This window comes from Stenotrophomonas sp. TWI377, assembly GCF_039674525.1.
In the GTDB taxonomy this organism is placed as follows: domain Bacteria; phylum Pseudomonadota; class Gammaproteobacteria; order Xanthomonadales; family Xanthomonadaceae; genus Stenotrophomonas.
On sequence record NZ_JBDJNT010000017.1, the window covers coordinates 57,672 to 103,404 of the forward strand.

Sequence of the window (45,733 nt, forward strand, 5' to 3'; positions counted from 1 at the left end):
TTCGCCATTGACCAGGGCGCGCTGCTTGCCCTTCTGGCGCAGCTGCGCACGCACCGGGCCATCGACCTGCGCACGCACCATCGGCACCGGCTGCACCCAGCTGCCGTCGACGCCGCCGGGCTGCAGGCCGTACGTCTTGAACTCTTCGATCAGGTACTGGACGGTGCGCTCTTCACCCGGCGTGGCCGGCGCGCGGCCTTCGAACGCGTCCGAGGCCAGGATGCGGACATGCCGCGACAGGGCCTGGGGATCGATGCCGCCACCGGGCAGGTCATTGGCGGCGTGGGCCAGGCCGCCCACGAACAGGCAGGACGACAGCAGCAGCATGCGCATCGGATTCACGGCAGACACCAGGACGGAAAACAGGACACCGGAGTGTAACGTGACACCTCCGTGACCGTGCACTAGCGCCGATCGCGATCCAGCCAGCAGGCCAGGCCCTGGGCGTTGAGTTCGATGTCCATCGCCAGCACCCGGGTCACCGCCTCATCATCGAGCGGGCAGCCATGCGCCTGCGCGCGTTCCAGGTACAGCGCGGTCAGCGCCGCGACCAGGCAGCGATGCCGATCCGGCCGACCATCGCATTGGCGACCGATCTCGACCATCGCATCGATCTGCTCGACAAGATCCGCCGCCAGTTTCCGCGGCGGTGCCACGCGCCCGTAGTGGGTCAGGTACATGGCCTGTGGATCGTAGGCCAGCATCTTCGCGATCGACTGCTTCAGCGGCTCGGGATCGAACTGCACCGGCGATGAGGTCGGCACGATGAAGGCCCCCTGCGCGCTGTCCAGCTCGCGGTAGGACAGCCCGAAGGTATCGCCGGTGAACCAGCTGCGGCTGCGTGCATCCCACACGCACAGATGATGACGCGCGTGCCCGGGCGTATCCACGCACAGCAGCGGGCGGCCGGCCAGATCCACGGTGTGGCCCTCCTCGGCAATCACCACCCGGTCGGCAGGGACCGCCAGGATCGGCCCATAACTGCGCGCGATCTCCGCTTCGCCATAGACCTCGGTGGCACCGGCGATCAGCCGGGCCGGATCGATCATGTGCGGCGCGCCGCGCGGATGCACCACCAGCGTGGCGTTGGGCAGCTGCTGCATCAGCAGGCCGGCACCCCCGGCATGGTCCAGATGCACGTGGGTGAGGATCAGCCAGTCGACCTGCTCGGGTGTGCAGCCGGCGCGCGCCAACGCGGCGAGCATCGCCGGCACGGCCAAGCCGGTACCGCAATCGATGAAGGCCGCCCGGCCGTTCTCGACAATCAGGTAGGCGGCATCGAAATCATCGCGCTGGAACGCGGTGTCAATCGTATGAATGCTGGGCTCGGAGTGCATCAACACATCCCTGGCACGAAACGCCTCCATCTTACGTCGATCAGTGCAGCGGCTTCGATGCGGCTTTGGTCGCAGTCGCGCTCAGCAGTGGCCCACGCAGCAGCACCGCGGCCACCATCACCGCCAGGAATGCACCGTAGGCATAGAGCACCGCCAGCACCTGTCGCCAGATCGGTCCGGCATCGTTCTGGACCACGCCGATGTGGTGGCCCCACAGCATCGCCAGGATGCTCAGCACGAAGGCCAGCACCAGCGCAGCACCATCGAACACGCGGCGCGCGGTGCCACGCGGCTGGCGCGGAAACAGCCAGTACAGCGTGCCCAGCAGCACGAACCAGGGCAGGAACAACAACAACGACAACCAGGCCATCGCAGTCTCCCGTGCAGGAACACGCCCCTGCGGCGTGCAGGGGCATCATGCCATAGCGGTTGCATCGACCCACGGTCGATGCCTGCGTGATGGGGCGTTCGCCTGGTTGCCGGCCAGCGGCCGGCACTACGTGATGCTGCGGTTACCTGGTCGCCGGACAGCCGCCGGCATTACCCGCGCAGCGCCTGGAGTGCGGCCAGCACCACGTCCACCTCGGCCTCGAGCTTGAACAGCTCACTCTGCAGGCCGTCGCCATGTTCGGTCTGCTTGAGCACGCCGATCAGCTGGCCGGCGTCACGCGGCGAATCAAAGCCTTCGCTCTGGATCAGCAGCGTGCCGTCACTTGCCTGCAGCTTGAAGTAGAAGCGGCCATCCTGTTCGCGGTACTGCTTGAACAGCGGCGGTGCAGCGCGTGCGGCCCCGCTTTCCTCGCTGGGCACGTCACCGGCGGTGGAGAGATCACGCAGGCCGACCGCATGACGCAGCTCCTTGAGCAACGGCACCGCGAACTGCTCGCGCAGCTGCTGGCCACGACGACGCAGCAGCGCCTCGATCTTTTCCGGCTCGGCCATCAGCGCGTCATAGCGCTCGCGCAGCGGGGTGATCTCGCTGTCGATGCGCTCGAACAGCTGCTGCTTGGCATCGCCCCAGCTGATGCCCTCGGCGAAGGCCTGCGCGAACGCCGCGGTCTGCTCCGGGGTGGCGAACGCCTGGTACATCTGGAACAGCGCCGAGCCTTCGGTGCTCTTGGGCTCGCCGGGTGCGCGCGAATCGGTCAGGATCGAGAACACCAGCTTCTTCAGCTCCGCGCGCGGGGCGAACAGCGGAATGGTGTTGTGGTAGCTCTTGCTCATCTTGCGGCCGTCCAGGCCCGCCAGCGTGGCGACCTGCTCATCGATCACGACCTCCGGCAGCGGGAAGAACGCCTGGCCGTAGACATGGTTGAAGCGCTGCGCGAAATCGCGCGCCATCTCGATGTGCTGGATCTGGTCGCGGCCGACCGGCACGCGGTTGGCCTTGAAGATCAGGATGTCGGCGGCCATCAGCACCGGGTACATGAACAACCCCGCGCTGACCCCGGCGTCGTCATCCAGCTGCTCCTCGCGGTTCTTGTCCACGGCCGCCTTGTAGGCGTGCGCGCGGTTGAGGATGCCCTTGCTGGCGATCACGGTCAGGAACCACATCAGCTCGGTGGTTTCCGGGATGTCGCTCTGCCGGTAGAACCACACCTTGTCCGGATCCAGCCCGCACGCCAGCCAGCTTGCCGCGATCTCCAGCGTGGAGCGCTGGGTGCGCTCGGGCTCCTGCGCCTTGATCAGGCTGTGCAGGTCGGCCAGGAAGAAGAAGCTCTCGATCTCCGAGGCCTGGCTGGCGGTGATCGCCGGACGGATGGCGCCGACGTAGTTGCCCAGGTGGGGCGTGCCGGAGGGGGTGATGCCGGTAAGAACGCGGGTAGTCATGGGGAATCGATGCGGACAGATGAACCGCCCCAGTTTACCTGCCCGCGCTCGACCCCGTTGGCCGGGGCCGTGCGTTTGATCCTGCACCTGCCCTGCGGAGCCTTCCCATGAAACACCTGATCCTGCCCCTGCTTGCCGTGCTGGCCCTGTGCGGCTTCAAACCGGCGGTCCCGCTGCGTCACGACACCGGTCCGGTCCACCTGACGGTGATCGACCGCGACAGCGGCCAGGCCCTGACCCAGTACCGCCAGGACGGCCAGCGCTGGATCGCGGGGCAGCAGGGCCACCGTTACAGCGTGCGCCTGCGCAACGGCAGCGCCGAGCGGGTGCTGGTGGTGCTCTCGGTGGATGGTCTGAATGCCATCAGCGGCGAGGTGGCCGCGCCCCACCAGACCGGCTACGTGCTCAACCCGTGGCAGACCACCGATATCCACGGCTGGCGCAAATCCGCCGAGGAAGTCGCGCAGTTCGTGTTCACCGATCCGGACCGCAGCTACGCCGGCCGCACCGGGCGCCCGGCCAACATCGGCGTGATCGGTGTGGCGGTCTTCCACGAAGCCGGGCGCGTGTCCTGGGACGCCGCGCCCGCCGTGGCCGGCGCGGCCGATGCCAAGGCGCGCCCCCAGGCACGGTCGTCTTCCATGGAGACCGCCCGCGTGACCGGTTCCACCACCGCGCCGGCACCGCAACTGGGCACCGGCCATGGCCAGCGCGAGCCGTCGCGGGTGCGCAACACCACATTCGAGCGCGATACCGCGTCTCCGGCGCAACAGGTGCAGGTGCGCTACGACAGCGAACGCAACCTGGTGGCACGCGGCATCATTGCGCGGGTGAACGGGCCCGTGCGTGGCGAGCCACAGGCCTTCCCCGGCCAGTACGTGCCCGATCCACCGCTGTATCGCCGCCGCTGATCGCCAAGGCACCCCAACAAAAACGGGCCGCTCTCGCGGCCCGTTCCGGTTTCAACCCCCGACGGCGGTGCCGTCGTCACGGATCACCCCTCAGTGGTAATCCGGATAATCCTTGCGCATGGCAGCTTCGAAGTCGCGGACTTCGGTTTCAGCACGGTCGCGTGCCCAGCCATAGCGCTCCTGCAGGCGGCCTGCGAGGTACTCGGCGTTGCCTTCGGCCACCTTGAAATCGTCGTCGGTCAGGTCGCCCCACTTGGCCTGCGCCTTGCCCTTGAGCTGCGTCCACTTGCCGGAAATGATGTCTTTGTTCATGGGTTCGCTTCCTCGATTGCAACGGCCATCTCGCCGTGGGATCAGAATGCACCCGCCCGCGTTGGCACGCGGTCAAGCGACGATGAAGCGCACACTCACGAGCTTGAATGGATTCACCACCACACACGTTGCGCGGTCATTTTTCTGGACATGAAAAAGGCCGGGAATCCCCGGCCTTTTCCTTTGACGCCTGATCCGTGGATCAGTTGCCCTTGGCAGCGCCTTCGACCGTTTCACCGGCCTTCTGCACGTCCTTGCCAGCACCAGCAACGGTGTTGCAGCCGGACAGCATGGCGACCGAGAACATCGACAACAGCATCAGTGCGATAACACGCTTCATAGGGTTCTCCTGGTTGATCAAATTCAATACCGGAATCCGGTCCCGCCTGTCAGATGAGCACGCCAGCGCAACTCCTCTTCCTGACCTGCAGCGCTGTGGGTCGAAACACACGGCGCCGCGTGACGTGCAATCTGGCGGGAGAGGCGTGCAGCGGATGTGAATGCAGGAAAACGCTGTTCAGCCAGACGTCCTCAATCACGCATCAGCGTCGACTTGCCGAACAGGCTTTCGACCAGATCCACCGCCAGCTCCGCGGTGGCGTTGCGGTTGTCCAGCAGCGGATTCAGCTCCACGATGTCCAGCGATCCCATGCGCCCGGTGTCGGCGATCATCTCCATCACCAGCTGTGCTTCGCGGTAGTTCACCCCGCCCGGCACCGTGGTGCCGACGCCGGGTGCAATGCTGGGATCCAGGAAATCCACGTCGAAGCTGACGTGCAGGTGCGTGTTGGCATCGATGCCGGCCAGCGCTGCCTCCATCGTGCGCTTCATGCCGGCTTCGTCGATGTAGCGCATGTCATAGACATCCACCTGGTGCTGCTTGATCAGGCGCTTCTCTTCCTGGTCCACCGAGCGGATGCCGATCTGGTGCACCTGCTGCGGGCGGATCGCCGGCGCATCGCCACCCAGCCGGGTCAACGCGTCCGGGCCGAGCCCGCACAGGCAGGCCACCGGCATGCCGTGCACGTTGCCTGACGGGGTGACCTCGCTGGTGTTGAAATCCGAATGCGCATCCAGCCACAGCACGCGCAGGTCCTTGCCCTGCTCGCGGCACCAGCGCGCGACCGCGGTGATCGAGCCGATGCCCAGGCAGTGGTCGCCGCCGAGCATGATCGGCATGCGCCCGGCCTGTAGTTCGCCGTAGGTGGCGTCCATCAGCGCGCGGTTCCAGGCCACCACTTCGTCAAGATGGCGGTAGCCGTGCACCGGTGCCGTCCACGGGTTGCGCGGACCGGCCAGGTTGCCAAGGTCGCGCACCTCCACGCCGCGCGCGGCCAGTGCATCCCCCAGCCCGGCAATGCGCAGGGCGTCCGGTCCCAGACCCGCGCCACGGTGGCCCGCACCGATATCGGTGGGCACGCCAATCAGGGAAACCGGGGAATACATCGCCATCGCTGTTGCCTCCGTTGCAAAGAGGCCCAGCATAGCCAGCGCGGCGTGATACGACTCGCGGCGCTGCAGCAGTCGTCATCGACCGTGCATCAATGGTGCCGGCACCCGGATTCGAACTGGGGACCTACCGCTTACAAGGCGGTTGCTCTACCAACTGAGCTATGCCGGCATCGGCATCGCGGCGGGACGACCCGTCGCGGAGCCGGGATTCTAGCGCAAGCGCGCGCATTCCAGCGAGCGCTGCTGGGCCGCGCCGCTGCGCTGGCGGGCCACGGCGGTGCCGGTACCGTCGGCCAGGGTCGCATCCAGCCACCACTGCGCGCTGCCATCGCCTCCGCTGGCGACCATGGTTGCCTTGAAACCGGCCGCGCTCAGGGCGGCCAGGCGGCGATCGGCGCCTTCGCGATTGCGGTACTGGCCCAGGGCGATGGCGTTGGTGTCCTCGCCCTGGGCAATGATGTAGTAGTCGCTCACGCCCGCTGCCACGATCCGCTTGACCGTGGCCTGCGCCGCCTCCCGGCTGGCGGCGGGCGGCAGCAGCACGCGGTAACGGGTGGCGCCGGCGTCGGCCACCTCCCGCAGCTTGGCCCCACGCAGGACAGCCCCGGCGCGCGACTGGGCGGCCTGGGCGGCAGCGCGGTCAGCGAACGGCCCCAGGCTCACGCACTGTGCGGGTGCGGGCGTTGCGGTGACGGGTGCGGGTACGGCGGGCGCTGCGGGTGCGGCGGCCACCGGAGCGGGCGCAGGCAGGCTGGCGGCGGGCCTGGGCGCAGAGGTGTCAGCCACGGCGGTCGCCGGCGCGGAGACCGGCCCCGGCGGTTGGGCCACCGGCGCGGAGGCGGGCGTCACGTCCTGCAGGGCTGGCGTGGCATCCGGGGAAGCCACCATGGTCGTCGGCGCCTGGGTGGCCGGCAACACCTCCAGCTGCGCCACACCGGCCGGCGAGGCCGGCGGTTCGCTGGCCGGTTCGCCACGCAACAGCCACCACAGCGCGACACCGAGGTTGAGAATGACCAGGACGACGATCAGGGCACGGGTAAGCATCGGCTGATCCTAGCCTGCCGATGGCGGTTGATGCACGGCCCAGCGGGCCAGCCCATCAAGCACCAGCGAGGGCTGGAATTCGGCATCGCCGAGCAGCGGCAGCAACGCTGGCGCACCGCCGCCGTGCACCAGCAGATGCGGCAACGCACCGAGCCGTTCGCCGCCCTGCACGCGGCTGCGTTCGATCAGCGCCACCGCAGCCCCATCGCAGCCGGAGGCCAGCGCATCGGCGGTGTCGTTGGCGAACTCGCTGTAGTCACCGCCCGCGGCCGGCAGCTGCACGGCACGCGCGTGCAACGCTTCGCGCATGGTGGTCGGCGAGGCCGAGATGCGCCCGCCGTGGTGCTGGCCCTCGGCGTCGAGCAGATCGATGGTGAGCGCGGTGCCGACGCCGGCGATCAGCACCGCCTGGCCACGTGCAGCCACCGCCAACAGCGCCAGATAACGGTCCACGCCGAAGCGGGCGGGGTCGGCATAGGCGATCCGCACACCGGCGTACTCGGCTTCGGTACGTGCCACGCGGACCTGGCGGAAGCGCGCCTGCAATACGTCCAGCATGGCCGCGGTCAACGAAGGTGCGGCGACACTGGCAACGTAGGCGGTGTCGCCTGACGGCAGCGCATCCAGTGCCGCGGCCGGCATCGCTTCAGCGCCATGCGGCCACGCCTGCACGTCGCCCGCGCGCACGCCCTGCAGCGGCGCGAACTTGAAGCGCGAATTGCCCAGATCAAACAACCAGTCGCTCATTGCGCCCTCACGCTGACTTCGCCCGCATGGAAAACCCGTTCGTTGCCGTCGATGCGCACGCGCAGCGCCCCGTCGTCGGCCAGACCCAACGCCGTGCCGGCAAACAGCACGCCGCCTTCTTCCACCTGCACCTCGCGCCCGGCCAGGCTGTCCAGCGCGGCATAGCGCGCGAGGAACGGTGCCAGGCCGTCCTGCTCGAACGCATCCAGCGCCGGCAGCAGGCCGGCCAGGATGCGCGCGACCACCACGTTGCGCGACGTCTGTGCGCCGGACAACGTGTCCAGATCGGTCCAGGGCTGGGTGATCTCCGCGGCGAACGCAGCGGGCATGCGCACGTTGACGCCCAGGCCGATCACCGCACGTGCGGGGCCGGCGAACTCACCGCCGCCCTCGATCAACAGGCCGCCGAGCTTATGCCCGTCGACGACAAGGTCATTGGGCCACTTCAGGGCGACGTCCGGATAGCCGGCCTCGCGCAGTGCCTCGGCCACCGCGACCCCGGCGACCAGGCTCAGCCCGCCCAGCCGCGACAGGCCACCGGCAAACCCCCGCAGCACCGAGAGATAGACATGCGCCGCCAGCGGTGAGGCCCATGCCCGCCCACGGCGGCCACGGCCGCGGGTCTGGCGCTCGGCCAGCAGGACGATCGCGCCGCGCTCCGGCGCGCTGCAGCGCAGCAATTCACTGTTCGTTGACGCGACCGACCAGGCCGTCTGCAGGGAGCTCAGCTGGTCGCCGACGGCGGCCGGCAACGCCGCCTGGATGGCCTCGGCGTCCAGCAGATCCAGCGGCTGCTGCAACTGGTAGCCGTCACCGGCGCGGCCGTCGATATCGACGCCAGCCGCCCTAAGTCCTTGAATCCGCTTCCAAATCGCGGCGCGGGTCTGGCCCAGTTCGCGCGCCAGCGCGTCGCCGGACAGGCGCCCGGCGCCCAGTTTGGCCAGCAGTTGGCGGTCGTCCACGGCAGCTTCCATCGGGTAAACGGGAAAAGTATGCGGGAAAGCCGCCGCCAGCGCCCGCCCGGAGGCCTTCCAATCCTCCGGCCGAATCGGGCTAGAATCGAGAACTTGACCCGCCGCTGGATGTTGACGATGCGCCCGTTCGCCCATTGCCTGCTCCTCCTGATGGCCCCGCTGGCCGCGCACGCTTCCGATGCGCTCACCACTGCGGGTCGCGGTGCGTGTGTCTATTCGGCAGGCGAGAACGAGCGCAGTGCACCGGCCTCGGCCTCGGCCGCCGCCGCACCGGCCACGGTCAAACCCAGCGCCAGCAGCGGAACCAGCACCGGCGGTGGTGGCGATGACGACGTGCTGCCGCGCCTGCGCGCACCCAAGTGGCACAGCTTCCTGCCGGGTATGTTCCGCTGATCGAACGACTGTTGGGCTGGCTGCGCCGTACGCCACGCGAGATCGACCCTACCCTCTGGGACACCACCTGCCGCCGCGCCGCCTGGCTGCAGCACTTGGACGCTGCCCGCCGCGAACGCCTGCGTGCCCTCGCCGCCCGCTTCCTGCACGAGAAGACCATCAGCCCGGCCGCCGAACTGCAGCTGGAGGACACCGACGGCGTGTTGCTGGCCGCGCTCTGCTGCCTGCCGCTGCTGGAACTGGGCGAGATCGGCCTGCGTGGCTGGTCGCAGCTGATCGTCTATCCCAACGCATTCCGCGTGCACCGCAGCCAGGTGGATGCGGCCGGCGTGCTGCACGAATGGGACGATGCGTTGATCGGCGAATCGTGGGACAGCGGTCCGCTGATTCTGTCGTGGGCCGACATCCAGGCCGACATCGCCGATCCGGAGGCCGGGTTCTGCGTGGCGGTGCATGAGATGGCGCACAAGATCGATGCGCTGGACGGGGCGATCGACGGCACGCCGCCGTTGCCGCGCGCGTGGCAGAAACAATGGGCGGCGGATTTCCAGCAGGCCTATGACGCGTTCTGCGCCGAGGTGGACCAGGGCCGCGAGACGCTGATCGATCCGTATGCGTCCGAGGCGCCGGAAGAATTCTTCGCGGTGGTGAGCGAGTACCACTTCTCCGCACCGGCTCTGCTCGCGCGCGAGATGCCGGCGGTCGCCGGGCATCTGCAGCGGTTCTATGGTCCGTCACCGCTGATGCGGTGACGCGCGCCACGACCAACGGTCGTGGGCTACCTGTCCCGTGGGAATGCCGGGGTACGGGCCATCGGCAGGTACCGACCGTTGGTCGGTACGGCGCTTACGGCCCGGGCGGCAGCTTCACTTCGAAGCGTGCACCACCCAGTTCCGGAGAACGCTTCACCTGCAGTTCGCCGCGGTAATCCTTGATCAGGTCCTGCACGATCGACAGGCCGATGCCGTGACCCTGCACCCGCTCATCGCCGCGCACGCCACGCTGCAGCACCTTGGCAATGTCTTCCGGTGCGATACCCGGGCCATCGTCATCCACCGACAGCACCAGGCCGGCGCGACGCGCACCGGGTGCCGGCAACGGATGCGCGGTCAGCAACACGCGACGCTTGGCCCACTTGAAGGCGTTCTCCAGCAGGTTGCCGAGCAGTTCCTGCAGATCGCCGGGCTCGCCGTGGAAACGCGCGGCCGGGTCGATATCGAATTCGCACAGCACGCCCTTGGACGCGTACACCTTCTCCAGACCCCGCACGATTTCTTCGGCGTTGGATTCAATCGGCAGCGGGGCGGAGAACAGCTTGTGACCGGAGGATGCCGCGCGCGCCAACTGGTAGGACACCAGGTTGTTCATGCGCCGCAGCTGCACGTCGAATTCCTCGCGCAGATCCTCATCGCGTGCGCCGCTGTCGAGCTGCGTACGCAATACCGCAAGCGGCGTCTTCAGGCTGTGCGCGAGATCGGCCAAGGTGTTGCGCTGGCGTTCGAGGTTCTCGCGCTCGCTCTCGATGAAGGCATTGATGCTGTCGGTCAGCGGTTCCAGCTCGCGCGGATGGCGTTCGCTCATGCGCTCGGTTTCACCGCGCTGGACCTTGGTCAGTTCATTGATCACGCGCCGCATCGGACGCAGGCTCCACTGCAAAATCACCGTCTGCAGCAGCAGCAGGATCAGGCCGATGCCGCCGAGGTAGAACCACACGCGCCCGCGGAACACGCGCAGCTGAGCACCCAGCGCGCGCGAGTCTTCGAGCACGTAGATCGTGTACGGGAATTCGGTGGCCGGGTCGGCGTCGGCATCCCAGACCAGGCCCATGCCATAGCGGTAGGCCGAGCCCTCGCTGCCATCGATCTGGATCATCGGCAACGGGCCTTCGAAGACCTCCTGGCGCGGGGCCAGCATGCCGCCGCCTACCGTGGGCAGCATCGGGCCCTCGGCGGACATGGAGTTGCCCTTTCCGTCCGGCATCACGACCTGCAGATAGAGGCCACTGCCCGGGACGTCAAAGCGCGGATCCGGTGGCTGCTCGCGGATGTACAGCGAGCGGTCACGGGTGAAGTCGATGCCGGCCGCATACGCGGTGGCGTAGTTCTTCAGCCGCTCGCGCAGGTTGGCCTTCGCGGTATCGGCGAAGGCGGCGTCCAGCGCGTAGCCGGCCAGGGCCAGGAAGGCCACCAGGCCCACCGAGGCGGCCAACAGCTGGCGCGCCTGCAGTGAGCGCGGCCGCCAGCGTTTAAAGAACCACAGACGGCCGGACATCATCTATCGCCAGCCGCAGCTCAGCCTTCGTTGCGCGGAATGGCGAAGCGGTAACCGCGGCCACGCACGGTTTCGATCGGCTTGAGTTCGCCGTCGGCATCGAGCTTCTTGCGCAGGCGACCGATGAAGACCTCCAGCACGTTGGAGTCGCGGTCGAAGTCCTGCTGATAGATGTGCTCGGTGAGGTCGGCCTTGGAGACCAGTTCACCGGCATGCATCATCAGGTACTCCAGCACCTTGTACTCGTAGCTGGTGAGATCCACGTTGCTGCCGTTGACGCTGACCGTCTGTGCAGCAAGATCCAGCGCGACCGGGCCGCACTCCAGCGTCGGCTTGCTCCAGCCGGCGGCACGGCGCAGCAGCGCATTGACGCGGGCCAGCAGCTCTTCGACGTGGAACGGCTTGACGAGGTAATCGTCGGCGCCCTGCTTGAGGCCCTCGACCTTGTCCTGCCAGCTCGAACGCGCGGTCAGGATCAGCACCGGGAATTTCTTGCCCTCGTCGCGCAGGGCCTTGATCAGCTCCATGCCCGACATCTTGGGCAGGCCAAGATCGATGATGCCGACGTCGAACGGAACTTCGCGGCCCATGTACAGACCTTCCTCACCGTCCTGCGCAGCATCGACGGCAAAGCCTTCGCGCTTGAGCCGGGCTGCCAGTGTTTCCCGCAGCGGGGCTTCGTCTTCGACCAGAAGGATACGCATGAACTCTCCCTAGTGTCCTGGGTATGGCCCCATGGGGCCAGTGGGTAATGCAGATGACTGCGGACAACTATCCCTGTTCAGGGGTTATCGCCGCGTAGTGATGACATATCCGAGCGCGGCGTGCGGGGCTGTGAACGCGATGTCGCCGGATCGTCCATATAGCGGACGCGACCGCGGTCATCCATATACTTCACCCGGTTGATATCGCGCCCATCGAAGGGCACGCGCTCGGCGCCAAGGATGTGTCCACCGGTAGTACGTTGAACCCGACGCACGGCATCGGACAGCGAGCGCTCCTGCGGACCGCCGCGTTCGGCCGTACGCATCATCTCGGCACGGGCCGCTTCCGGCGGCGGCATCTGCGCCCACGCACTGGTGGAGGCAGCTGCGCCCGTCGCCAGAAGGGCGAAGGCGGCAATGCGGCGGTGGCGGGTCACGGAGAACATCGGTCTGATCCTAGCGGAGCGCGGCTAAACGTTCAAAAGTTGTGAATCGGCAACCGCCAGCCTGGGCCGGCGCTTTACGAATCTTTAGCGAATTCTTGGTTTTAGCCAGTGAATCCGGTCTGAACTTTTCCGCCTGCCTCCCCGCTTTGTTCATCTAAGTGAACATTGGCGGCTAAACCGGGGTCCTTGTCAAGCTGACAAGGTGACGCGGCTCACGCCGCGACGCGCTCGGCTTGGGCACGGGTCACCGCCAGCGCCTGCTCGATCAGGCTCCAGTCGGCCCCGACGCGGTGCGAGCCTTCGCTCAGGATCTGGCGGAAGGCGCGCCCGCCCGGCTGGCCGTGGAACAGGCCCAGCAGGTGGCGGGTGATGTGCTTGAGCGCCAGCCCACGGGCCAGCTGGGCCTCGATGTAGGGCTGCATGGCGCGCAGCAGCGCCTCGCGTGACTGCAGCGGGGCACCGGTCTGGGCGGACTCCAGCTGATGCAGCACGTAGGGGTCGTGGTAGGCCGCACGGCCCAGCATCACCCCATCCAGCGCCGGCAACTGGGCCTGCGCGGCCTCGACCGTAGCCAGGCCGCCGTTGAGGACGATCTGCAACTGAGGGCGGTCGGCCTTGAGCCGGTGCGCCCAGTCGTAGCGCAGCGGCGGCACTTCGCGGTTTTCCTTCGGCGAAAGGCCCTTCAGCCACGCATTGCGGGCATGCACCACGAACATCGCGCTGCCGGCGTTGGCCGATTGATCGACGAAGTTCAGGAAGGTTTCGTAGTCGTTGTCGTCATCCACGCCCAAGCGGCACTTGACCGTGACGGGGATGTCCACCGCGGCGACCATCGCGCCCACGCACTCGGCCACCAAGGCCGGCTCGCGCATCAGGCAGGCACCGAAGCGCCCGGCCTGGACCCGATCGGAGGGGCAGCCGCAGTTGAGGTTGACCTCGTCGTAGCCCCACTCCTGCGCGATGCGCGCGGCTTGGGCCAGCAGGGCCGGATCGCTGCCACCGAGCTGCAGCGCGAGCGGATGCTCGCTGCCGTCGAAGCCCAGCAGACGCTCACGGTCGCCGTGGATCACCGCGTTGGCGTGCACCATCTCGGTGTACAGCCGTGCGCCCGGTGCCAGCAACCGGTGGAAGTACCGGCAATGGCGGTCCGTCCAGTCCATCATGGGGGCGACGCAGAGCCGAATACCCTTGATTTCTTTAGTTTTCATTGACTTATCAAGCATATAGGCTTCTCACTATTTCCCGAATCTGCACCACTTTTCCGGCATTTTCCTAACTGGCTGTGCCATTGGCGTACCACGGAGGGCGTGGTACATCGGAGCTGGTACACCATGGCAACCCTGCAAAATCGAGACGGCCGCTGGCGCGCTATTGTGCGCCGCAAAGGCCACCCCACCCAAACCCGTACCTTCCCCACCAAGACGGCAGCGAAGGTTTGGGGGACCGCATGGACCGCGAGCTGGCCGATCAGGAGGCCCGAGGCGGTACACCCGGCGAAGAGATCACCATCGGCGAATTGATCGACTGGCGAATCAACGAGCTGGCCAGCATCAGGGCCATCTCCAAGACTCACTCCGGCAATATGACCAGAATCCACGAGGGTCTGGGAGACATCGTGGCCAGGAAGCTCACGGCCAACGATGTGATCGAGCACACCCGCCGGCGAATCCGCGGCGATCACATGATGGACAACGGCATGATTATCCCAGCCTCCGCGCCGGCAACCATGAACGTAGAGCTGGGGATCCTCTCGGAGCTGCTGAAGCTGGCCGGCCCGATGAAGGGCGTGAAGCTCGCCGGCGATCCCGTGGCCGAGGCGCGGCCGGTGCTTCGGCCGCTGCAGCAGGTCGGAAAGTCCCAGCGCCGTGACAGGCGGCCCACAGCCGACGAGCTGCACTGTCTGCGCGAGCACTTCAGGAGGGCGGCATGGCGGTCGACCATACCGATGGTGGACATCATCGACTTCGCCGTCCTGACAGCGAAGCGCGAGAGCGAGAGCACCCGGCTGCCGTCGTCCGATGTCCGCCAGACCAACCGCACCGCCCTGCTGCGCGACGCTAAGGACCCCCGCAAGAAGTTGGGCAATCACAAGCGCTTCCCGCTCCTGGGCCAACCGTGGGGACATCCCAAGGCGCCAGCCCAAGCCGCTTGCGGACAGCCCGATCTTTCCCTACAACTCCAATCCCGTGGGAACAGCGTTCACCCGCGCTTGCGCGAAGCTGGCGATCGAAGACCTGTGTTTTCACGACCTGCGGCATGAGGCCACCTCGCGGCTGTTCGTTCTAGGCTAGGACATCCCCGAAGTCGCGGCAGTGATACTCCGTGAGTCATGGAACGAGTTGAAACGGTGCACGCAGCTCAGACCCGAAACGCTCGAACTCCGCTGAAGCTCCGCCTGCTTCAGTGCGTACGCAGTCTGCTCCTCGTTGAAACACAACTGCTTCATAGCTGAATCCTCGTATGTCACGGGGCCCAATGCGATCGAAGTCTCTACTTTAGCCTGCATCAGTTTTTCAGGGGACGTCGGACCCGCTTGTGGTTGGCCTTCCAACCTTCCCGGCGCAACAGCACGAATATTCTCCAGAAACCATAGCGGACCCGCGTGGCAGCGATCTCTTCGATCCGCAGAAGGAGTGGCGCATCATCATTCTCACGGGGTTGGTAATACCACGCCGAACGGCCTTGCTTTACGACCTCGCAAGCCCGGCGAACCCCAACTCTATATCGGTCGACCAAGTGGCCCACGAGCGTCTTGCGCTGCGTGGGCCTCAGAGCTTTTTTGAGAGCACATCCTGCAGCATGACTTTGTCCAGACTCAAATCGGCGACCAATTGCTTGAGCTTGCGGTTCTCTTCCTCAAGCTGACGTAGCCGGCGTAGTTCGGGCACGCCTAACCCGCCGAACTTTTTTCGCCAATCATAGAACGTAGCTTGGCTGATACCCATTTTGCGGCAAATCTCTTCGACCGTCGTGCCGCTCTCGGCTTGTTTCAGGGCGAACGCGATCTGCTCTTCGGTGAACTTCGACTTCTTCATGGCGACGGGCCTCCTTGGGCCTGAGTGTCGCCGAATTTTCTAGTTCTGGCTGGTCTAAATTATTGGGAGGAGGTCACTCAAAATGTGCGGCCATCGTCTCTCTGATTGCCGGCCAGCGGCCGTCACTACCGGAGCACTTATTCAGAGCATTCCTAAGGACTTTCGACAGCAAAAATCAGAATTACCCTACAGCGCACACCATCCAGCCCGGCTAATCTAGATTCCTCGAACGAAAATAATATTGACAGCTCCCGCAATATTTCAACACTCCTGTATTTGGATTTAGATTCCACTATCAAAACCCGTGCTGATTCTGAGCTGACGCATTCTTAACTATCAAAGGCGACTAGCTTTGCCGGAGCCAAATCTATAAATCCGTCTCACAAGCATAACAGCCGGACTCACGACCCCTTGCGCATCTAACATTTGAACCTAATGAAAGCTTGGCTATCCGTATCACTCCTCGCTGCGTCACTCGCTGCGGTGGCCGCTACCTCTTGGATCATATTCAGGCCAGCCAGCAGTACCTTACACCCACCTGGCCCCTTAGAGACGACTGAGAATCCTTCCGACATCCCTCGACCAGTGTCCCAACACGTATCAGACCTGGTAGCCAGAAAGAAAATTGATCCCAAACTAGTCATTCCACTAGGAAAAAAAAGCTTCAGCATTGTGCGCACAGGGCCATTACGTCCTGACGGTGACGCATTGAGTTATGTACATTCGCTTATTCGAGCGTCTCAGGAAGGCGACGCAGTAGCAACCTTCCAGATATTCTTGGCGACACTCGACTGCAAAAGAACCTACGCCAATAGCTCAAACGCAATCAGTCAGGACGAAGATGATTACCGCCAGCTGTCAGAATGCGAAGGACTTCTTACTGACCCATCTATTGCGGATGCAGACTGGCTAACCAGTGCGGCGGATCAAGGCGGTGTAGAGGCAATGATATTGTACTCATTAAATCCATCCTACACCCTTCCTCAGGGTAAGCAGCAGTATCTTAGAGATCCAGAGTCTGTTCGAAGATGGCAAGAAAGATCGCGAAGCTATCTGGAACAAGCAGTCTCGCTTGGAAGTCAAGACGCCATGCTGAGCTTATCGATAGCATATTCCGCCGGCACTTTAGTTGACAAGAATCCGACAGCTGAGCTTGCGTATGCTCTCGCCGCGCAAAAGGCATCTCCAATTCCCGGTTTTCAAGAGGCCTATGAGCCACTGAAAAATTCCTTGAACCCAACGCAAAGGCAGCAGGCTGAGCAGTGGGCAAATGCGATCCATCAATAATGATGTGGGGAGTAGTACTTGAAATTCAGAACAAAACTTTCAATTGCACTATTAGCGCTTCTTGGAGCAGGTTCACTATGGAATTATGCCACCGCTACAGGGACAGATAGATTTGGCCCTGTTACATGTTCGTCTTGCCACTTGGGCCGACCGGACCCTGACGCAACGACCAAAGTCTTTTTAAAATCCTTTGAACAAGGTATCACTGGGAAAAACCCAATCACTAATGGCCCGCGCCTTATTGCTGGCGATGTGATTGTTGTTTGCAACGGGACTGGCTGCGTGGACTATCAAAAAACGGAGACGGATAATTACGAGGGTGTAAAGTACAGGCAACAGAATACTACCCCACCGGGAGGGGGTGCAGGCGGCGGCACCGGCGGCAGCGGGGGCGGCTCAGGGCCTATTAGTGGCGGATGCCACCTTAAGTGCAATGGCGAAGTTACGGTTGGCGCGTGACGATTCACAATTCATGTTGCTCGGCACCAGAAGCTTTGGCGTCGCGGCGAATTATAGTGCTTAGAGCATGAAGACACGCAAGAAAATCACCTAGCACAAGCGGCGTATTTCTTACATATTTTCTGGGATCGATGACATGAGGGTTTCGCGGACGTTGGGCTTCGGGAGATAGTCCTCCCAATCTACCAGGATCACTTGGATGGAAAAATCTCGAATGCTCAAGGGCGAGAGATAATTAGTCTCCGGCAAAGTACGTTTATCGGCCGCAAGGAGCTCGTCGTGACGACCGAACGTGGGTCAATGGTGGTCCCCGGAGCAGATTTTCAATTACCTAAATGTAGACTGCCGGAGGATCAATGCATACGGATTTCGCGCAATAAATCGACTAGGCCCTATGTATTCAGGGTCAAGGTGCACTCAAGCGGGAGTTCCTCAGCTATCAACGCATATGTAATGACCCTTTTCTACTCAGGTCATGCGATTAATGTAGCGGCAAAGGCCGCATCCGGGATCATCATCTTCAGTGCCTGGTCAGGTCGCTGTTAGTTGTAGAAGGCAATCCATTCAGCAATCACCAGCATGGCATGGATCCGGCTCTCGAAGACATGCCGACGCACGCACCGTCCCTTCAGCGTTCCGACCACCCGCTCCACCATACCGTTCTTCTGCGGGCAATCCGGTGTGATGAATACCTGCTTCAGGCCGTAGCTGCTCGCCAAGCGCGTGTAGTCGCGGCTGGCGAAGGCTGGGCCGTTATCGGAGCGCAGCAAGAATGGATCCGGCACGCCTCCCAGCGGGCCAAAACGGGTGATCAGCTCCTGCCCCAGAGCGGCTGATGCAGTGCTTCCTTCCGGCGCGAGATAGGTGCCAGCCGAGCAACTGGTGCGTGCTGCAGTCGATCACCAGCGCCAGGCTGAGCCAGGCATCCGCGCCGCCCCACACGCGTCACAGATCCGTGGCCCAGCGTTGGTCCGGACGCTCAGCACCATAGACCTACGCCTCGATCCGCAGTCGCTCGCCAAGTGCGCGCTTACGGACCTGCCAGCCCTTGAGCTGGAGTATCCGCTGTGCGGTGTTCTTATTCATGCCAAGAAGCGCTGCGACGGTGCGATGTCCAAACGATGGCTCCGCCTCGTTCATCTGCTTTCTCGGCTCGGGCAGCTCAGGTTTGACCTTCGCTGGCGACCCGGTCGGCTTGTAATACGTCGTGCGACACGCCACGCCGAACCAATGGCACAGCATGGTCATCGGCACCGAAACGCGTACGTCTTGCAGTCCCTGCTGGAGCGAGAGCATCAGCTCTAGTCCTTTCCCAACAGGGAGACTCGCCTTTTTTCAGGCGCGGATCTCCAGCATCGGCTCGCCGTTGGCTCCCTGCAGGTCTTTAAGCTGGCACTGGGACTGATCGCGCACGTCTTCGAGCTTGGTGCGCAGGGCATTCTCCACGCCGCGCTTGCCATCTCTACCCAACTCTCGATCTCGGCCCGGGTCAGGTCCAACCGACGACTGGCCCCGGATGATCTCAAGGACCAGGGCCGAGCTGCGGCGGGCCGTCCAACGCTTGATTTCTTCATCCATCACTTCGCTCATCATCGTCTGCTCGGTGAAAGTAACGCCTAAGTAGTAGATCACTGGGTCATTACAGAGATGTCAAACTAGCAAACCATGATTCGCACCGCATCTCGACAATTGTGGGAGGATGTTTACAACGACCATGGTGGTGAACGCTTCCTTTCTCCGAAGGCCAGGCTGGAATCCCAAGCTGCTTGGACGCACCTGGATATTGCGATGCTAATGTGGCACCCAGTAAATGCACCTCTGTCCCACCTCCATGCTCTCATGTAGCCGAACCAGACGCCTGCAACATCGTCAGTGGAAAATGCAGCTACGCACGTCCCTTCGAAGCATCCATGTCCGCACTCCGCCTGCCCAGTTTCGACCCCACCACCGAACAAGGCGTCCTGCGCCTGTCGATCGCCGCATCGCTGGCGATGGCCGCCGCAGCGGTGGCCTTTGGCCTGCTCGCCAACTCCTCGCTGATCATCTTCGACGGCATCTACGGCCTGATCGACGTGGTGATGACCTGGCTGTCGCTGCTGGTGGTGCGCCTGATCAGCCTGTCGACCCACGTGGATACCCTGCAGTCGCGCTTGAACCAGCGCTTCACCATGGGCTTCTGGCACCTGGAGCCGATCGTGCTCGGGGTCAGCGGCACGTTGATGATCGGTGCCGCCCTGTACGCAGCGGTCAATGCGGTGGACGCACTGATGTCCGGCGGACGCGAGATCGCGTTGGGGCCGGCGATCCTGTTCGCGGTGATCTCGATCGTGGCCGAAACCGGCCTGGCACTGTTCGTACGCCGCGCGAACCGGACGATCGGCTCGGACTTCATCGCGCTCGATGCGAAGAACTGGGTGGTCGCGGCGAGCATGTCGGCGGCGTATCTGGTCGCCTTCGTCGGCGGCTATGTGCTGGGTGGCACGCAGTGGGCGTGGCTGGTGCCGTACATCGATCCGGCGATCCTGCTGGTGGTCTGCCTGTTCGTGGTGGTGGCGCCGATGGGCACGGTGCGCCAGGCGTTGTCGGACATCCTGCTGATCACCCCGCTGGATCTGCAGACCCACGTGGACGAGGTGGCGCGCGATATCGTGGCCAGGCACGGTTTCCTGGAATACCGCAGCTACGTGGCCAAGGTCGGGCGCGGTGAGCAGATCGAGCTGTTCTTCGTGGTGCGCGCCGATGATCCACCGCGGGCGCTGATCGAATGGGATCGCCTGCGCGATGAGATCGGCGAAGCGCTGGGTGAGGAGTCGCCGGACCGCTGGCTGACGATCATGTTCACGACGGATCGGGAGTGGGCGATCTGAGCGACGTCGGCGTGCATCGCGTTATCGTTCGGTGGCCACACTGCCCTGTTTCCACTGCCGCGGCGACTGCCCTGTCTGCGCCTTGAACGCGCGCGACAACGCTGCTTCGCTGCCGTAGCCCACGTCGATGGCGATGCGCTTGAGCGGATGGCCGCGGCGCAGCGCCTGCTGCACCAGGCGGGTGCGCCAGCCCTGCAGGTAATGACCGGGCGTACTGCCGATGGTGTCGCGGAAGCTGTCGGCGAAGGCGCTGCGTGACATGCCGGCGCGCTGCGCAAGCGACTCCAGTGTCCACTCGTCGGCGGGCGCTTCATGCATCGCCACCAGCGCGTGACGCAGGCGCGGATGGGCCATGCCGGCGAGCAGGCCGACGCGGATCTGGCCACTCTCCATCAGCGCGCGCAGGATCTGGATCAGCACCACTTCAAACAGACGATCCAGCAGCGCCTGGCGGCCGCAGCGCTGCGCGAAGGCTTCTTCGAACAGCAGTGACAGCACCGGCTGGCCGCCGTACAAGCCCTCCAGCGGCAGGCACACGATCGGCGGCAGCGCAGCGGCGACCGGGTTGTTGGCGCCCCCTTCGAACTGCAGGTTGGCGCACGCGAAATCCGCGCCCCGCGTGGCATCGGTGACGAAGCGGTGCGCGAGCGGGCGCGGGTACAGCAGCACGCTGGGCGTGGTGATCTGCAGCGTGCTGCCATCCGGGTGCTCGACGCGTACATCGCCCTCGCGGATCAGGTGCAGTTGACCGCGCTCGCCGTCGGCTGGCAGATCGTTGATGCCGCACAGCGCGCCCGCGTGGAAGACCTCGGCAGACACCGCGAAACGGTCCAGCAGGGATTGCAGTCGGTCGACCATGGCGGACTCCAGATCAAGTTTTCTGGACGAAATGTTGCCACAAGTACGATGCGGGCGCGCACAGTACACCTGCCATCTGGCCCACCTTTTTCACTCCGCAGGAGATTCCCATGTCCATTGCCAACGTTCTGTATACCGCCCAGGCCACTGCCAACGGCGGCCGCGACGGCCGCGCCGTCTCTTCCGACAACGTGCTGGACATCCAGCTCTCCACCCCGCGCGAGCTGGGCGGTGCGGGCGGCCCGGGCACCAACCCGGAGCAGCTGTTCGCCGCGGGCTACTCGGCCTGCTTCCTGGGCGCGCTGAAGTACGTGGCCGGCCAGGCCAAGGTCGCTCTGCCGGCCGAGACTGCGATCACCGGCAAGGTCGGCATCGGCCAGATCCCGACCGGCTTCGGCATCGAAGTGGCGCTGGAAATCTCGGTTCCGGGCCTGCCGCGCGAGCAGGTCGAAGCGCTGGTGCAGAAGGCGCACATCGTGTGCCCGTATTCCAACGCGACCCGCGGCAACATCGACGTGACGCTGACGGTGGTCTGATCCCCCCGCATGACCTGCCGTGGCGACGGGCACACATCCCCGTCGCCACCGTAGACTGGCCAGACGATCCTCACTGGCAAACGGACATGCACAGGATTCTGGCCGCGCTGTTGCTCAGCGGTTTTCTGGGGGGCTGTGCTACCGCTCCCATCGCGCCACCCGAGGCGATCGCCTCGAACGGGATGAACGCGCTGTCTCTCTTCCGCGGCGCCGGGTTCGTGCACGTGGTGACCGATCTGTATCTGCCCGGCACGGCTGCACCCGGGCTGCCAGAGACCTACGCCTGCCCTGACGCGGCAACCCGCATCCGGATCGCGGCCTATCCGCCGGCGACCCTGCCGGCTACCGATGCCTGCGCCCTGATCGATGCCGCTGCACGCCACGCGCAGCAGTGGTATCCCGAGCGACGCGCGGCCTATACGGCACTGCTCGTGCCCCACGGAACGCGCCTGAACCTGCGCACCCGATCGCTGCGCTTCCGCGTGCCGCATCTGACCTTGGCCATGCGCGTGTACGAATCGCGCGCGCGGACCGAGGCCAACCTCGTGGACCTGGTCGCGCATGAAACCTTCCACGCCCTGGGCTTCGCCGCGGGTGATCGCGGTGCAGTTGACGAGCGCACGGCCTACTACGCCGGTCTGTGCACGCAGCTGGCGGTCCTGGGCAGGATCCCGGAGGCTGCGCTGCCGGGTGCCCCGCTCGCCAGCGACAATACAGACGTGGTCGAGTCAGCCGATGCGGCGTATCGCGTGCGGCGCGAAATCTACGGGTGGTTGCAGGACGGGGAGATCCGTGCCGGCACACCCGGTGGCGAGCATATGCAGGCACGCTGCCGGGACTTGCCGGGCGCGCCGGCGACGGCCGAGTGACCCGAAAAAAAAATGGGCGGCTGCCTGACGCAACCGTCTGGCAACCGCCCATCCCACCGCGGTGGATCCCGTGGGCGTACCCATGGGATGCATCTTGTTCCGTTGCAACGACCAACGGTCGTTGCCTACCGGTGAAGCCGGATGTCGTCGGTTTCGATAGTGAAGTTGCCGGCCAGCGGCCGGCACTACCCGTTACTTGTCGTGCGTGATCAGCTGCACCACGCTGGAGAAATCCAGCTTGCCGCGACCGGCCTGGTGATTCATCGAATACAGGTTGCGGGCCAGCTCGCCCAGCGGGATCGAGGCACCGACACTCATCGCTGCTTCCACCGCCAAGCCCATGTCCTTGAGCATCAAATCGCTGCCGAAACCGCCGCTGTAGCCGCGCGAGGCCGGGGCGTTTTCGAGCACGCCGGGCCACGGGTTGCACACTTCGGTGGCCCAGCTGCGGCCGGTGCTGACCGCCATCATCTGCGAGAGCACCTTCGGGTCCAGCCCGTGCGCGACGCCCAGCGCGATCGATTCACCGGTCACCGCCATGATCACGCCCAGCGCCATGTTGTTGCACAGCTTGGCCACCTGGCCGGCACCGCTGGCGCCGACATGGAAGATGTTCTTGCCCATCGCCTGCAGCAGCGGGCGCGCCCGCTCCAGTGCCTCGGCTTCGCCACCGACGATGAAGGTCAGCGTGCCGGCCTGGGCACCCGCGGTACCGCCGGACACCGGGGCATCCAGCATCTGCAGGCCACGCGCCGCGGCCGCTTCAGCGACCTTGCGGGCGGTAGCCGGGGCGATGGTGCTGCAATCGATGATCAGCGCGCCACCCGGGATATCACCCAGCAGGCCATCATCACCGAGGTAAACGCCTTCCACGTGGCGGCTGGCGGGCAGCATCGAGATGACGATCTCGGCGTCGGTCAGCGTATCCAGCGCGGAACTGGCGGCGGTGGCGCCGGCATCGACGGCGGCCTGCACGGCAGCCGGCACCAGATCGAACACGCGCACGGCGTGACCGGCTTTGGCCAGGTTGGCGGCCATCGGGCCACCCATGTTGCCCAACCCGATGAATGCAATACGGCTCATGCGTGGCTCCTTTCAGGGACGGTGGCACCGAGGTCGGCCAGCGGATGCGCGGCATCGGACCACGGCGAAACGAAGAAGGTGCGGGCCCACTCGGCCGTGGCGTCCGCCAGCGTGCGCGGCTGCCACTTCGGGGTGCGGTCCTTGTCGATCAGCAGCGCGCGGATGCCTTCGGCGAAATCGCCGTGGGCGGCCGCATGCAGTGCTGCGATGTACTCGATGCGGTAGACCTCGGCCAACGAGGCGCCCTCGGCCAGGCGCTGCAGCTCGAACGCGAGCCGCGCCGAGCCGGGCGCACCGGCGGCGAGCGTGGCCTGCGCGGTCTTCAACCAGGCGTCCTCGGTCTCCAGGGCAAGGATCGCCTCGACGATCGCGCCGACGTCGTCACCGGCGCACAGCGCATCCACGGTGGCGGCATTGCGCAGCAACGGGCCGGTGGCCGCATCGCTGGCGTGCTGCTGCAGCAGCGCAGTCAACTGTTCGTGGTTGCGCTTGGCCTCGCGGCTCCAGTGCACGTCCGCCAGCGCATTGGACACGGTCTCGCGCTGTGCCTCGGCGATGTGGATATCGGCCAGGCCGGCATAGATCGCATCGCCGGCGTTGAGCGGCGCACCGGTCAGGGCCAGGAACAGGCCGCCCTTGCCCGGTACGCGCGGCAGTAGCCAGCTGCCGCCCACGTCGGGGAACAGGCCCACGGTGATCTCCGGGAACGCCAGCTTGGAGCGCTCGCTGACCACGCGGTGGCTGGCCCCGGACATCAGGCCGATGCCGCCGCCCATGACGATGCCATGGCCCCAGCACAGGATCGGCTTGGGATAGGTGTGGATCGCATAGTCGACGCGGTACTCGACGTCGAAGAATTCGGCGGCGTAGGCGTTGTCGCGTATGTCGGTCTTCCCGCTCTCGCGGTAGTCGACCATGCTGCGGTACAGGCTGTGCAGGTCGCCGCCGGCGCAGAACGCTTTTTCGCCCGCGCCCTGCAGCACGACCAGCGCGATGCCATCATCGAGCGCCCAGGCCTCCAGCCGCTCGCGCAGCAGGTGCGCCATCGGCAGCGAGAACCCGTTGAGGGTGCGGGCGGCGTTGAGCGTGGCGATGCCGATGCGCGTTCCATTACCGGCGGTGCGCTCTTCGAACAGCACCGGTGCCTCGTCCTGGGCGACGGCGGTGCTCATGCGTTCTTCCATTGCGCAGCGCGCTTTTCCAGAAAGGCGTTCACGCCTTCGGCCTGGTCGGCGCTGTCGAACAGATCGACGAAGGCCTCGCGTTCGGCGACCAGCGCCGAGGCGTGGGTACCGGTGCGGGTGGCCTGCACCAGCGTCTTGCACGCGGCGATGCTGGTCGGGCTCTGCTTGCCGGCCTTGTGCGCCCATGCCAGCGCCAGTGCCTTGGCTTCGCCCTTGCCCACCTTTTCTTCGACCAGGCCGATACGCAGTGCGGTATCCGCATCGATGCGCTCGCCGAGCAGGATCATGCGCTTGGCCCAGCCTTCGCCAACCAGACGCGGCAGGTTCTGGGTGCCGCCGGCGCACGGCAGCAGGCCGACGGTGGCCTCCGGCAATGCCACCTGGGCGTGTTCTTCGATGATGCGCAGGTCGCAGGCCAGCGCGCATTCCAGGCCGCCACCCATCGCGTAGCCGTTGATTGCCGCGATGGAGACACCACGGAACCCGGACAGGGCTTCGAACGCCTCGCCGAAGCGACGTGCAGCTTCGCGTGCGGCGGCCTTGTCGCCGGAGGCGAACTGCTTCAGGTCGGCACCGGCGGAGAAGAACTTCTCGCCATCGCCGGTGATCACCAGCGCGTAGATATCGCGGTCTGCATTGAGTGCGTCGACCAGATCGCGCAGCGCGGACAGGCTGTGCACGGTCCAGGTATGCGCCGGCGGATTGTTGAGGGTGATGACCGCGACGTGGCCATCGGCCTCGACCTTCAGGCCGACATGATCATGCTGGCGCCACTCCATCATCGCAGTTCCTCTTCAGTGTTGAGCAGGTGGCGGGCCACGATCACACGCATGATCTCGTTGGTGCCCTCCAGGATCTGGTGCACGCGCGAATCGCGCAGCAACCGTTCAATCGGGTATTCGCGGATATAGCCGTAGCCGCCGTGGATCTGCAGCGCGTCGTTGCAGATGTTGAAGCCGGCGTCGGTGGCGAAGCGCTTGGCCATCGCGCACCACACGTTGGCATCGCTGGCACCGGCGTCGAGCTTGCGCGCCGCGGTGTGCACCATCTGCCGGGCGGCGACCAGCTGGGTGGCCATGTCGGCCAGCTTGAACTGCAGCGCCTGGAATTCCGACAGCGCCTTGCCGAACTGGCGGCGCTCGCCCATGTAGCGGCGGGCGGCATCCAGTGCACCCTGGGCAGCGCCCAGCGAACAGGCGGCGATGTTGATGCGGCCGCCGTCCAGGCCCTTCATGGCCAGCTTGAAACCGCTGCCCTCCTCGCCGAGCAGATGGCTGACCGGCACGCGCACGTTCTCGAACGTGATGCCACGGGTCGGCTGGCTGTTCCAGCCCATCTTCTCTTCCTTGCGGCCGTAGCTGATGCCCGGCAAATCGGCCGGCACCGCGATCGCGCTGATGCCGCCCGCGCCCGGGCCACCCGTACGCGCCATCACCACCAGCAGTTCGGTGGCACCGGCGCCGGAGATGAAGGCCTTGGAGCCATTGAGTACGTAATCGTCGCCGTCACGCACCGCGCTGGTTTTCAGCGAGGCCGCGTCCGAGCCGGCACCCGGTTCGGTCAGGCAATACGAGGCCAGCTTGGTGCCGGACGAGAGGTCTGCACCCCACGCGGCACGCAGGCTCTCCTGGCCCCACTTGGCCACCATCCACGACGCCATGTTGTGGATGCTGACATAGGCCGCCGTGGACGGATCCACATTGGCGAGCTCCTCGATGACGACGGCGGCGTCCAGACGGCTCAAGCCGCTGCCACCGACCTCGGGATCCATGTACAAACCACAGAACCCGAGTTCCCCTGCCTTGGCGATCGCCTCGCGCGGAAAGATGCCCTCCGCATCCCATCGCGCGGCGTGCGGCGCCAGTTCGGCCTGGGCGAAGTCACGCGCTGCCTCTCTATAGGCCTGCTGCGCTTCGTCGAGTTCCGTCGTCATCGAGTGGCTCATGGTCGAACTCCGTTGTTGCTGTTGCTTACTTCAGGCTGATGGTGGTGTTGACGCCATGACCCAGCGTCTCGTCATCGAACCAGCGCGAGGTGATGGTCTTGGTCTGGGTGTAGAACATCACCACCTGCTTGCCGTACGGGCCCAGGTCGCCGAGCTTGGAGGCACGCGAGCCGGTGAACGAGAACAGCGGCACCGGCACCGGGATCGGCACGTTGATGCCGACCTGGCCGACGTCGATGTCTTCCTGGAACTTGCGGGCGGCCGCGCCGGACTGGGTGAACAGCGCGGTGCCGTTGCCGTTGGGGTTGGCGTTGATCAGTGCGATGGCATCTTCCAGGGTGTCCGCTTCCAGGATCACCAGCACCGGCCCGAAGATTTCCTCGTCGTACACGCGCATCCCCGGCGTCACGCCGGCGAAGATGGTCGGACCAACGAAGTTGCCCTTCTCGAAGCCATCGACCTGCGGGTTGCGGCCATCGAGCACCAGCTTGGCGCCCTGCTCCACGCCCGAGGCGATCAGGCCTTCGACACGCTCACGCGCGGCGCAGGAGATCACCGGACCGACGTCGGTACCGGCGACACTGCCGCCGCTGACCTTCAGCGTCTTGGCCTTGGCCACCAGGTCCGGCACCCACTCGCGTGCTTCGCCGACCAGCACCAGGGTGGAGGCGGCCATGCAGCGCTGGCCGGCCGCACCGAAGGCGGCACCGACCATCGCGTTGAGGCTCTGTTCCTTGTTCGCATCCGGCAGCACCACGGCGTGGTTCTTGGCGCCCATCATGCACTGCACGCGCTTGCCGGCCAGCGAGGCGCGGTTGTACACATGGGTGCCGACGCGGGTGGAACCGACGAACGAAACGGCCTTGATATCCGGGTGGTCGCAGATCGCGTTGACCACCTCTTCGCCGCCGTGCACGACGTTCAGCACGCCCTTGGGGATACCCGCTTCCAGCGCCAGTTCGACCAGGCGCATGGTGACCATCGGGTCCTGCTCGGACGGCTTGAGGATGAAGGTGTTGCCGGTGGCGATGGCCATCGGGAACATCCACAGCGGAATCATCGCCGGGAAGTTGAACGGGGTGATGCCCGCGCAGACGCCGAGCGGCTGCAGCAGGGTGTAGGTGTCCACGCCGTTGGCCACGTTGTTGGCCAGCTCACCGAGCTGCAGGTTGCCGATCGCGGCAGCGTGCTCGACCACTTCCAGGCCACGGAACACATCGCCCTCGGCATCCGGCACGGTCTTGCCCTGCTCGGCGCTGAGGATGTGGGCCAGCTCGCTCATGTTCTCGCGGATCAGCTGCTGGTACTTCAGGAAGATGCGCGCGCGGGTGCCGATCGGGGTCCTGCGCCAGGTCTTGAACGCTTCCTTGGCCGAGGCGACGGCGGCGTCGACTTCGCTGGGGGTGGCGAACGGGACCTGGGCCAGGACGTCCTGGGTGGCCGGATTGACCACGTTCTGCCAATGCGAGCTGGTCGATTCGATGAACTGGCCATCGATCAACATGCGGATACGGGGCGCTGCAACAGTCATGGACAATCCCGGCGGGTCGAAAGTTGTTGGCATTATTCACAGTGCCACCCTCGATTTCCGGCCTGTATGCGCTTAATCTGGCCAATGCCCGCTACGATTCTTGTGAATTCTGTGAATAGCCAGCCCGTCCAACGCCAGATCGGCCTGCGCCTGCTCAAGCTGCGCGAGCAGCGCGGCTACAGCCAGCTTGCCCTGGCCAGGGCGCTGGGGCTGTCGGCCAGCTACCTGAACCAGATCGAGCGCAACAAGCGGCCGCTGACCCCGGCGGTGCAGGGCAAGCTGCGTGCCGTACTGGGCGACGTCAGCGAGCTGTTCGAGGTCGATGACCCCGGCGCGCTGCAGGAATCGCTGGGCGAGACCCTGCGCGACCTGGGCCTGGCCGATGTCAGCAGCACCGAACTGCGCGCGATGGCGGGCAACCTGCCGCAGATCAGCCGTGCCCTGCTCGACCTGCACCGCCGCCACCTGATGCTGCGCGAGCATGCCGCCGCGCTGGAGTTCCAGCTGGGTGATGTGCACGCCGGGCAGGCGTTGCCCGCGGGCGATCAGGTCCGCGATTTCTTCAACCGCATGCACAACCACATCCCCGAGCTGGATGACCTGGCCGAGCAGCTGTTCGGCGAATGGGGGCTGGTGGCCGGGCACGTGGCGCCGCGCCTGCGCCAGCTGCTGGCCGACCGCCATGGCGTGCTGGTGGAAGTGGGGCCGCTGCAGGCCGGGCGCGAGAAGCGCGTCTACGACGGCGGCAGCCGCACCTTGTGGCTGCCCGACTATCTGGAGCCGGGCCAGCAGGCATTCCAGATGGCCGCCGAGCTGGCGTTGCTGGGCTATGCGGCGCAGATCGATGCGGTGATCGCCCGCGCGGGCTTCGGCGAAGCGGAGCAGATCGCGCAGGCGCGGATCGGCATGTCCAACTACTTCGCCGGTGCGCTGGTGATGCCGTATGCGCAGTTCCTGCGCGCCGCCGAGCACAGCGCATACGACATCGATGCGCTCGCCCATCGCTTCGGCGTGGGCTTCGAGGCGGTCTGCCATCGCTTGAGCACGCTGGCGCGACGCAGCGCGCCCGGCCTGCCGTTCTTCTTCATCCGTGTGGACCGCGCCGGCAATGTCTCCAAACGGCATTCGGCCACCGATTTCCACTTCTCACAGGTGGGCGGCTCGTGCCCGCTGTGGATCGTGTACGAAGCCTTCAACCAACCGGGGCGCGTACTGACCCAGACCGCGCGCATGCCTGACGGACGCCGCCACTTCTGGCTGGCGCGGCAGGTCAGCAGTGGGCCTATCGGGCACGGGCAACCGCGCAAGACCTTCGCAGTGGCGCTGGGCTGCGACCTGCAGCATGCCGAACGGCTGATCTACACACGTGGGCTGGATATCCAGAGCCCGGGCAACTCGGTCTCGATCGGCCCGGGCTGCCGGGTGTGCCCGCGCGAGGATTGCATGCAGCGCGCGTTCCCGCAGCTGCCGGGACGCGGGTAGCGTCGACCGTTGGTCGACTTGCGTCCGATGCCGCGAGTGTTGGCACCGTTGCGAAGAGCTGCCGACCAACGGTCGGCTCTACCGGTCATGTGACGTTTAACGGGAAGCCGACCAACGGCGGGCAGGTCGGATCGGGATGCGGTCCATCGCCGACTCAGTAGATCGGCGTGACCTTCATCTGCGGCAGCGGACGCGGTGCGCCGTCGGTGAGGTCCGGCCCGAGGTCTTCCCAGGTCTGGCCCTGCTCGACCATGTGCCGCCACAGCTGCTGCGATTCGCGCCGTTTGTCTTCCGAACTCAATCGGTAGGACGGCGGCACCGGCATGCCGGTGGCCACACTTTGATACGCCGCTTCGTATGCCGCCACGCGTTGTGCGGGGTCATCGGTGCGTGCCACATCCAGCGTGTAGCGCTGGTAGGCCGAGGCCAGATTGCGCCAGCGGATCCAGTAGTGGTTGGCAAAGGAGAAATCGCAGAAGCGCTCCCCGGCGATGCTGCCCTTGTCGGCGATGCGGCTGAGCACGGCCTGCGGCATGTCCAGGTTCATGCCGCCCTCGTCGCCCTCCAGCGCGACATGCACGATGCGGTCGCGGTAGCCCGGCGCGCGGGCCTGCAGCACATCACGCCAGTTCTGCATGGTCGATACGATCGAAAACAGGAAACCGGACATCTCCGCCGCGGCCATCGGCTGCGCGATGGCGTGGTAGGTGCGTTGCCAGCCATGGCGGTTCTCGGTGGGCAGGAACACGGCCTGCTCCGCGCGCGCATGCGCGTCGCCCTCAGCCACCACGCTCACGGCGTCGGCAGGCTGCGCGTAGACCAGATTGATGCCGAAGGTCGGCCAGCGCGGCAACGCGGCGTCGAACAGGTGGATCGGGAAGTTGCTGCTGATGCCGCCATCGGAGAACCAGCACACACGGAACGCGGTGATCACCGGGCCGCAGTTCTGGCCACCGCTGGTGAGCCCTTCCATGCTGTCGGCGACGTTGGTGTTGTCGCGCCGGGGTTCGGCATCGGCCACCGGCTCACAGCGGCGTTCGCGACGGGTCGGCTCATGCAGCGGTACCGCGCTGATCAGCAGCGGGAAGCTCAGGCTTATCCGCGTGGCGACCAGCACCGGCAGATCCTCGCCATCAACCAGGCGGTAGTAGTCGCGCCCATCGACCTGTTGCGGAGGGCCCGCCCGTGCCATCAGCCACTCGACCACGCTGGCCGGAAACAGCTGCGCGAATTCCTCGCGCAGGAACCAGAAGTGCGCCGCGTTGAACGGCAACGTGCGCGGCTCACTGTGCGACACGCAGGTGGTGATCATCTGCAGCGTGATCGCATGCGCGCCGCTGGGCTCGCCGGGATAGCGTGGCGCCGTGTGCAGATCGCCGAAGGTCAATGGCTGGTCATGCGGCTTGCCGGCCAAGGCCTGCAGCTGGGTGTGCAGCCAATCCGTCAACGCCGGCGAGGAGGCGTTCGGCTGGGTGCTGCCATTGCACAGGCCGAGCAGGTTGCGGCGGGCGACGCGGGCAACGCGCAGCGCCGAGGCCAGTACACCGGCCCCGTAGGCGCACAGCAGCGAGGGCAGCAACGTTGCCCAGATGCCGTCGATGCCCCCTGCCAGATAACCGATCCCGAGCAGGCCGGCCAGTGAGACCAGCAGCTCCACCGGCGCGATGGCGAATACCGCGGCGAGCAGACAGGCGACCTTGCGCAGCAGGCCCGCCTTGCCGGTGAGCATCACCAGCAGGCGATACGCGGTACGCGCGCCATACGCCGGTTGGAACAGGCTGTGGATGAAGCCCTGCCGGGACAGCTGCGCGGACACGTCGGCCAGCCCCGGAAAGCCCACCGCCGCCGCTAGCGGCTCCCCGGCCTGGCGACGCCGATCGCCCAACGCGGCCGCGGCGGCCACGGCGGCGGCAATGGCGCCGGCCGAGGTACCGCCGATACTCTTGAAGCGGTACTCACGGGCCAGCGACAGCACCGCGTTGGGATACACGATGCCGCTGGTGATGCCGCCCTTCATGACCAGATCGCAGTACTTGTCCGCCACGTTGCCGTCCTCTGTCCGCCCGTGCGTGGCCGATCCACGCACCGTCCCCAGCGGTACCCACCACGAGGCAGGCACCCGGAAGATCGATGCCGACAGTATCGCCTGCGCGCTTCTCAGGGCCTGAGAAGCGCGGCACGGAACCGCTTATTCAGCGTTGCCGGACTGCGGCACGCGCCGCACCTGGGACAGGTCGTAACCGAGCGCGGCGATGCGGGTCATGGCCGCTTGATAGTCGGCATCGGAGATGGTCGGGGTGCGCGCCATCAGCCACATGTAGTCGCGCTTGCTGCGACCCACGATGGTCTGCTTGTACTCCGGATCCAGGTCCACGATCACGTACTCGGCCTGGATCGGCCAGATGAACTGCATGCCCCAGATCGCGCCGCCGGTGCCTTCCTTGACCGTCCCGACCGGGTGCATGGTCTTGATCGGTGCCTGGAAGCTGCCCTTGCGATAACGGAAGGTGGTCTGGATGCGGCCGTCCGGACGCAGTGCGTAGGACTCCACGGCATCGAACGCCTCACGCTCGGGTCGGCTGGGGATATGCGCGATCACGTACCAGTCGCCCATGAAGCGCGGCACGTCCACATGCGCCACGGGCGGGATCGGACGGGTGTTGCCGCTGCAGCCGCCGAGCATCATGCCGACAACCAGCAGGGGAACGAGAGCACGGATGGACATGACGGCTTCCTCCAGGAACGTGGGGTGATCACGGACGGTTGAACAGGTAGTGGGCCACCTGCCACTGCTGGCCCTGCTGGTAGCCGAACAGCTCTGCGCAGGCCATCCAGAACATGCGCCAGCGCTGGTGCCACAACGCGGCCGAGGCATCGCCGTAGGTCTGGCGCAGCACAGCCATCACCGCCTCTTTCTCGCGGTCCTGGTTGGCCAGCCAGTGGTTGGCGGTGCGCTCGTAGTGGGTGCCATCCAGCAGCCAGCGCTGCTGCAGCTGCAGATGCTGCTGGAAGAACAGCAGGGTGTCGGCGGCAGGCATCAGGCCACCGGTGAAGAAGTGGCGACCCATCCAGTTGTCGTCGCCCTCGGTTTCGAACGGGTACATCAGCGTGCGGTGCACGAAGATGTGCACGAACAGCTTGCCTTCCGGCCGCAGCCACGCGTGGATGCGCTGCAGCAGCTGCGGGTAGTTGCGCATGTGCTCGAACATCTCGATCGAGACGCAGCGGTCGAAGGTCTCGGCATCGAGCGTCAGGTGATTCACGTCACGGGTCAGCACGGTGACGTTGATCAGGCCACGTGCACGACACTGCCCCAGGATGTACTCGCGCTGGCTGTTGGAGTTGGAGACGGCGGTGATCTGCGCGTTCGGATAGCGCTCGGCCATCCACAGCGTCAGCGAACCCCAGCCGCAGCCCAGCTCAAGAATATGCTGCCCATCGGCCAGCTGCGCGCGCTCACCGTACAGCGCGAGCATCGCCTCTTCGGCCTCGTCCAGGGTTTCAGTGCCCGTGGCGTAGTAGCAGCTGCTGTACTTCAGGCGCTTGCCGAGGCAGCGGTGGAAGAACTCGGCCGGCACTTCGTAGTGCTGGCGATTGGCCGCATCCACGTGCAACGCCACCGCGCTGCTGGTCAGCCCGGCAATCCGCGCAGCGAAGCGCTGCGACTGGACCTGCTGGCCGCCGGCAAGCTCTTCGCGCAGGCGCTGCTCGCACTGGCGGCGGATCCCCAGCCGCAACAGCGCATCGGGCAGCAACCCGCGTTCGGCCAGGCCGGTCAGGCCCGGTGCGTAGTCCGGCAGCGGAAGACGGTCACTGGCAACATTCATGGGGAAGATTCCTTGCGGGCAGGCGACGAACGGGAGGGAAACCACGGAAACAGCATCGGCGTGGTGCGTTGGTACTCGCGGTAATCCTCACCACGCGAGCGCAGTGCCTGCGCCTCGGTGAAGGGAATCCCACTGACCCAACGCAGGAACACGTACATCACCAGCGGGCCGGACCAGGCCAGCCACCACAACGGCGACTGCACGGCCAGCAACACGTAGGTGAACCAGTGCAGCCATTCGAAGAAATAGTTGGGATGCCGCGAGTAGCGCCACAGTCCGTCGCGGCAGGTCTTGCCCTTGTTGGCCGGATCGGCGCGGAAGCGCGCCAGCTGACGGTCGGCCAGCGATTCGCCGCCCACGCTCAGCAGCCACATCGCCACCGCGGCGATCAGCCAGCCCCAACCCTGGGGTGCCGGATTCACCGAGACCGCCACGAACGGCAGTGCGAACAGCACGATCAGCACTGCCTGGAACTGGAAGAAGCCGAAGATCTTTCCCTGGTGGCCGTTCCAGTGCTTGCGCAGATGCTGGTAGCGGCCGTCCTCTGGCTCGCTGCGCACGCGGTGCCACAAGTGCAGCGCCAGACGTGAGCCCCACAGCCCGCCCAGCACCGCCATCGCGATCCGCGGCATCGCCGCGCCATCGCCGAGCAGGGCCAGCAACAGGGCAGACACGCCCACCCCCTTGGCCCAGAGCACATCGACCACGCCGATGTTCTGGTGCCGGCGCTGCCACCACCAGCCCCAGGTCATGATCACGGCGGCATACAGCCACACCACCCACAGCATCTTCATCGTGTGTCTCCCGGAGCGAATGTGGCCAGGGGTAGCGCGCGGGTCTGCCAATGACGGGCACATGCCGCAAGCACCGGCAGTGCGATCGCCCAGCCGAGGCCGAGCAGCAGCACGCCCTGCCACTGCGGTGCGGCAAACACCACCGACGACCAGCCGCGTGCGGCGGACAGGTACGCCAGCGGCGCCAGCAGCAGACCGACCATCGCGGCAACCACCAGATGCCGTTGCAGCACCGCGAATGACACCGTGAGCGTCATCGCGAACGCGGCCCACAGCGCGAGGATCCAGACCGGGGCGATCCACGCAGAATCATTGCCAGCCGCGTACAGCACCCAGCCGGAGGCGCCAGCCAGTCCGTCAACGACCAAGCCGCAGCCGATCGCGACCAGCATCAGTTTCAACTCCACCGATGGTTGCGCCGACTGCGCCAGCTGACTGCCCACGTACACGGCCGCCGCCACCAGTGCGGGCCAGCGGAGGCCATGACCGGCGCCGATCACGGCGCACAGCCAGACCAGCTGGTTGCCGATCACGTTGGCCCAGAAACGCAGCACTTCAGCCCTCCCCGGCAATCAGCGCGGGCCGGTACCCCGGACGCGCCATCAACAGGTGCGAAACGCCGATGGAGCGCTCCAGGAAGCCACCTTCGCAATACGCCAGGTAGAACTCCCACATTCGGATGAAGCCCGCATCGAAGCCCTGCGCGCGCACGGCCGGCAGCTGGGCCATGAAGCGCTGGCGCCACGCGCGCAACGTCAGCGCGTACGACGGGCCGAAATCGTGCTGGCCGATCAGCTGCAGATCACTGCTGCGGGTCTTGGCGGCGACGATGGCGTTGATCGAGGGGATGAAGCTGCCGGGGAACACGAAGCGCTTGATGTAATCGACGCTGCGCCGCGCCTGCTCGTAACGCTGGTCTTCGATGGTGATGGCCTGCAGCAGCGCCAGACCGTCATCCTTGAGCAGACGGGTAAGCGTGGCGAAGTAGGTGTCCAGGTACTGCGCGCCGATCGCCTCGATCATCTCGATGGAAACGAGCTTGTCGTACTGCCCGTCCAGATCGCGGTAATCCTTGAGCAGCAGGGTGACCTTGTCCTGCAGCCCGGCCGCCTCGACCCGCTGCTTGGCCAGCGTGTACTGCTCCACCGAGATGGTGGTGGTGGTGACGTGGCAGCCGATATGGCGGGCCGCGTACAGCGCGAAGCCGCCCCAGCCGGTGCCGATCTCGACCACGCGATCAGACGCGGTGAGCTGGAGCTGCTCGCAGATGCGGGCCAGCTTGCGCTCGGACGCCGCCTCCAGCGTGTCTTGCGGGCTGGCATACAGCGCCGAGGAGTACATCAGGTCCGGCGACAGGAACAGCGAGAAGAACGGATTGCCCAGGTCGTAATGCGCAGCGATGTTACGGCGACTGCCCTCGCGCGTGTTGCGACGCAGCCGGTTCCAGCCCTTGAGCAGCCAGCCGCCGATGCGCGCCGGGCCACGCTCCATGCCATCGAGCAGATCCCGGTTGCGCACCAGCAGCTGCACCAGCGCGACGAGGTCATCGCAGCGCCAGTCACCGCGGATATAGGCCTCGCCTGCACCGACGCTGCCCTGCGCGGCCACCGCGCGGTAGAAACCGGGGTCGTCCACCCAGACCGTCACCTGGGGCGTGGTGTCCGGATCGCCGATCACCACATCGCCCACGGCATCGCGCAGCCGTAGATGCCCACCTCGCAGCGGTGCCAGCTGGGCCAGCAGGCGCCCGCGCAGGAACCCTTCGAGGGTGGACGGTTGCGGCACGGCCACCGCACGGGTCATGTCGTTCATGGGGATTTTCCGGCAAGCGAAGGATGGTCGTGGACGGGGTTGCGCTTGAGCCACAGGCGCAGCGCCTGCCAGTGGATCGCGGCCACCACCTTGAGGGTCATCAGCGGGTAACGCAGCAGCACGCCCGCCAGGCCACGACCGGTGAGTGGATGGCGCTGCATCACCAGATCGGCATCGAACTGGCACACGCCCTCTCGCCACACCTGCATGTGCACGTGCAGGTCATCGCCCGGCGCGGTGAAGCGCCAGCGGTACTCGCAGTCCATCTGCATGAAGGGGGAGACGTGGAACTGCTTGTCGAAGGACCAGCACAGCGCGCGGCCCTGGGCATCGGCCTGCGCCACCGGCAGTACGTAGGCGTGGCGCTCCTTCCACGGCGTGTTGGTGATCTCCGCCACGATGCTGTCCAGCGTGGTGCCGTCGGCGGCGTAGCAGTAGTAGAAGCTCACCGGATTGAACACATGGCCGGCGTAGCGCGGATGCGTGAGCAGACGGATCGGCCCGGCCGGCGCGCGGCCCAAGGCCTCGGTGATGCGTGCGCGCACGGCATCGGCCAGCGGTTGATCCGGCGCGCCGAGATAGTCGCTGCGGCGGAACTCGACCACGTTGCGGCGGCCCACCGACCACAGCCAGCGCCGCTCGAACAGGCGCGGCAGTTCATCCAGATCCAGCAGCAGCTGCGCGATCGGATAGCCGAACGCGTGCGTATGCGGCGCGTGTCGCCGATGGCGCATCCAGCCGCGATAGATCGCACTGGCGCTCATGCCGGAAGTGCCTCGGCCAGCGGCCAGTAGGATTCGGCATCCAACGCCTGCAATGCATCGACCACGCGGCGGGCACTGCGGATGCCATCTTCGTGGAAGCCCCAGCCCCAGTACGCACCCGCGAACCAGGTGCGACGATGGCCCTGGATTTCGGCCCAGCGCTGCTGGGCACGCACCATCGCGTGATCGTGCACCGGGTGGGCGTACTGCAGGCGGCGCAGCACGGTGGATGGATCGATGGCCTCGCTGCGGTTGAGGGTGACCACCAGGGGCGTGGGCGTGTCGATGCCCTGCAGCAGGTTCATGCAGTAGCTGACCGTGCACGGTGCCAGCGGATCGCGCGGCACATGCGCGTTCCAGGCGGCCCAGGCCTTGCGGTCGCGCGGCAGCAGGCTGGCATCGGTATGCAGCACCACCTCGTTGGGCTGGTAGCGGATCGCGCCCAGCACCGCGCGCTCGGTGAGATCGGCATCGGACAGCAGGGCCAGCGCCTGGTCGCTGTGGCAGGCCAGCACCAGCTGGTCGAAGCCTTCCAGCCCGGCAGCGCTGTGTACGCGCACGCCATGCTCGTGGCGCTCCACGCCGAACACCGGGCACTCCAGCCGCTCGCGCACCTGCCAGCGGCTGCGCAGCGCCTCGACATATCGCGCCGAGCCGCCTTGGACCACGCGCCACGGCGCGCGGCCGGTCATCTGCAGCATCTGGTGGTTGGCCATGAACTGCACGAGGTAGCGCGCCGGGAAGGCGGCCAGGCTGGCCGTGGGCGACGACCACAGCGCCGAGGCCATCGGCAGCAGATGTTCGTCGATGAAAGTGCGGCCGTAACGGCCCTTGGCCAGGAAGTCGCCCAACGAGGGGCCTTCATCGTCGCTGTCCAGCAGCGCCGGTGCCTCGCGGTAGAACCGGCGCAGGTCGCGCAGCATGCCCCAGAAGCGTGGCGACACCAGATTGCGGCGCTGGCAGAACAGGGTGTCCAGCGAGGTCGCGTTGTACTCCAGCCCACTGCGCTCGCTGTGCACCGAAAAGCTCATCGTGGTCGGCTGCGAAGCCACACCCAGCTCATCGAACAGGCCGGTCAGCAAGGGGTAGTGGGCGGGGTTGAACACGATGAAGCCGGTGTCCACCGCCTGCGTGCGGCCATCGACCTCCACCTCGTGCGTGTGGGTGTGGCCACCCAGATAGTCATTGGCCTCGAACAGGGTCACTTCGTGCTGCTGGCTCAGCCACCACGCACTGGAGAGGCCAGCGATGCCCGATCCGATCACGGCGATCCGCATGTCAGTGCTCCGCCTTGGCCAGCACCCAGGCCGGCACGGGTTTGAGATCACGCACCAGCCCGAGCGCGGCCATCGCACGCAGGCCATACCAGGTGACATCCACTTCCCACCAGTAGAAGCCCTGGCGGGCAGTCCCCGGGAAGAAATGGTGGTTGTTGTGCCAGCCTTCGCCAAAGGTCAGCAGGGCGAGCCACAGGTTGTTGCGGCTGTCGTCACCGGTGTTGAAACGCTGGCGGCCGAAACGATGTGCCAGCGAGTTGATGGTCACCGTGGCGTGGAACAGCACCACGGTGGAGATGAAGAACCCCCACACCAGCATCTGCCCACCGCTGGTGCCCCACGACGGCGCGATGCGCTCCAGCAGGGCACCCAGGCCGAACAATGCAGCGGCCAGCGCGACCGGCACCAGGGTGTCGAAGCGGTCCAGCCAGCGCAGCTCCGGGTACCTGGCCAGATCGGGAATGCGCGACCAGTCGGTGCGGAAGCCTTCCACGGTGAGGAACCAGCCCATGTGGCTCCACCAGAAGCCATGCACCGAGGGCGAATGCGGATCGGCGGCGGTATCGGTATGACGATGGTGATTGCGATGATGCGCGGCCCACCACAACGGGCCGCGCTGCACGCTGGAGGCGCCGATCAACGCGAAGATGAACTGCACGGCGCGCGACGTCTGGAAGGTGCGGTGGGAGAAGTAGCGGTGGTAGAACGCGGTGATCGCGAACATGCGCACCGCGTACAGCGCGACCGCCACGCCGACCGCGACCCAGGACACGCCCACCCAGATCACCGCAAGACACGCCAGATGCATCGCCGCGAAGGGGATCGCCCGCACCCAGTCCACGCGCTGCGGCTGGTCCGTCGCGACAGCCGCATCGGTGCTGGTGTCGAACCAGCGCAGCAGCGTCGCCCAGCGACGTGGCTGTGCGGTGCGTCCTGCGTCCGGGGTGGGGCTGTCCGACATGACTCGCTTCTCCTGAGGCGTTAACAGGAGATACGGGAGGCGGCAGCGTTTGGATGCACGGATCCGGAAAAAAACGCTGCTCGGGTACGATTACAGGTTGGCGATGTCGCCCTTGGCGATGATCGGACCGGTCGGAACGCCCTGCGGCGCACCGGTCGACGGTTCAAGTGTGATCGCCAACACAGACCCATTCACGAGAGCATCACGCAGCGTGTCCGGCACGGCAACGGTGTGGGCGCGATCTATCGAAACAAGACCGAGCGAACGCGGCGCGCCCCCGGCCGGGATCAGCCACAGCTCCGGTGCACGGCCGGCGGCATCGGCGGCGGCGGGTACCGGCACCATCAGCACCTTGCCCTGGGCCTTGTCGACGGAGGCCAGCCACCCGGGCGTGCCATCGTCGTGCAACAGCGGCGTCACCGGCTTGGTCGCCTGTTCCGGCTCGGCCGGCGTCGTCGGCGCGGTCGGCGTGACCGCCACCGGCGTCGGTGCAGGTGCGGTGGGCTCCAGATCGCGGCGACTGAACACGGCTACCAACGCCAGCGCGGCGGCCAGCGCGGCGGCCAGCGCGGTCATGCCCTGCCAGAAGCCGGTGCGCTGCCAGACCCGGGGCGAGGCGGTCGTTGCTGCGGGCCAGCCGAGCGAGGTGCGGATGCGGGGCCACAGATGCGCAGGCACCGCTTCACTGCCAAACGATTCAAGCAACGGCGCGAGGCGGTTCTCCCATTGCGTCACCAACCGCGCAAAGCCGGGATCGCTGGCGAGGCGGCGTTCCACGTCGATACGTTGGGCGGCATCAAGCACCCCCAGCACGTATTCGCCGGCCAGGATGTCGGCGCTCGGCGGCTCGCCGTCGTCATGCAGATCGTGGAGGTCGCGAACGTTCATCGTTCCAGGCACACCCGCAGTTGACCCAGCCCGCGGCGGATCCAGCTCTTCACCGAGCCCAGCGGCGAACCAATGCGGCGCGCGAGTTCTTCATAGCTCGCGCCATCGAGGAAGGCCAGCCGGATCAAGGATCGACGGCGCGGTTCCAGGCTCTCCAGACAGTCCTGCAGGCGCTCGTGGTCGGAGGCCTGCTCGGCGGCGTGCGCAGGCTGTGGGGCGAAATCGGGAATCTCCTCCGCCACGGAGAGGTCATCCAGCGCGCGCGGCGGCGCGGCCCGCAGGCGGTCGATCGAGCGGTTGCGGGCCATCATCGACAGCCAGGTCATGGCCGCCGCCTTGGCGCGGTCGAACTGTGCCGCCTTGTTCCAGACCGTGGTGAAGACGTCCTGCAGCACCTCTTCGGCATCGCCGCGGTCGCGCAGCACATGCAGGCAGATGGCGAACAAGCGTCCCGATGACAATTGGTAGACCGATTCGAACGCCTGGCGATCACCGCCGGCGACGCGGACGAGCAGCTCGTCCAGACGGTGTGATGCGGCAGCGGCGGCGTCCAGCTCGGGCATTGCAGGCTCAATGTCGATAACGGGCGTATCGGCATCCTCCCTGCTCCCGCCGCTGCCTGCAAGGGGGCGCTCAGGCACCGCATGTCTTCACCAGCGGCTGCGTACGCGCGGCGGACAACTCGGCCGCAGGCGTGGCAACGGGAGCCGCCGGAAACTCGACCCGCACCTGCGGGTACTTTCCCTTCTCATCGCGGACGTTGCCGGTACCGGTGAACTGCAGCAGCCGCTGGTCCGCGGTGGCATAGACCAAGGTGACCGGGGGCACTGCGAAACCGAACCACGCATCGAGCTTCATCTGCAGCTGCTGGGCCGGTTGACCCTGCCAGGTCACCGCGCCGGTGCGTTGCAGTTTCAGTGGCACCAGGCGCTGACGGCTGGGCAGCAGGAACTGGAACGCCACGCTCTGCCCGGCCTGCAACGCAGCCCAATGGCTGCGCACCGCCGCGTCGAAACCGGCATCCACCACCGCGCCCGGCGGAACCGCGATCGCGCGGCTGAAGGTCGGCGCCTGCGCGTTGGCGCGGACCGATACCTGGCGCGTCGCCGCAGCACCGCGCACGCCTTCCTGATAGCCGTCGCGGCCATCGTCCAGGGTGAAATCCGGCGTCTGTGGGCTGCCCTGCGGCGTCATCCACTTGCGCGCGAACGGACGCCCGTCGCTGCAGCGGTACAGCACCAGCCGCGACTGTGCGCTGGCCGGCCCCTGCAGCCAGTGCGTCTCGCGGTAAAGCAGGCGCCCATCCGCGGCGGCATACGCGCGGCCCTCCTGGCGCTGCACGGTCTGATCGGCGGCACTTACGGGGGCGGCGATCACCGACAGCAGCAGGATCAGGCAGGGCAAGGGCTGGCGCATGGGGGTCCAACGAGCGGGCTTGCAGGGAGATACGCAGTTGGCGGTGGTTTGGATGCAGTGGGGAACAGATCGAGCGCGCAGCTCCGCCTGCTCCCCTTGACCGACGCCTCAAGTCGGCCTACCTTATGCTCGCCGAAGGTATCCATCGCTTCATGCAGATGAAGGGATGGATTTAAACGGGAATCCGGTGAAGGCGCATCCGCGCCCATTCCGGAGCTGCCCCGCAGCGGTGAATGGAAACGACTCCTGCCAACAGCACTGGGCCTTCGCGCCTGGGAAGCGGCAGGTACTAGGTGGGCGCGTGCGCCCGTGTCCATCAGCCCGAATACCGGCCCCGGCCGGAGGACATGACCGTCCTCCGATTCGACCTGGAACGTCCGCGGGGAGGTTGCCGGGGCCTGCCGCCATGCCGCCTGCCTGGCGCTGCCCCCGTGCGTCCGCTTCACGGCATCCGGTTCGCCCGCGGGGGCGAAGGTCGCTGGCGGGGCGGAACGGGCTGCAAGGCCCCGGACGGCGCGCGGTTCCTTCGTTCCTCAATGCCCCTACGCAATGAGGACACGTTCCAATGACCACTGTTACCAACCTGGGTTTTCCACGCATCGGCGCCAAGCGCGAACTCAAGCGCGCGCTCGAAGCCTTCTGGTCCGGCGAAAGCACCGCCGCGTCGCTGCAGGACACCGCGGCCGAGCTGCGCGAACGCCACTGGCAGCTGCAGCGCGAGGCCGGCGTGGATGTGCCGCCGAGCAACGACTTCAGCCTGTACGACCAGGTGCTGGATGCGGCCTTCCTGTTCGATGCGATCCCGGCCCGCTACCGCGCGCTCGCCGATGCCGAGCCGCTGAGCGGCTACTTCGCGATGGCGCGTGGCCTGCAGAGCGATGGCATCGACCTGCACGCGCTGGAAATGACCAAGTGGTTCGACACCAACTACCACTACCTGGTGCCCGAACTGCATGCCGGCCAGACCTTCGCGGTGCGCGGCGACAAGCCGCTGGCCGAGTACCGCCAGGCCAAGGCGCTCGGGATCGAGACCCGTCCGGTACTGATCGGCCCGGTGACCTTCCTGCGGCTGTCCAAGACCACCGACGGCAGCAACGCGCTGGACCTGCTCGATGCGCTGCTGCCGGTGTACGTGCAGCTGCTCGGCGAACTCAAGGCTGCCGGCGCGGCGTGGGTGCAGCTGGACGAGCCGCTGCTGGTGCAGGACCTGGACGAGGCCACACGTGCTGCCTTCGAGCATGCCTATGCGGTGCTGGCCCAGGCTGCCCGCCCCAAGGTGCTGGTGGCGACGTATTTTGGTGCGCTGGAAGACAACCTCGCGCTGGCCGCCTCGCTGCCGGTCGATGGTCTGCATGTGGATCTTGTCCGCGCGCCGGAACAGCTCGATGCGGTGATCAAGGCGCTGCCCGCCGGTCGCGTGCTGTCGGCCGGACTGGTCAATGGCCGCAACATCTGGCGCACCCATCTGGACAACGCCCTGGTGCTGGCGCGTTATGCGCACGGCCATGTGGGCAGCGATGCGCTGTGGCTGGCGCCGTCGTGTTCGCTGCTGCATAGCCCGGTCGACCTGGACCACGAAAAGAAGCTCGATGACGAACTGCGCAGCTGGCTGGCCTTCTCCAGGCAGAAGCTCGGCGAGCTGCGCGTGCTGGCTGATGCGATCGATGCGCCGGCGCGTGCCGAAGCGCCGCTCGCCCATTCGCGTGCGTGCATCGAATCGCGCCGTCGTTCGCCACGCGTGCACAACCCGGCCGTCGCCGCGCGTCTTTCCTCGCTGACCCCAGCCGATGCACAGCGCCACAGCCGCTACCCGCAGCGCCACCTGGCCCAGGCCGCCGCGCTGAAGCTGCCGCGCTTCCCGACCACCACGATCGGCTCGTTCCCGCAGACGCTGGAGGTACGTGAGGCCCGCGCCCGCAACAAGTCCGGCAAGCTCTCCGATGCGGATTACGATGCGTTCCTGGCGACCCAGACCGAGCACTGCGTGCGCGTGCAGGAACAGATTGGACTGGACGTGCTGGTGCACGGCGAGTTCGAGCGCAACGACATGGTCGAGTACTTCGGCGAGCAGCTCGATGGTTTCGCCTTCACCAAGAACGGCTGGGTGCAGAGCTACGGCTCGCGCTGCGTGAAGCCGCCGGTGATCTTCGGCGATGTGACCCGCCCACAGCCGATGACGGTGCGCTGGTCGCAGTACGCGCAGTCGCTCACCCAGCGGCCGATGAAGGGCATGCTGACCGGCCCGGTAACGGTGCTGCAGTGGTCGTTCGTGCGCGATGACCAATCGCGGGCGGACACCTGCCGCCAGATCGCGCTGGCGCTGCGCGATGAAGTGACCGATCTGGAAGCGGCCGGCATCGGCGTGATCCAGATCGACGAGCCGGCGATCCGTGAAGGCCTGCCGCTGCGCCGTGCCCAATGGCGCGAGTACCTGGACTGGGCGGTGGAAGCGTTCCGGATCAGCGCCAGCGGCGTGCGCGATGCAACCCAGATCCACACGCACATGTGCTATTCCGAGTTCAACGACATCATCCACTCGGTGGCGGCGATGGATGCGGACGTGATCTCGATCGAGACCTCGCGCTCGCGCATGGAGCTGCTGGATGCCTTCGTGCGCTTCCAGTATCCCAACGAGATCGGCCCGGGCGTGTACGACATCCACTCCCCGCGCGTGCCGGACAAGGCCGAGATGCTGGCCCTGCTGCGCAAGGCCGCCGAAGTGCTGCGTCCCGAGCAGATCTGGGTCAACCCGGACTGCGGCCTGAAGACCCGCGGCTGGCCGGAAACCCGTGCCGCGCTGGAAGCGCTGGTGGCCGCCGCCCGCGAACTGCGCGAGGAAACCGCGGACGCCAACGCCGCCTGATCTTCCCTTTGTAGACCGCCCCAAGGACCCCATCGCCGCCGTTGCCGGCGGTGGGGTCGACGAGAAACGCATGAACCCGCATGACCTGACACCGATCGACCGCCCCACCCTGTCGCTTCCCGACGGCCACACCAAGCTGCTGCTGCATTCGTGCTGCGCGCCGTGCTCGGGCGAGGTCATGGAGGCGATCACCGCCTCCGGCATCGACTACACGATCTTCTTCTACAACCCCAACATCCACCCCGTGAAGGAATACGAACTGCGCAAGCAGGAGAACATCCGCTTCGCCGAGAAACATGGCGTACCGTTCGTCGACGCCGACTACGACACCGACAACTGGTTCGCGCGTGCGCGTGGCATGGAGAACGAACCCGAGCGCGGCATCCGCTGCACGATGTGCTTCGACATGCGCTTCGTGCGCACTGCGCTGTACGCGCACGAGAACGGCTTTGCGGTGATCAGCAGCTCGCTGGGCATCTCACGCTGGAAGGACATGAACCAGATCAACGACTGTGGTCACCGCGCCGCCGCACACTACCCGGGCATCCAGTACTGGGATTACAACTGGCGCAAGGGCGGCGGTGCCGCGCGGATGGTGGAGATCAGCAAGCGCGAGCAGTTCTATCAGCAGGAATACTGCGGCTGCGTGTACTCGCTGCGCGACGCCAACCGCCACCGCCGTGAGACCGGCCGGGAGCGGATCAAACTGGGCGTGCTGTACTACGGCGATGGCACCTCGAAGCAGGGCGACGCCGACTGACCGCTGCAGGGGCGTCGGCTAGACTGGGCGCCCCTACAGCCGTGAAGCCGCCATGAGCCGTTACCCCGCCGATGTCGCCCTGGTCGTGATCGACCTGCAGCCGGACTTCATGCCCGGTGGCGCACTGGCCTGCGTGGACGGCGATGCGATCGTGCCGGACATTGCCGCCCTGCTGGCCGAACGCCGGTACGCCACCGTGGTGGCGACCCAGGACTGGCACCCGGCCGACCACGCCTCCTTCGCCAGCCAGCACCCGGGGCATCTGCCGTTCGAAGCGATCCTGCTGCACGCCCAGCCGCAGACCCTGTGGCCGGACCACTGCGTGCAGGGCAGCGATGGCGCCGTGCTGCATCCGGGCGTGGACTGGACGGTGGCTGACCTGATCCTGCGCAAGGGCACCCGGCGCGAGGTGGACTCATACAGTGCTTTCCGTGAAAACCATGGTCCCGACGGCACCCGCCCCGCCACCGGCCTGGCCGGCTGGCTGCATGAGCGCGGCATCCGCGAGGTACATGTGTGCGGCCTGGCGCGCGATTACTGCGTGCTGTGGAGCGCGCAGGACGCGATGAAATCCGGGTTCCGGGTGAAGTTCCTGTGGGACCTGACCCGGCCGGTGACCGAGGCCAACGATGGGATGGTGCGCGAGGCGTTGGCCAAGGCGAAGATCGCGGTTATCTGACGGGCGACCTCCGGGCGCCAGCCGGAACGGCGTACCGACCAACGGTCGGTACCTACCGGATCAAAGAACGATCGGCGGGTGCTGGCCGTGCGCTGGTAGTGCCGGCCGCTGGCCGGCTCCCGATACCGTTTGGGG

The 45,733-nt window shown here is 66.1% G+C and carries 47 protein-coding genes, 1 tRNA gene, 1 pseudogene and 1 riboswitch (1 of these 50 running past the window's edge); of the genes and pseudogenes, 12 read left to right on the forward strand and 37 right to left on the reverse strand.

Annotation, left to right across the window (positions count from 1 at the left end):
* From ABE546_RS14415 to ABE546_RS14430, 4 genes are all read right to left on the reverse strand, one after another.
* Nucleotides 1-333: the start of a M28 family metallopeptidase gene (locus ABE546_RS14415; protein WP_346464250.1), read on the reverse strand. Its footprint begins 1,320 nt before the window's first position; 333 of the gene's 1,653 nt are visible here — the first part of the coding sequence; its start codon is at nt 331-333; its stop codon lies beyond the left edge, outside the window.
* 71 nt (nt 334-404) lie between these two features.
* Nucleotides 405-1,337 (reverse strand): MBL fold metallo-hydrolase, encoded by a 933-nt coding sequence (locus ABE546_RS14420; RefSeq protein WP_313219911.1) that lies wholly within the window; start codon nt 1,335-1,337, stop codon nt 405-407.
* Nucleotides 1,338-1,377: 40 nt separating this feature from the next.
* Complete coding sequence (locus ABE546_RS14425; RefSeq protein WP_019185526.1) at nt 1,378-1,707, reverse strand: hypothetical protein; 330 nt, start codon at nt 1,705-1,707, stop codon at nt 1,378-1,380.
* Between the two features lie 170 nt (nt 1,708-1,877).
* On the reverse strand, nt 1,878-3,167 hold the full coding sequence (locus ABE546_RS14430; protein ID WP_313208855.1) for a tryptophan--tRNA ligase: 1,290 nt from the start codon (nt 3,165-3,167) through the stop codon (nt 1,878-1,880).
* A 107-nt stretch (nt 3,168-3,274) separates the two neighbouring features.
* On the opposite strand from ABE546_RS14430, the gene ABE546_RS14435 reads away from it, so the two are divergent.
* Entirely contained in the window at nt 3,275-4,078 is an 804-nt protein-coding gene (locus tag ABE546_RS14435) for a hypothetical protein (protein WP_346464202.1), read from the forward strand.
* Between the two features lie 90 nt (nt 4,079-4,168).
* Here the strand turns inward: ABE546_RS14435 and ABE546_RS14440 are convergent, their stop codons facing one another.
* The 7 genes from ABE546_RS14440 to birA all read right to left on the reverse strand — a co-directional run bounded on the left by ABE546_RS14440 (nt 4,169) and on the right by birA (nt 8,595).
* Entirely contained in the window at nt 4,169-4,390 is a 222-nt protein-coding gene (locus ABE546_RS14440; RefSeq protein WP_019185523.1) for a CsbD family protein, read from the reverse strand.
* Between the two features lie 202 nt (nt 4,391-4,592).
* Entirely contained in the window at nt 4,593-4,730 is a 138-nt protein-coding gene (locus ABE546_RS14445) for an entericidin A/B family lipoprotein (protein WP_019185522.1), read from the reverse strand.
* A 191-nt stretch (nt 4,731-4,921) separates the two neighbouring features.
* Nucleotides 4,922-5,842, reverse strand: a complete 921-nt coding sequence (gene rocF, locus ABE546_RS14450; protein ID WP_346464204.1) for an arginase — start codon at nt 5,840-5,842, stop codon at nt 4,922-4,924.
* Nucleotides 5,843-5,935: 93 nt separating this feature from the next.
* Nucleotides 5,936-6,011 (reverse strand) — tRNA-Thr (locus tag ABE546_RS14455).
* A 41-nt stretch (nt 6,012-6,052) separates the two neighbouring features.
* Entirely contained in the window at nt 6,053-6,886 is an 834-nt protein-coding gene (locus ABE546_RS14460; protein ID WP_346464205.1) for an SPOR domain-containing protein, read from the reverse strand.
* A gap of 9 nt (nt 6,887-6,895) precedes the next feature.
* Nucleotides 6,896-7,633 (reverse strand): type III pantothenate kinase, encoded by a 738-nt coding sequence (locus ABE546_RS14465; protein WP_313208859.1) that lies wholly within the window; start codon nt 7,631-7,633, stop codon nt 6,896-6,898.
* Nucleotides 7,630-8,595, reverse strand: coding sequence for a bifunctional biotin--[acetyl-CoA-carboxylase] ligase/biotin operon repressor BirA (gene birA, locus ABE546_RS14470; protein WP_313208860.1), 966 nt, complete (start codon nt 8,593-8,595; stop codon nt 7,630-7,632). The genes ABE546_RS14465 and birA overlap by 4 nt, the downstream gene beginning before the upstream one ends.
* Nucleotides 8,596-8,724: 129 nt before the next feature.
* Between birA and ABE546_RS14475 the strand changes: the two genes are divergently transcribed.
* A complete protein-coding gene (locus ABE546_RS14475) occupies nt 8,725-9,000 on the forward strand; it encodes a hypothetical protein (RefSeq protein WP_121044234.1) in 276 nt (91 codons plus the stop codon).
* Entirely contained in the window at nt 8,967-9,752 is a 786-nt protein-coding gene (locus ABE546_RS14480; protein WP_346464207.1) for a M90 family metallopeptidase, read from the forward strand. The genes ABE546_RS14475 and ABE546_RS14480 overlap by 34 nt, the downstream gene beginning before the upstream one ends.
* A gap of 94 nt (nt 9,753-9,846) precedes the next feature.
* On the opposite strand, the gene ABE546_RS14485 is transcribed toward ABE546_RS14480, so the two are convergent.
* From ABE546_RS14485 to dusA, 4 genes are all read right to left on the reverse strand, one after another.
* On the reverse strand, nt 9,847-11,271 hold the full coding sequence (locus ABE546_RS14485) for a sensor histidine kinase (protein ID WP_070474511.1): 1,425 nt from the start codon (nt 11,269-11,271) through the stop codon (nt 9,847-9,849).
* Between the two features lie 20 nt (nt 11,272-11,291).
* Nucleotides 11,292-11,975, reverse strand: a complete 684-nt coding sequence (locus ABE546_RS14490; protein WP_019185514.1) for a response regulator transcription factor — start codon at nt 11,973-11,975, stop codon at nt 11,292-11,294.
* Between the two features lie 77 nt (nt 11,976-12,052).
* Nucleotides 12,053-12,421 carry a hypothetical protein gene (locus ABE546_RS14495; RefSeq protein WP_313208862.1) on the reverse strand — a complete coding sequence of 123 codons (369 nt, stop codon included), beginning with the start codon at nt 12,419-12,421 and terminating at the stop codon, nt 12,053-12,055.
* Between the two features lie 212 nt (nt 12,422-12,633).
* Nucleotides 12,634-13,629 carry a tRNA dihydrouridine(20/20a) synthase DusA gene (gene dusA, locus ABE546_RS14500; protein ID WP_346464209.1) on the reverse strand — a complete coding sequence of 332 codons (996 nt, stop codon included), beginning with the start codon at nt 13,627-13,629 and terminating at the stop codon, nt 12,634-12,636.
* A gap of 239 nt (nt 13,630-13,868) precedes the next feature.
* Here dusA and ABE546_RS14505 point away from each other — a divergent pair, with 239 nt between their 5' ends.
* Nucleotides 13,869-14,681, forward strand: a complete 813-nt coding sequence (locus ABE546_RS14505) for a site-specific integrase (protein WP_346464210.1) — start codon at nt 13,869-13,871, stop codon at nt 14,679-14,681.
* Nucleotides 14,682-14,941: 260 nt separating this feature from the next.
* On the opposite strand, the pseudogene ABE546_RS14510 reads toward ABE546_RS14505, so the two are convergent.
* Nucleotides 14,942-15,456, reverse strand: a pseudogene (locus ABE546_RS14510) (transposase); the annotation flags it as partial.
* A gap of 585 nt (nt 15,457-16,041) precedes the next feature.
* On the opposite strand from ABE546_RS14510, the gene ABE546_RS14515 reads away from it, so the two are divergent.
* Nucleotides 16,042-16,743 (forward strand): hypothetical protein, encoded by a 702-nt coding sequence (locus ABE546_RS14515; protein WP_313208865.1) that lies wholly within the window; start codon nt 16,042-16,044, stop codon nt 16,741-16,743.
* Nucleotides 16,744-17,744: 1,001 nt separating this feature from the next.
* Here the strand turns inward: ABE546_RS14515 and ABE546_RS14520 are convergent.
* The 3 genes from ABE546_RS14520 to ABE546_RS14530 all read right to left on the reverse strand — a co-directional run bounded on the left by ABE546_RS14520 (nt 17,745) and on the right by ABE546_RS14530 (nt 18,792).
* A complete protein-coding gene (locus ABE546_RS14520; RefSeq protein ID WP_346464212.1) occupies nt 17,745-17,972 on the reverse strand; it encodes an integrase core domain-containing protein in 228 nt (75 codons plus the stop codon).
* 223 nt (nt 17,973-18,195) lie between these two features.
* Nucleotides 18,196-18,498 (reverse strand): hypothetical protein, encoded by a 303-nt coding sequence (locus tag ABE546_RS14525; protein ID WP_346464214.1) that lies wholly within the window; start codon nt 18,496-18,498, stop codon nt 18,196-18,198.
* Between the two features lie 39 nt (nt 18,499-18,537).
* Nucleotides 18,538-18,792: a transposase gene (locus ABE546_RS14530; RefSeq protein WP_313219903.1), complete on the reverse strand. Its 255-nt coding sequence runs from the start codon at nt 18,790-18,792 to the stop codon at nt 18,538-18,540.
* A gap of 320 nt (nt 18,793-19,112) precedes the next feature.
* On the opposite strand from ABE546_RS14530, the gene ABE546_RS14535 reads away from it, so the two are divergent.
* Nucleotides 19,113-20,069: a cation transporter gene (locus ABE546_RS14535; protein ID WP_313219902.1), complete on the forward strand. Its 957-nt coding sequence runs from the start codon at nt 19,113-19,115 to the stop codon at nt 20,067-20,069.
* Between the two features lie 21 nt (nt 20,070-20,090).
* Here the strand turns inward: ABE546_RS14535 and ABE546_RS14540 are convergent, their stop codons facing one another.
* Nucleotides 20,091-20,927, reverse strand: a complete 837-nt coding sequence (locus tag ABE546_RS14540) for an AraC family transcriptional regulator (protein ID WP_346464216.1) — start codon at nt 20,925-20,927, stop codon at nt 20,091-20,093.
* A gap of 110 nt (nt 20,928-21,037) precedes the next feature.
* Here ABE546_RS14540 and ABE546_RS14545 point away from each other — a divergent pair, with 110 nt between their 5' ends.
* The gene (locus tag ABE546_RS14545) at nt 21,038-21,463 is read left to right on the forward strand and encodes an organic hydroperoxide resistance protein (RefSeq protein WP_346464218.1); all 426 of its coding nucleotides are present in this window, start codon (nt 21,038-21,040) and stop codon (nt 21,461-21,463) included.
* A gap of 86 nt (nt 21,464-21,549) precedes the next feature.
* Nucleotides 21,550-22,332, forward strand: coding sequence for a hypothetical protein (locus ABE546_RS14550; protein ID WP_346464219.1), 783 nt, complete (start codon nt 21,550-21,552; stop codon nt 22,330-22,332).
* Nucleotides 22,333-22,524: 192 nt separating this feature from the next.
* Here ABE546_RS14550 and mmsB read toward each other — a convergent pair whose 3' ends face one another.
* The 5 genes from mmsB to ABE546_RS14575 are packed head-to-tail and all read right to left on the reverse strand — an operon-like array spanning nt 22,525 to nt 28,075.
* Nucleotides 22,525-23,415, reverse strand: a complete 891-nt coding sequence (gene mmsB, locus ABE546_RS14555) for a 3-hydroxyisobutyrate dehydrogenase (RefSeq protein WP_070474377.1) — start codon at nt 23,413-23,415, stop codon at nt 22,525-22,527.
* Complete coding sequence (locus ABE546_RS14560) at nt 23,412-24,587, reverse strand: enoyl-CoA hydratase/isomerase family protein (protein ID WP_346464221.1); 1,176 nt, start codon at nt 24,585-24,587, stop codon at nt 23,412-23,414. Before ABE546_RS14560 ends, mmsB begins: the two co-directional genes overlap by 4 nt.
* A complete protein-coding gene (locus tag ABE546_RS14565) occupies nt 24,584-25,381 on the reverse strand; it encodes an enoyl-CoA hydratase (RefSeq protein WP_346464223.1) in 798 nt (265 codons plus the stop codon). Before ABE546_RS14565 ends, ABE546_RS14560 begins: the two co-directional genes overlap by 4 nt.
* The gene (locus ABE546_RS14570; protein WP_346464224.1) at nt 25,378-26,544 is read right to left on the reverse strand and encodes an acyl-CoA dehydrogenase family protein; all 1,167 of its coding nucleotides are present in this window, start codon (nt 26,542-26,544) and stop codon (nt 25,378-25,380) included. Before ABE546_RS14570 ends, ABE546_RS14565 begins: the two co-directional genes overlap by 4 nt.
* A gap of 25 nt (nt 26,545-26,569) precedes the next feature.
* Nucleotides 26,570-28,075, reverse strand: coding sequence for a CoA-acylating methylmalonate-semialdehyde dehydrogenase (locus tag ABE546_RS14575; RefSeq protein WP_346464226.1), 1,506 nt, complete (start codon nt 28,073-28,075; stop codon nt 26,570-26,572).
* A gap of 111 nt (nt 28,076-28,186) precedes the next feature.
* On the opposite strand from ABE546_RS14575, the gene ABE546_RS14580 reads away from it, so the two are divergent.
* Nucleotides 28,187-29,557, forward strand: coding sequence for a short-chain fatty acyl-CoA regulator family protein (locus ABE546_RS14580; protein ID WP_313219896.1), 1,371 nt, complete (start codon nt 28,187-28,189; stop codon nt 29,555-29,557).
* A gap of 154 nt (nt 29,558-29,711) precedes the next feature.
* On the opposite strand, the gene ABE546_RS14585 is transcribed toward ABE546_RS14580, so the two are convergent.
* The 12 genes from ABE546_RS14585 to ABE546_RS14640 all read right to left on the reverse strand — a co-directional run bounded on the left by ABE546_RS14585 (nt 29,712) and on the right by ABE546_RS14640 (nt 41,296).
* Complete coding sequence (locus ABE546_RS14585; protein WP_346464227.1) at nt 29,712-31,601, reverse strand: RpoH suppressor; 1,890 nt, start codon at nt 31,599-31,601, stop codon at nt 29,712-29,714.
* 144 nt (nt 31,602-31,745) lie between these two features.
* Nucleotides 31,746-32,282, reverse strand: a complete 537-nt coding sequence (locus ABE546_RS14590; protein ID WP_313208876.1) for a lipocalin family protein — start codon at nt 32,280-32,282, stop codon at nt 31,746-31,748.
* A 28-nt stretch (nt 32,283-32,310) separates the two neighbouring features.
* Nucleotides 32,311-33,384, reverse strand: coding sequence for a class I SAM-dependent methyltransferase (locus ABE546_RS14595; protein WP_346464229.1), 1,074 nt, complete (start codon nt 33,382-33,384; stop codon nt 32,311-32,313).
* Nucleotides 33,381-34,178, reverse strand: coding sequence for a DUF1295 domain-containing protein (locus ABE546_RS14600; RefSeq protein WP_346464231.1), 798 nt, complete (start codon nt 34,176-34,178; stop codon nt 33,381-33,383). The genes ABE546_RS14595 and ABE546_RS14600 overlap by 4 nt, the downstream gene beginning before the upstream one ends.
* Nucleotides 34,175-34,732, reverse strand: coding sequence for a DUF2878 domain-containing protein (locus ABE546_RS14605; protein WP_346464233.1), 558 nt, complete (start codon nt 34,730-34,732; stop codon nt 34,175-34,177). Before ABE546_RS14605 ends, ABE546_RS14600 begins: the two co-directional genes overlap by 4 nt.
* A 1-nt stretch (nt 34,733) precedes the next feature.
* Nucleotides 34,734-35,990: a cyclopropane-fatty-acyl-phospholipid synthase family protein gene (locus ABE546_RS14610; RefSeq protein WP_346464235.1), complete on the reverse strand. Its 1,257-nt coding sequence runs from the start codon at nt 35,988-35,990 to the stop codon at nt 34,734-34,736.
* Nucleotides 35,987-36,754 carry a DUF1365 domain-containing protein gene (locus ABE546_RS14615; RefSeq protein ID WP_346464237.1) on the reverse strand — a complete coding sequence of 256 codons (768 nt, stop codon included), beginning with the start codon at nt 36,752-36,754 and terminating at the stop codon, nt 35,987-35,989. Before ABE546_RS14615 ends, ABE546_RS14610 begins: the two co-directional genes overlap by 4 nt.
* Nucleotides 36,751-38,031, reverse strand: a complete 1,281-nt coding sequence (locus ABE546_RS14620) for an FAD-dependent oxidoreductase (RefSeq protein WP_346464239.1) — start codon at nt 38,029-38,031, stop codon at nt 36,751-36,753. The genes ABE546_RS14615 and ABE546_RS14620 overlap by 4 nt, the downstream gene beginning before the upstream one ends.
* 1 nt (nt 38,032) lies before the next feature.
* Complete coding sequence (locus ABE546_RS14625; protein ID WP_346464252.1) at nt 38,033-38,932, reverse strand: acyl-CoA desaturase; 900 nt, start codon at nt 38,930-38,932, stop codon at nt 38,033-38,035.
* Nucleotides 38,933-39,082: 150 nt separating this feature from the next.
* On the reverse strand, nt 39,083-39,880 hold the full coding sequence (locus tag ABE546_RS14630; RefSeq protein ID WP_346464241.1) for an anti-sigma factor: 798 nt from the start codon (nt 39,878-39,880) through the stop codon (nt 39,083-39,085).
* Nucleotides 39,877-40,443, reverse strand: a complete 567-nt coding sequence (locus tag ABE546_RS14635; RefSeq protein ID WP_346464243.1) for a sigma-70 family RNA polymerase sigma factor — start codon at nt 40,441-40,443, stop codon at nt 39,877-39,879. The genes ABE546_RS14630 and ABE546_RS14635 overlap by 4 nt, the downstream gene beginning before the upstream one ends.
* A 70-nt stretch (nt 40,444-40,513) precedes the next feature.
* Nucleotides 40,514-41,296, reverse strand: a complete 783-nt coding sequence (locus ABE546_RS14640) for a hypothetical protein (RefSeq protein WP_346464245.1) — start codon at nt 41,294-41,296, stop codon at nt 40,514-40,516.
* Between the two features lie 119 nt (nt 41,297-41,415).
* A riboswitch (cobalamin riboswitch) is annotated at nt 41,416-41,648 on the forward strand.
* A gap of 213 nt (nt 41,649-41,861) precedes the next feature.
* On the opposite strand from ABE546_RS14640, the gene metE reads away from it, so the two are divergent.
* The 3 genes from metE to pncA all read left to right on the forward strand — a co-directional run bounded on the left by metE (nt 41,862) and on the right by pncA (nt 45,598).
* Nucleotides 41,862-44,159 carry a 5-methyltetrahydropteroyltriglutamate--homocysteine S-methyltransferase gene (gene metE, locus ABE546_RS14645; protein ID WP_346464247.1) on the forward strand — a complete coding sequence of 766 codons (2,298 nt, stop codon included), beginning with the start codon at nt 41,862-41,864 and terminating at the stop codon, nt 44,157-44,159.
* A gap of 70 nt (nt 44,160-44,229) precedes the next feature.
* Complete coding sequence (locus tag ABE546_RS14650; RefSeq protein WP_121044311.1) at nt 44,230-44,919, forward strand: epoxyqueuosine reductase QueH; 690 nt, start codon at nt 44,230-44,232, stop codon at nt 44,917-44,919.
* 52 nt (nt 44,920-44,971) lie between these two features.
* Entirely contained in the window at nt 44,972-45,598 is a 627-nt protein-coding gene (gene pncA / locus ABE546_RS14655; protein ID WP_313208888.1) for a bifunctional nicotinamidase/pyrazinamidase, read from the forward strand.
* Nucleotides 45,599-45,733 lie beyond the last annotated feature (135 nt).

Bases quoted from the DNA above. Each gene is read 5' to 3' on its own strand.
- ABE546_RS14420 (WP_313219911.1), bottom strand. From the start codon at position 1,337: ATGCACTCCGAGCCCAGCATTCATACGATTGACACCGCGTTCCAGCGC.
- ABE546_RS14425 (WP_019185526.1), bottom strand. From the start codon at position 1,707: ATGGCCTGGTTGTCGTTGTTGTTGTTCCTGCCCTGGTTCGTGCTGCTG.
- ABE546_RS14430 (WP_313208855.1), bottom strand. From the start codon at position 3,167: ATGACTACCCGCGTTCTTACCGGCATCACCCCCTCCGGCACGCCCCAC.
- ABE546_RS14435 (WP_346464202.1), top strand. From the start codon at position 3,275: ATGAAACACCTGATCCTGCCCCTGCTTGCCGTGCTGGCCCTGTGCGGC.
- ABE546_RS14440 (WP_019185523.1), bottom strand. From the start codon at position 4,390: ATGAACAAAGACATCATTTCCGGCAAGTGGACGCAGCTCAAGGGCAAG.
- ABE546_RS14445 (WP_019185522.1), bottom strand. From the start codon at position 4,730: ATGAAGCGTGTTATCGCACTGATGCTGTTGTCGATGTTCTCGGTCGCC.
- rocF (WP_346464204.1), bottom strand. From the start codon at position 5,842: ATGGCGATGTATTCCCCGGTTTCCCTGATTGGCGTGCCCACCGATATC.
- ABE546_RS14460 (WP_346464205.1), bottom strand. From the start codon at position 6,886: ATGCTTACCCGTGCCCTGATCGTCGTCCTGGTCATTCTCAACCTCGGT.
- ABE546_RS14465 (WP_313208859.1), bottom strand. From the start codon at position 7,633: ATGAGCGACTGGTTGTTTGATCTGGGCAATTCGCGCTTCAAGTTCGCG.
- ABE546_RS14475 (WP_121044234.1), top strand. From the start codon at position 8,725: ATGCGCCCGTTCGCCCATTGCCTGCTCCTCCTGATGGCCCCGCTGGCC.
- ABE546_RS14485 (WP_070474511.1), bottom strand. From the start codon at position 11,271: ATGTCCGGCCGTCTGTGGTTCTTTAAACGCTGGCGGCCGCGCTCACTG.
- ABE546_RS14490 (WP_019185514.1), bottom strand. From the start codon at position 11,975: ATGCGTATCCTTCTGGTCGAAGACGAAGCCCCGCTGCGGGAAACACTG.
- ABE546_RS14495 (WP_313208862.1), bottom strand. From the start codon at position 12,421: ATGTTCTCCGTGACCCGCCACCGCCGCATTGCCGCCTTCGCCCTTCTG.
- dusA (WP_346464209.1), bottom strand. From the start codon at position 13,629: ATGAAAACTAAAGAAATCAAGGGTATTCGGCTCTGCGTCGCCCCCATG.
- ABE546_RS14505 (WP_346464210.1), top strand. From the start codon at position 13,869: ATGGACCGCGAGCTGGCCGATCAGGAGGCCCGAGGCGGTACACCCGGC.
- ABE546_RS14525 (WP_346464214.1), bottom strand. From the start codon at position 18,498: ATGCTCTCGCTCCAGCAGGGACTGCAAGACGTACGCGTTTCGGTGCCG.
- ABE546_RS14530 (WP_313219903.1), bottom strand. From the start codon at position 18,792: ATGAGCGAAGTGATGGATGAAGAAATCAAGCGTTGGACGGCCCGCCGC.
- ABE546_RS14535 (WP_313219902.1), top strand. From the start codon at position 19,113: ATGTCCGCACTCCGCCTGCCCAGTTTCGACCCCACCACCGAACAAGGC.
- ABE546_RS14540 (WP_346464216.1), bottom strand. From the start codon at position 20,927: ATGGTCGACCGACTGCAATCCCTGCTGGACCGTTTCGCGGTGTCTGCC.
- ABE546_RS14545 (WP_346464218.1), top strand. From the start codon at position 21,038: ATGTCCATTGCCAACGTTCTGTATACCGCCCAGGCCACTGCCAACGGC.
- ABE546_RS14550 (WP_346464219.1), top strand. From the start codon at position 21,550: ATGCACAGGATTCTGGCCGCGCTGTTGCTCAGCGGTTTTCTGGGGGGC.
- mmsB (WP_070474377.1), bottom strand. From the start codon at position 23,415: ATGAGCCGTATTGCATTCATCGGGTTGGGCAACATGGGTGGCCCGATG.
- ABE546_RS14560 (WP_346464221.1), bottom strand. From the start codon at position 24,587: ATGAGCACCGCCGTCGCCCAGGACGAGGCACCGGTGCTGTTCGAAGAG.
- ABE546_RS14565 (WP_346464223.1), bottom strand. From the start codon at position 25,381: ATGATGGAGTGGCGCCAGCATGATCATGTCGGCCTGAAGGTCGAGGCC.
- ABE546_RS14570 (WP_346464224.1), bottom strand. From the start codon at position 26,544: ATGAGCCACTCGATGACGACGGAACTCGACGAAGCGCAGCAGGCCTAT.
- ABE546_RS14575 (WP_346464226.1), bottom strand. From the start codon at position 28,075: ATGACTGTTGCAGCGCCCCGTATCCGCATGTTGATCGATGGCCAGTTC.
- ABE546_RS14590 (WP_313208876.1), bottom strand. From the start codon at position 32,282: ATGTCCATCCGTGCTCTCGTTCCCCTGCTGGTTGTCGGCATGATGCTC.
- ABE546_RS14595 (WP_346464229.1), bottom strand. From the start codon at position 33,384: ATGAATGTTGCCAGTGACCGTCTTCCGCTGCCGGACTACGCACCGGGC.
- ABE546_RS14600 (WP_346464231.1), bottom strand. From the start codon at position 34,178: ATGAAGATGCTGTGGGTGGTGTGGCTGTATGCCGCCGTGATCATGACC.
- ABE546_RS14610 (WP_346464235.1), bottom strand. From the start codon at position 35,990: ATGAACGACATGACCCGTGCGGTGGCCGTGCCGCAACCGTCCACCCTC.
- ABE546_RS14615 (WP_346464237.1), bottom strand. From the start codon at position 36,754: ATGAGCGCCAGTGCGATCTATCGCGGCTGGATGCGCCATCGGCGACAC.
- ABE546_RS14620 (WP_346464239.1), bottom strand. From the start codon at position 38,031: ATGCGGATCGCCGTGATCGGATCGGGCATCGCTGGCCTCTCCAGTGCG.
- ABE546_RS14630 (WP_346464241.1), bottom strand. From the start codon at position 39,880: ATGAACGTTCGCGACCTCCACGATCTGCATGACGACGGCGAGCCGCCG.
- ABE546_RS14635 (WP_346464243.1), bottom strand. From the start codon at position 40,443: ATGCCCGAGCTGGACGCCGCCGCTGCCGCATCACACCGTCTGGACGAG.
- ABE546_RS14640 (WP_346464245.1), bottom strand. From the start codon at position 41,296: ATGCGCCAGCCCTTGCCCTGCCTGATCCTGCTGCTGTCGGTGATCGCC.
- metE (WP_346464247.1), top strand. From the start codon at position 41,862: ATGACCACTGTTACCAACCTGGGTTTTCCACGCATCGGCGCCAAGCGC.
- ABE546_RS14650 (WP_121044311.1), top strand. From the start codon at position 44,230: ATGAACCCGCATGACCTGACACCGATCGACCGCCCCACCCTGTCGCTT.
- pncA (WP_313208888.1), top strand. From the start codon at position 44,972: ATGAGCCGTTACCCCGCCGATGTCGCCCTGGTCGTGATCGACCTGCAG.